Source organism: Salinimicrobium gaetbulicola (assembly GCF_042676025.1).
GTDB lineage: Bacteria > Bacteroidota > Bacteroidia > Flavobacteriales > Flavobacteriaceae > Salinimicrobium > Salinimicrobium gaetbulicola.
Map to the genome: position 1 here is coordinate 114,286 of NZ_JBHTJP010000002.1, position 57,671 is coordinate 171,956.

Below are 57,671 nucleotides of genomic sequence, written 5' to 3' on the forward strand. Positions count from 1 at the left end.
ATGCTCATCAAAAAGTCCCGGTCTGAAGTTAGCCAGTAATCAGCGACTAATTCAATATCCTGTTTTGTTAAGTCTCTGACTTCAATTTTGTCTTTTGTTGCCATAATTGAACGCAAGTTGGCGGAGTAAGGGACCGCTCCCGGCAGCTATCGGGATTGTTAGCTATTTGCTCGTTAACCGATGTTGAAAGCAGTTTTATTATTGCGACCAAAGGGTGTTATCCTCTGTTCTAATTAGTGTTCTCTCGTCTTTGATTATAAAAGAAAAATTCATTTTCCTGTCTTGATCAAAATATAGTTCTATTTTTTTATCTATGATTTTATAAGTAACTCTGTAAACTATATCACCGAATCCGAGGTCTGCTTGAGAATTACCGATGAATTGAATGTACTCAGTACAGTCAAATGGTTCACAATTTGAATTTTCCTGTATAAATCTGCCATTAATTTCCATCAGATCAGTATTATCTTTTGAACAAGATGATACTATTGTCATTGTCATTAAAAGAAATATTTTAAAAATGAGCGATTCTCTTTTTTTCATTTTTTAAGATCCTGTGTAAATTACTTACAACGTACCCGTTTAACGTAAGTAGCGTACTTGGGAAACGTGAATTTATTGGTTAAGTTATCTTTTTAAAGGTAGTCAAAAATGTCATTTTTAGCAGGCTCTTCCGCTATTTGCTTCGTTAACCGTTGTTGGCTGTAGTAATTTACTCCAAAATTATATTTCCTTGTGAATCATATTCAAAATTCCAGGTTTTTTCAAAGACAGAAGTAACATTGTTATTAGAGTAATGTATTTCGGTATATTTTCTATAGTTATTTTTTGAAATTGAACGATAAAAATATTCATCTAATAAATTCAATCTTTTAAATGGATTGATGGAATTATCATATTCTTCAAAAGTCCTAACAATTTTATTCCCAATAGCAATTCCGTTATGTTCCTCAGTAATTTCACTCTTTACTAAATTTTGATTTTCATCATAAGTGAATTGTTCTGAATATGTTAATATATAATCATTGCTGTCATCAGGGTTATATGACATATCAGGAAATATAGTTTTAATATTTATTAGCTTATTACTGTCATAAATATACTGTTGTTGTTTATTCCAAGAGTTAGTGGTTCCATGTGGAATATATTTCTGTAAAATTTGTTGTTGGCTATTTAATGTGTAGTAACGGACATTTTCAGGAACATCAAAATTTGTTGAAGACGAAAAAGTTTTAACAACAACTTCCTTCTCAGAATAAATTAAGGTTGTGAAAATTTCATTTGAGAAAAAAGTATTGTAACCAGTACTTGCTGATAAAGTCAACCATCCACCTGTTTTTTTAGTAAGTCGCAAATTATCATCGTATTCAAAATAGACATAATAATTGTCATTTTGGGAATTTAGATCGACAATATCCAACTTTATTTTGGTAACTAATTCTGCCGAATTATCTATAGGAATGACATCATCATCTGAGCATGAAGTCAAAAAGATAAATATTAATGAAAATAGAAAAGACTTTTTCATACTATTAATTATTACAGCCAACGTCTCTGGTTAACGCAAGTAGCGGACCTGGGAAACGTAACATTTTTTGACCGAATATTTGTCCAAAAATCATAAAAGTCAGGAATAAAATTAGAGGGTTTTTCATTGATGTTGGTCTCGATTCATTGGCGCTAACGTCCCTAATAACACAAATTGCAGCTTGGAGACTAGAATTTTTTCAGTTAATCACTTTTTTAAAATAGTAGTCAAAAATGTCATTTTAGATGATCAGCCGCTATTTGCTCGTTAACCGCTGTTGTAAGTAGTTTTTATTCTATTTTTTCATATTTCAGTCCTGGTCCGTCACAAGCATTCCAAGAATTGTAAAAAATGGTTTCAGATTGAAAAATCATAGTCTCTTTAATGTTTGATGTGCAAGATCCAATTATTTCGCTTTCACTATTGAAGTTCAATTCTAGCAATTGTTCTTTAGAATTATCAGTCAAATTATACGTGCCCGAAACTTCTGTTACAACTCCATCTCTTTCTCTTGATTTTTGAAACGTTCCATTGGAATTTAGTTGATAGGTTTCTTGCCAGTCCATTTCAGAACCAGTTGTTTCAGAATTTGGAATACTGCCAGTCATTTGTATAAGTTTCCAAGACCCAATAATTTCTGATTCCAAATTAATGCTATCATCATTTTTATTACAAGAGAATAAAACTCCGATTACCATTAAAAAGAAAGTTTGCTTTTTCATAATATGTTTGATTTATTATATAGATGCATTATTTTCATTTAGTTGCGTCAAATTACTTACAACTCCTTATAACCCTGATTTAATTTCTCTCCACCTGCTCGCCGTGATAAAGAAAATTATGTTCACTTAAAAGAGCTTTGTTTATTCCTTTAAAAATATCAAATAATTCTTAAATTTTTGTTACGGGTTTCCGTAAATCTCAATGAATTGTTAAAAAAATATTTAATTTAATGAAATTGTAATTAAGAATGGCCGAAAACTGCCGTTGCCAGGTTAAAGAATATTAAGACAGGCTGGGAGGGAAGTGGAAAGTTGATCGGCTCGACTTCCGCAGAAATCATTTCAGAAAAGGGCATAAAAAAACCCCTTAAAAAAGGGGTTTTTACTTGTAGTTAGTTAATATCCAATTTTAGTAATTCCTACCTTGTCTATTACTTTAGCATTGTATGTTTTATAATCATAAAATTGATTTATTAAATAAATCTCTCTGGTTTTTTTATCAACCAAAGCGAAATTTTGGGTAAAAGCACCAAAATAAAGAATAGGGGTTGAAGATTTTGCATATTCTATATCCAGTGGGAAAAACTCAACTTTAGGTATTGAAGAGGAAGTTTGATTAATTTTAACAATATAGTAGAGGTTTTCTTTTCTAGCAAGAAAGACAATTTCATTATCATTGGTTTCGATAGTTTGAAAATTTAACTTACCAATAATGCTTGAATCTACAGAAAAGGACTTAAAATCCACAGGTTCAAAATTTTCATCCAATATTGTTAAATTAATTCTTGTGTCAGTTTCTTTTTTTTGTGTTGAAATACTACTATTTGAACCTGTTTCTGGAACTTCAATTTCCTCCGCAATTACTTTTCTAACAACATAAAAATCCCCTATTTTATCAATTCGGTCAAAGTCACTTAAGTAATCGTAATAATTTATTCTAGCATCATTTTTTATTTCAAAATATTTTTTAGATGAAATTAATTCTGTTGTACCCTCTTTATTCAGGTTGAATCTTTCGTAATTACTTTTAAACAACGATTCTATATGGTTATTAATGAATTTAAGTTGTCGATTGTCTTTCTCAAGCACCAAAATTGGGGTTATAACATTTTTATATTTTTTTTCTGTCCCATGATCTATTTTAGTATTAAAAACTATTTCACCGTTTGGATTAGTATAAATTATATCAAATCTGTTAACCGGGTATAGGTCTTTGTTCTTTTTACCTTTTTTGTCATAGCCAAAAACATTAATAATTCCTGTTAGTTCTAAGTCTTTATTATAAACAGCTTTATTGAATATCTTAAGTTTTCTGGGTGCGTCAAAATCAAATGAATTAATGGTTAAGTTGCCTTTTTCGTCAGCAATAACCTGTCTGTATTTTGATAAATCGTCTTCATTAACAAACCAGGCTAAATATGTTTTATCGAAAACCTGGTCACTATTCTGGATGAAATCATATCCTTTTAACCTATCATCATCAGAAAGCATAGCAATATCAGTTGTTTCAGTTTTACTTATATAACCTTTGCTATTGTCGTAAGTAAAAAATCCTCTTTTAGAGACTAGAGTTGGCTTTATGTTTTTTAATCCTAAAAATCCTTCTCCTCTTAATTCAATATAGGATAAGGTTAAAATATCTTCGTTGTATTTGGGAGCATATTTTAAAGGAACATTAATGTCTTGATAATGGTATTTTATTTCGCTCCCCGTTTCAAAGGGAAAGGAAACGTCAATCATTCCGGAACTTCTCTTGAAGTACACGCTTTTGTCATTGGGAACATCATCCACCTTGTGGAATAATAATTTTTTTGAGCTAACTGAGGATAAATCGTCGGCATTAATGATTTTTTCATGCACTACAGGTATAACTGTATTTTCAAACATATTATCGATACTTGCAGATGAGAGTAGTTTTCCAACTAATGACTTTTCATTGTGTTGCTCTTCGGCTTCGGTTATTTCTTTTTGATTAGTTATTATTTGACTTCCATTTATATGACTATAGGTATATAAATAGATCTCACTGTTATCATCATTAAAACTCCAATTCAAAAGGTGAGCTCCACCGTTATTTCCAATATATGGAATGTCTATCAATGTTGTATTCAGTACATTTTGAGCTGTAAGCATACAATAACTTAACATAAATACGGATAGTATTAATTTTTTCATATTATTTCTGATTAGTAATGTTTATGATAAATGGCTACAACTCCTTTTAACCCTCATTCAATTTCTCTCTATCCGGTTTTACATCGTGATAAAAACAAATTTCCGTAGGTTATTAAAGAGCTTTTTAATTCTTCTAAAAATATTAAATAAATCTTAAATTTTTGTTACGGGTTTCCGTAAATATCAATATAACATTGAAAAATCGAATTAAATTATCAATAATTTAATTTTAAATTTAATTAGTTACAGTATTTGAGTTAAAGAAATGTTAAGGTAAAACTAAAAGGGAGTGGGTTTTCGAAGGTTGATGTTCAGGAACTTCCGCAGAAAACATCTTATTACCGGACATAAAGATTTGAAAACATTGAATCAATATTATCAAGTGGATAATGAAGCAAAGAAAGGAGCCGTTGCAGAGACCTTTAAAATTAATTTTCAAACGGTAAAGAAAGCAGAGTAATCATGTGACATTTCTTATCCAGAGCTTTAGGCAATAGTTTTTAAGGGCTTTAAATTTTTTAAATATTTCTAGGTATAATTCAACATATTGTGCTGATCTCGAAAAAAATATTAACAAAATTATAAGATAATTTAATATTTATTTATAATTTCGTTGTACCCTACCTCCAAACTAACCTACTTAATGAAAATCTATCTCACCTCAGTTATCTGCGTGATATGCTGTTATGCAGCAAGTTATGGGCAAAAATCAATTCTTCATTTTAGTCCTGACAAATTCGATTCTAAATTGTTAACCTCCTACGGGAAATCTAAAAATGATCAATCTGCTGACACTTCCTCAGTTTCGCTGATAAATTATAATGAAGCCTTCCGTTTTGATGGAGAAGATGATTACATGGAATATAAAGATAAAATTAAAGACCTGTCAAATGTTACGGTATTCACCGTTTTCAGGTCAAAAAATGATTCTGTTAAGGAAGCCGAAATATGGGGTATGTACGGTGAAAACTCCGCATTAGGTTTAAGTACCAAAACAATCGTCAGTTCTAAAATGCAATCCGGTTATGAAGGAGTTAGTCCGGGAAGTGTGGTCTTGCATGTTTTTACCGAAACGAACCCTTCAAATAATAACAGTGGGAATACTAATTCCATCTTGAATGTAGGAGTAATAAAAAAGGCGCCTGCAAACAGATACTTTAAGGGAGATGTAGCAGAAATTATAGTGTTTGATAAAAGGTTAAAAGGTGTGAAACGCCAAATAGTGGAGAGTAAACTAGCCTTAAAGTACGGAGTTACTTTAAACCAGGGTGAAGACTATAAGTTATCTAAGAGAAGGATTGTATGGGATGCTGATGAGAATGAAGAGTTTTCCTATAATATTGCCGGTATAGGAAGGGATAATGGTGAGGACGTATATCAAAACCAGTCTACAAGTTCTAATGAACCGGGTTTGTTAGTTATTGGAGTTGATTCAATTGTTAAGTCCAATTCAGAAAATAACGGTAAAATAAAGAACCACCAGTTTTTGGTGTGGGGGGACAATAATGCTCCTTTAATAGAAAGTAAAGACAACAATCCGGAAGGAAAGGTTCCTATGCTGCAACGAAAGTGGTTGATGAAAGCCACGGGAAACAGATCTGATGAAATAAATACCCAGGTTGTACTGGACGCCAATAAGCTTTTTGGAGTTTTGGGAGCAAAAGAAGATTATTCGCTAATAATCGACCGAAGTGGTACCGGAAACTTTGAACATCAGGATTGCAGCTACATTTCACCCTCCGATTTATCTTCAGATGGAATCCTTAGGTTCAATAATATCTCATGGGATATTGACGGATCGGGTAAGGATGTATTTTCGTTTTCCTTAAGGAAAGACCTTGTAGCTTCCCTTTCCGGAGAGGCCTCCACTATTTGTAATGAAGAAGCCACGGTTCTAAACTATGACAGGGAAGGAGGAATACCGCCATATTCTTATACCTTATCCGATACCTCCGGTTTTTCCAAAAATTGGAAAAGCGACCAGGATAAAGAAATGGATTATTCCATTAAAGATATCCCGGCCGGAGACTATACCCTTACAATTACTGATTATACCGGAGCAATCTCGAAGGCAGATTTTACGGTAATGGAAGAGCCACTGGTTACAGTAGAACTTGGGGAAGACAAATTTATGGAGGAGGAGGTTTTGCTTATCGACCCTCAGATCTCTAATAAAGAAAAAGTGGTGAGTTTTGAATGGACCGGAGATAATGGTTTTTCAAACGACCGGGAATCGGTTAAAATCATTGAACCTGGAAGCTATACCCTAACTTTGACAACCGAAGCAGGATGCACCTGTTCCGATACCATTTTTATTAGCGACAAATTCGTTCAGGATTTTTCTTTATATCCGAACCCTGCCCCGGGAGGTGAATACAATATCTCTGTAAGCTTAACAGAAAGCTCCGATATCAATGTTAGAGTATACAATCTGCTGGGGGTGCTGGTTTATGAGTATAAGGCTGAAAATCAAAAACAGGTAAATATCGAAGCAGATGCGATAGGATCTTCCGGACTCTACACGGTAGTTCTTCAAACCTCGAAAGGACGAGTCTCCACGAAACTGCTTGTGAAATAAAATAAACACCCTACTCCCAAAATAACTACCCCAACCAATTACCTACTAAAATGAATAAAAAACTACTTAGTCTGTCTCTGTTCTTATTGATAAGCCTGGCATTTTTTGCCAGTTCTACTAAGAGTGAATTTATCCCTAAAAAAGATATAACCTCAAAAGAAGCTGCTCGTTATTATGGGGCAGAGTTAAAAGAAGGAATTATCGGTGTTGACAAGGATCACCCTATTGATAGTCCTTCAGATAATGTTTTCACTATAGTACTGGATGAAGCCCCGGCCGAAAATGATGAAGTATGGTTAACATATGAGTTATATGGGGTATGTGATCATACGGGTATTTCTAGAAGTATCAATGATCAATTGGCTGTGGGAGGACATTTTGTGACCCTGAATGATGGTTGGCAAAATCAAAGTGAACAACTAAAAGGCACATGGTTGAAAAAGGGTGAAAATATAATCAGATTTACCTTACCTGAAAATGCTGCCTACAGTTATCGCATTAAAAACCTGGGGATAAAAATCGAAAAAAGTGGTGAAGCTCAGAGGGATTTGGTGATTAATAGGTCACATCCTGAAGAATATTTGAATGGCTTCGGATATCTGAAAGGTTTTGTTGAAGGTAAAGGTAGTAATGAAGCAAGGATATATGTGGATGGGGTAGAGGTATCTTCTCAATTCTCTGAATTTGAATCTTTAGTTCAGAAACCTTCAGGTAAAGGATCCTGGGAATCTGAAGTTAAAGTTGTTTTTTCTGATGGCGAAGTGATTACCAAAAAGCTTTCATTTAAAAAGCCGGTTGAAGCTGATATCCAAAATTCTATCGCCGGTTATAAGCTGATAAAAATGGAGAAGAGCTATCTGCCTTCAGAAGCTTTTAATCTTGCCTTGCAGCAAGCCTCTATCAGTATTCCGTTGCAGGCCTTACCTGTAAAAGAACAAATATCCATTACCGCCTTAAGGGAGGTTGACATTCCAGCTCTTGAGGGAACTATGGTAAATGTAACAAAAACCCATAGTGGTTTCCGATTTCTTCCGCACGGGACAAAGTTTGACAAGGAAGCGACCATTGCACTGGAATATGACCTGGACAAGATCCCTGATGGGTATACGGTAGATGATATTAAAACCTATTATTTTGACGAGGAAGTAAAGAATTGGGTAGCTCTTAAAAAGGATAGTCTAAACCCTGAAAAGAACCAAATTCTTTCACAAACCACTCATTTTACTGATATGATCAATGGGATCATTAAAGTTCCCGAATCACCTGAAACAGCAGGCTTTGTGCCAACTTCCATGAGCGATATTAAAGCGGCCAATCCTGCCGCTGCCGTGAACACCATTAACCCTCCGAGCGCTAATAGCATGGGATCTGCGAATATGCAGTACCCCATCGAATTGCCGGCCGGCCGTCAGGGACTGCAACCTCAGTTGGCCGTTCAATACAACAGCGGTGGAGGCAATGACTGGCTGGGCTTAGGCTGGAATTTAGCTACTCCGTCAATTACTGTGGATACCCGTTGGGGAGTTCCTCGTTATCTTGAAGATGTGGAGACCGAAACCTACAGCATGAGCGGAGAGCAGCTGGCACCCATCGCTCACCGCGGAGAACCTGTTGCCAGATCCGCCGAAAAACAATTCTACCCCAGGGTAGAAGGGGGATTTAAGAAAATTATCCGACACGGCGATAAGCCTTACAATCACTGGTGGGAGGTAACCAGTAAATCGGGTACAAAATATTTCTATGGAGGGACTCCTGGCAAGGGTATAGTAGAAACCTCGGTATTAAAAGATACTGACGGAAATATAGCTCACTGGGCCCTGGTAGAAATCAGGGATCTGAATGACAATTTTGTAAGTTATCAGCATGTCAAGGTTCAGGATACCGGTTTGAAAGGTGGTACCGTGCCGGGTTATAATCTCTATGTAAGCAGAATAACGTATACCGGTCACGGAAGCGAGGAAGGAAAATACGAGGTGCTCTTTACCCGGGACAGGCAACTTGGCGAAGCCAAACGTGCCGACGTGAGCATTAACGCGCGTTATGGTTTTAAGCAGGTGACTGCCGATCTCTTACGGAAAATAGAGGTGCGCTATAACGGGAAAAATATACGAAGCTACGAACTTACCTACAGGCAGGGAGCCTTCTTTAAAACGCTGTTGGAAAAGATCACCCAATATGATGCCAAAGGAACTGAATTTAACAGCCACGAATTTGAGTATTACGATGATGTAAAGTCTGGTGAAGGTTATACGCCATATACTTCGGTAGAAACCTGGAATCCTCAAAGGGATGATGTGCGCGGGGAATTTATTAATCCCATACCTGGATTTAATGACGATGCTTCCACACTCAGTGGAACCAAATCAAGCAATGAAACAGTAGGCTTGGCTGTTACTGCCGGACTACCCGGAAAAGTGGGTAAACTTCTCACCATGGGAGCCAAATTAGGTTATACCCATTCCGAAAGTGAGGGGATGCTGGCTTTAGTCGATATCAATGGGGATAACCTTCCCGATAAAGTGTTTAAGCAAGGAAGTAAATTAGTATACCGAATGAATTTATCTGGTCCTAACGGTAAACCGGTCTTCGGAGAAGAATTGCCAATAACCGGAATAAGTGACTTTTCAAAATCGAAAACCGGCACCTTTAATAAAGGATTGGAGGCTCATCCCCCAGTTGGATTTATTGGGTATGATAATTCACAAACAGAGACCAAAGAAGAAGTTTATTTTTCAGATGTCAATGGTGACAGGCTGATCGATATAGTTTCTAAAGGGACGGTATATTTCAACCATTTGGATGAAGACGGCAGTCCCGTGTTTACCAGGAGCAGTAAGGATACCCCAAGCTATATTCTTGCGGAAGCCGGCATAGATACCAGTACTTTTCAAGTGGATCCGGATGAACTGGAAAAAAAGATAGATCAGTTTCCGCTTCATGATGTGGTCAGGGTATGGCAGGCTCCATATGACGGGACGATAGATGTCACCGGCCAGGTGAACCTGATGGCTCCTCTGAATCCTTCAGGTACGGCCGACGGGGTGCGGGTAGCCGTTCAGCATAATGGTACCGAATTATGGAATTCGACCATCGCAGCCGATGATCATACGTCAAAAACACCTACCGGACTCAGTTCCATCTCGATCAAAAAAGGCGAAAAAATATACTTCCGGGTACAATCTGTTTTTGACGGAACAAATGACGAGGTCTCCTGGAATCCTACAATTACTTATAGAAATCATACCGACTTAGAATCAGACGCCAATAATAGGCCGTTGTACCGGTTTAATGCCGAAGAAGATTACGTGGTTACTGCAAAGCAATATGTGGAGGCGCCAATTGACGGTTCAGTCAATTTTGAAGGTACATTTGTGAAACCCGTGACATCAGATGACCTGACAGTTAGGGTATTCAACCATTCTACCGGGGCTGCTGTCAAGGAACTGACATTTCCGGCGGCCGAAACAGTTAATGAGGAAATCAGTTTTTCTAAAGAGGTGGCAAAGGGAGATACCTTCATCTTTGAAGTACTTTCTGATTCCAATATCGACTGGCCAGTCATTCATTGGCAGCCAAGTATGTATTACACCTCCTCCTCCGATCCCGATTATCCGAAAGTGATCGGCGAGAAAGGAGCCCATCTAATTGAGTTTTCTCCTGTAGTTCATTATTCCATGTATGCTTCCGAATATCACAAAACTACTGTTTTTGAAGCTCAAAAGGAGGACACTCTTTCTATTACACCGCATTTTAAGGCGGACCAGAATTATTCCGGGAAGATCAATTTTTCAGTGAAGAAGGTCAATGAATTAGTAGGCAAGAATAAAATGACGGTAATTTACGGAGCAGTTTCCGATTCTGTGGTAAGTCCTGTTGTAGTTCCGGTAGCTGAAGGAGATCGTTTATTTGTAGAGTATCATACAGCCAGCATAGACCTGGCAAAATATAACCGGGATGCCCGTGCCATTATAGCCTACCAAAGTGGTGCCGAGTCTGATACCATTAGTGCCGGCCTTTATGCGGTGAATGAGAACCCTGATCTGGGACCTTTGTACAGAGGATGGGGACAGTTCGGGTACAACGGAAATCGTGAACGTGCTAACCAGCCTATAAATGAAAGTGAACTTCAAATCAATAAAGAGGAATTGGAAGGATTAGACCCGGAGGAAATTCAAAATCCGGATGACCTTAATGGTGGTTATGATCCCACCAAAGATAATTTCATCCCGTTTGTACCTTCTGCAGAGGATCAATGGCGTGGTTATGACAATCTCACCTATATAAAGGCTGCTTCCATGAGCGCTTCCAGATTGGGAGAGGACGATATTCGTCTGTTTTCACCTTTTAACGGGGATAATTCTCACAGTTATGGTGCTGTTGGAATTGTGAAATTCAGTAAAAGTGAAGTGAATAGTGTAGCACTGGGTGGTGGTGTTGGCCCGGCCAATGCAAGCGCCAGTAAAAGCTGGGGTTCTTCTGAAAGCATTTCTGATTTTATGGATATGAACGGGGACAGTTATCCTGATATAGTTACAGAGGATTACATTCAGTATACAACCCCTCGGGGAGGATTGGATAATGAAGCAAAATTGTATACTGCGGGTAATCACAGATCTGAATTTGAAGCTGAAGGATTTACCCTGGGCGGCTCTTATGTAAGAGCCAAAGGAAATAATACAGGGGACAGCCAGCAAGCCGAAGCCAGTACCAACACCGATGAAGCCGGTAAAGATGCGCAATCCTCCATTGGTATCAGTGCCAATTTTGCGGAGAACGACGATGAGGTCAAAAATTCCTGGATGGATGTCAACGGAGACGGATTACCCGATAAAGTGTACCAGGGAGGAGAAGTGGAACTCAACCTTGGATACAGCTTTGCTCCTAAAGAACAATGGGGTTACAGCCAGGTAGGTAGCGGATCGAGCGTGGATCAGGGCGGTGGTTTAGGAATAAACCTAAATAACGGAAGCTTTTCTGCAGGAATTTCCCTGTCGCGAACAGATAACAAGTCTGATGTTGCTTTACAGGATATTAACGGGGACGGATTAGTGGATATACTGCGTCGTGAGAAAACGAATTTGGTCAGTCCAGGTATTCTAAAGGTGAACCTTAATACAGGAAATGGCTTTGCAAGGGAAATAAACTGGCTGGGGGCGGAGGCCATAAATAAAGGGGTCTCCACCGGGGAATCAGTAAATGCGGCTTTTTCATATTGCTTTGTCATTCCGATTATTACGGTGAAAATGTGTGTTAATCCCAGTGCAGCTGCCGGTCAGGGAGTCAGCAGGTCCTGGCAACAGATCAGTGATATCGACGGTGACGGTTTCCCTGATGTGCTGAAGTCCAATAAGGCTGATGAACTGGTGGTGCAGCGATCTACTATTGGCCGTACTAACCTGTTAAAAGAAGTGAAGCGACCTTTGAGAGCTACGTTTACGGTAGATTACAAAAGGACCGGGAACACCTATGGGCAGCCCAGTGATCTTTGGGCTCTTTCAAAAGTTGAGGTTCATGACGGAGTGGAAGGCGACGGAGCCGATACCATGGCCAGCAGCTTCGAATATGAAGAAGGTTATTACGATCGGCACGAAAGGGATTTCTACGGATTTAAAACCGTGAAGAGCCACCAGCTGGATACCGAAAACGAGAATGAAGTATACAGAACCGTGGTGCAGGAATTCGATACCGGTAATTACTATGAAAAAGGCGTGCTGCTTCGGGAGGTCCTTCAGGATGCCGATGAAAACCTGTATACCGAAACCATTAATACTTATACCTTAAAAGACGTACAGACCGGTGCCGTATTGGATGATTCATATGCAAAAAATGACACGGGAATGGCCTTTCCGGCACTGACCGAAACGCTGAAGAATTTTTACGAGGGTAACAGTTCACCCGGGAAAAGTACCCGCACCGCTTTTGAATATGATGTATATGGGAATGTCACTTCCTATACCGATTACGGAGAACCCGATGATGACAGTGATGATATAGTTTCCAACATCAGCTATCACAGCTATCCGGGTAAACATTTGATAGGAGTACCCAAGCAAATTACGGTAAGCGGCGGGGGAGAAACCCTTCGGAAACGCGCCACCGATATCGATGCCGGTACCGGGAACATCATTCAGATAAGACAATACCTGGAGGACGGCAAAGCAGCTACCTTTGACATGGAATATGACATGTACGGAAATCTTACTAAGATCACCCGTCCCGAAAATGCCGAAGGAGACCGCATGTTCTTTGAATATACCTATGATCCCGAGGTGCATACCTATACTACCGGTATTACCGATGCCTATGGTTACAGTTCCTCTTCTGAGTATGATTACCGTTTTGGGCAGGTCTTGCAGACAACCGACCTGAACGAACAGCAGATGCGTTTTGAGATCGATGATCTGGGCCGTATCACTAAGGTAACCGGGCCAATGGAGCTTGCAATGGGAGTGCCTTATACCATTGTCTTCGAATACCATCCGGAGGCAGAGGTGCCCTGGGCCTCGACCAGGCATTACGACCCCGCGCATAAGGACAACGACCTGGAAACGGTTACCTTCATGGACGGCCTTAAACGAAGCCTGCAGGTAAAAAAGGACGGAGCTAAATTCACGGGGCCGTCAAGTGCAGATACTGAGATCATGATCGTCTCGGGCCGTACTGTCTTTGATGCCTTCGGCAGGACTGTAGAAAGCTATTACCCGGTAGAGGGGAAAAAGGGAGATGAAGGGTCTTTTATTGAAGGTGAAGATGATGTACCTCCTACGAAAACCACTTACGATGTGATGGACAGAACCCTGACCGTTACCCTGCCCGATAACGCAGTTACTAAAACGGAATACGGGTTTGGAACCGATCGTGACGGCAATACACAGTTCAGTACCAAGGTCACCGATGCCAACGGCATCTGGAAAGAGAGCTTTACCAATGTCCGGGGCCTTAATACCGCCGTATTGTCACAGTACAGTCAGGGCTCTGATATCTGGACCAGCTTCAGCTTTAATGCCATTAATGAATTAATAGAGGTGAAAGATGACCAGGATAACCTTACCAAATCAACTTACGACTGGTTGGGCCGCAGAACCGAAGTTGTGCAACCGAATGCCGGCACCACTACTTTTGAATATGACCTTTCCGGTAATATGACCAAAAAGGTAACGGCGAACCTGGCTGCCATCAAAAAAGCTATTACCTACGAGTATGATTATGGACGCCTTATCCATATCAAGTACCCCGAGAACCCGCAGAATAATGTAACCTACACCTATGGGGAGCCCGGGGCCAAGCATTACAGGGCGGGCCGCATGGTGCTGCAGGAAGACGCTACCGGCGCACAGGAATTCTTTTACAACCAGCTGGGGGCGGTGACAAAGAACATCCGCACCATAGTAGTGCCTGACGGGGAGATCCTTACTTTTTCAACCGAATGGGAATACGATACCTGGAACAGGATTACCAAAATGATCTATCCCGATAAAGAAACCCTGGAGTATAATTATAATTTGGGCGGACTCCTTCACAGCTTTGGCGGGAAAAAGCAGGGTACGGACTACAGCTATGTGAAGCAACTGGGGTACGACAAATTCGAACAACGGGTTTATCTGGGGTACGGAAACGGTACGGAAACCTTTTATGAGTACGAGCCGGACCGTCGTCGTTTAAAAAACCTTATTGCGGAGACTGCGAGCGACCGTAAGATGATGGACAATGTGTATACCTATGATAACGTGAACAACATCCTGCGGCTGCAGAACAAGGCGGAGATCCCTGAAAGCAATCTGATGGGCGGGCAGACCGATTATAATTACGAGTATGACGACTTGTACAGGTTGACCGGCGCGACCGGTAGTCACCTGGGCAGTGACCACGAGAACCGCTACAGCCTGAAGATGAGATACAACAGTGTTCACAGTATCGTGAAGAAAGAGCAGGTACACCGGTTCAAGGGCTATGACGAGACAGAGTGGAGCCCGAGAAACAAAACCACCTACACCTTTGATTACGAATATGGTGAATCCCAGCCACACGCGCCGGTGCACATAGGGGAACAAACCTATACCTATGATGCCAACGGGAACCAGACCGGCTGGACCCATGATACCAGCGGGCAGGAACGGGAGATCATCTGGGACGAGGAAAACCGCATCAAAGGAATTGCCGATAACGGTGAGATCAATAATTACGTGTATGATGCCGCGGGTGAACGCGTATTAAAAAGCCACGGCGGCGGTCAAAATGTACGGGTGAACGGTAAAAATGCCGGAGGGCAGGGAAGTATTGGTAATTATACCATCTATGTGAACCCGTATGTGGTGGTGCGCAACAGCATGATCACCAAGCATTTTTATATCGGATCGCAAAGGGTGACTACCAAGCTCGCCGAAAGCAGCGATGGTCTCTTACAGGAACTGGCGGGAGGTACTGATACCCGAAAGATCGATTACGCCAATAAGCAAAAACAGTCCAAGGCCAGTATCATAAAGCTGTATGCCGACCTTGGTCTTGATGTGACCGTCTTTGCCGGCAACAGTGGCCAGACCCCAAGCGGCTATGCCTGGGGATTGCTCAACGGACACAACCCCGGAGGCAAGCCTTCCGCGGGCTCCGGGCCTAATACCGGTTCCGGCGGGAATGGAAAGGATGTTGAGGCTTTTGTCTACTATTATCATCCCGACCATCTGGGCAGTTCTTCGTATATTACCGATGCCAATGGGGAAGTATCCCAGCACGTGGAATACTTCGCTTTTGGAGAGACCTTTCTCGAAGAGCACAGCAATACCGACCGTACTCCTTATTTGTTCAACGGCAAGGAGCTGGATGAGGAAACCGGGCTGTACTACTACGGTGCGAGATATTACGATGCCAGGACCAGCGTGTGGCAGAGTGTGGATCCTTTGGCCCAAAAATATCCCGATGTTTCACCGTATGCATATGTGGCTAATAATCCATTAAAATATATTGATCCTGATGGAAGAAAGCTAGTGTACGCAGAAGAAAATAGTGTCTTATTTAATTTAGGTATTAAGTTGAGAGTTTTTTTTCAAAGCGTTTTTGGTAATAAGGAGGTTAGGAGTACAATTAAATTTTTAAAGCAAACAGATAAGGAAATAATTATTTCGAACAAATCTGGAAGTATAGAGGGCTCCTCAACTAAACCCAAAGCATTAACGGATTATAAAGATGAGAATACTACAACACTTCCAAATGTACCTGATTTTCTTAATAGAAATGAAGATGAAATTACAGCATACTATGAAGCAATGTCGAATTATGAAAAAAACATGCCTAAGAATCACCAAACAAAAGGTGTAGGAGATGATTCCTATTTAAATTTGGATTTTAAATCGAATTTAAAAGAGGATAAAGATTATAAGAATAACAAGAATACCATCATGATGCATGAATTTTATCACGCTGAAAGAATTGCAAAGGGGTTAGTGACTGATAGGAAAACGGAAGAAATTAAAGCTAGTCAATTTGTTAATAAAAATATGAGAAATTCAAACAATAGAAGGGAAAATTATAATGATTGGAGTATTCCTAAAGAAAAATAAATTATGAAAACAGCTATTTACTTTTTTGCCATCATATTATTAACAACCAAATCGTTTGCTAATGATATAAATTTACATATCCGCAAAGAGAAAAAATATTATTCTGAAATTATAAAGAGTACAAAAAATCCAATTTTAATCGAGATTCAAAGTAAGGATGTCCAAATTGAAAATATTAGCATTTGTGATAATTCTGAAATTTTTAAAATTAAAAATCTGCGATTTAAAGCAAATAATAAGAAGTTAATGTTTGTCATTTCAAAAGAAAAAGACAAACTCAAAAAAAAACTAACAATTGAAATAAGAGATTTTAAAGGAAATACTTTTTTCTTAACTCTTTTGTTTTATTCTGAAATCTACAATATTGATGAGATTTCTGAAGAACTCAATTTAAATTATGATAGGAGTGAAGATTATCCTATTGCATTGATGTCTCATAGCCATGTTATTGGGAATTATTTAATTTTCAGTACATCCGGAGAACGAATATATGGTTTTCAATTGTTGAACTCTTTTATGACATTTATAGATGCTTTAAAAGAAGGAGAGTATTTTGTTTGTGAGAATAATTTTAATAATAAGCTTTTTTCGCTGTCTATTAAATAACGGTAATTATATCTCGTGAGTTTCTTAGCTTGAAAACATAAATACTTCAAAGTCGGAAATATGGAGCTCAACAGATGTAAAATAATGATCAAGATGAGTACAGATTTATAATTATTGACTATAATTCTGAGAAACAAAAATTATTCGTAGAATATGCAAAATTACCGTGGGTTTCCTATCATGAATAATTATGAGATCATAGAATCATCAGAAATCTTGTAGGAATCTTATTTTGCTCCATTCTTTTCCTCTGCTGTAACGCTCAGGAAAAGGAAGGAGTTGGATTAAAAGGAACAAAGTGGGAGTGTAAAATAGCAGAAGCTTGTATAAATATTTATGAATTCAAAACTGACAGCACTTTTACCTTTTTAAGTTGTGAAATGCAGGATGAGTATTTTGGAAATTATTATTTCGAAGACGGGTTTTTAATGCTTGATGAAAAGGGAGGTATCTATGATAAAGATCTTCCAGATTCTTCTATACACAGGGCGGAAAGGAAATTATACAAAGTGGAAATAAAGGATGATAAATTAGTACATCTTTTTATGAGTGACTGGAATAATGGAAAGTGGGTCAGATCTAATTTTGAATTTAATGAAGCTTATATCTACCGGAAAGTGAATTAACAAGCAAATCAATGAACCTAAAGAGTACTGGGTTATTAATCATGGTTATGATCATGGTTGGTAGCTGTAAAAAAAATAATTCACTTCCTACTGTAAAATTAAATAATCAAGAAATTGAATGTTCTCAAAATACTTGTATTGTTTCAAATTATAATGAACAAGGGGATTTAATAAGTACTGGGAAAGTTAGAAAGGAGAATCGAAAATTTAGGATAAATAAATGGAGATTTATAAAGCCACAATATGACAGTATAGTAGAATACATGGATGTTGACAATAGGTCATATGTTAATCAATTTTGGATAATTAATAGGCATAATGATACTCTCTTTGAAAAGAGCAATTTTTTTGAATATAATTTAAAGGATAGTATAAATGTTGATCAGCCGGCCAGGTTTCAGTTCTATTTAAATTCAAAGTTTTATAACAGCTCAGATGTCGAAGTTATTCTTCCTTATGATACCGATAAATTAAATGATGATTTTTCGAATATAAGCAAGATAAGAACTGATACTTTTCCGAGCTTAGACAATGACGGGATTCCGCATCCTGAAATACCTGAGGAGGTTCCAACTGATAGATTAGTAGACTTTATCTTAACTTATGAAACTCCCGGAAACAAAAAAATACGAGGGGCTTTAATAGAATATTATTATAATGAGGATAGTATTAGGATTGAAAGGAGATTGTATTTTGACAAATCTATTTATGTGAAGCCAATAGAAGAATGGTAAAAAAATGGGAAGCTACGAATTTTGTCAATAACAATAACCTTATTTCTAAAAGCAGCCCCTTAGCCTGTTTTTAAATACCTTTCAAAATCGTAGGTTTTCTTATTGTCAGGGAACAGGCATAGGTGGAGTCGGAGAGTTAAATTATGCCTTTCCCTAAAGGATCCAGTCCTGCAATTATAGTTGCGCATTCCTTCGGTTTGGGATTTTTTAGGCTGGTAGACAAATAGTGGATTCGGAGGCCCCCGCAGCGGATTTTATTTTTACCATTTAGTTTCAGCTTAGCGTATACAGTTGATTTATTTTTTTTACAGCTTAACTGAGATCATTCACGCCTCTTCATCTTTAAATTTTATAATTTCTTTTTCAAGATTTTTGGGTAAATAGGAACATTTAAATGAGATCCCATGCCGGTGTGGGATTTATATAAGATTTGTGTAGAACTCAGTGTAGAACTTAAATTTTGCGTAAAAAAAGAAGCCACTATTTTGGTGTTATCGACCATAAATAGTGGCTTCTTGTGTGTAGCGAGAACGAGACTAACTACCAATTTTTCGCAAAATCTAACTTTCTGCATATCAGTACTTAAAGGTAATGTTTTCTTCACTAAATATGGGGTTTTGTGACAATACTGTGACGTCACATCTTCGATGATCCCAACTATACCGGGGGCTCCCAGGATATTACGGGACATGATGATCCCAAATTATTAGCAAATAATACGTTTTTGGCTTTCCATTACTAAGAGTTTTGGAGCGATAATTTGTCTTTGAATCATTTTTCTAATGACCATTTAAAGAATGAATTAAACAATTCCTTTTTTCAATCTTTAAAAATGTAATCACTTGTATATGAGCTCTTTGTTTTTAAGCCTTAAATTAAGTGTGTGACAATTTTGTGACAGTTTCAGGATGAAAATCATTGAAAGCCCCAATTTTATTGGCTTTACAAGGAGTTGGTAGCGAGTACCATACTTTAGTTCATTCTCAGGTTGATCTTTTCGATTAAACTTTCAATTAGATTTTTTGAAACCTCATATTCATTAATTATTAGGTCAATTACCTTAATCATATTTTTTCTTGCCACTTTTAAATCGGCATGATTACCAGGAATATTATCAAAGCTAGATCTCATAAATTGTATTCCCGAAATTGCTCCATCAATCGCAGTGGGAAGAAATTGCAAACTTTCTAAATGCTCTTGTAGGTTAATTGGATTTTTAGTAATAAAAAAGTGTATAATTATTGCTTGTTCATATGCATAAATCCCTTCTGCAATTGTTCCGGAGTAAATCAATATTTCATTTTCCAGTCTTCTTGCGGAAATATTTATATCCTTAGAAAGCTTTTTTAATGTATTGTTTACTTGAGGGGAGTTTATGGTGTCACCTTTATTTGTATGTTCTACAATTCTTTCGTGGCTTGAAACGATTTTTGCGGTCAAATCATATAGCAATTCCACGGTTCTCTCTGTAGATTCATTTGCATCTCCTATACAGTCCAGTTTAGAATCTAATTCAAAAATGGTTTCATTATCAATATTTTCACCCTGGAAAATTTTGAGAGAATGAGAGTCTTTTGTTTTTGAAGTTAAAAGGTTTTGAAGAAATGGTTTTGCTTTTTGGTTTAAGAGATTTCTTTTTGAAATCTCCAGTTTCCAACTTTTATTGGTTTTTTTTATTTTTTTAATACTCAACTCCTCCCAATATGTCTTATCCTCTTCTGGGATATGACCAACTAAAATGACAGGTAAATCAAAATTTGTCCAATAATTATAATGAACATTGGATAAATAATAGATCAATTTATCTGCAGTTATTCTAAAGTTTCCTTCACCTGATTTTATTTGTAACGCTAAGAATTTTCCCTGAGGACTCCCATTATTTACTTGTTCAACTAAAGCATCTATTCCAACATCTACTATTGGTTGCTCTCTAAAAATCCAATTGAATTCTTTAAGAAAGATTGATTCAGTTGCATTAATTCCTAAACGCTCTTTAGAATTATATCTCATAATCACTATTAGTAAAATGAGTAGGGGGTTTCTGTGCCTAAGATACATATATACCTTTTTATAATAAAATTCTTACAAAAAGGTTTAAAATTTCGCTTTTGGTTGTGAATCTGTATTTACAAATACGGAGTTAAGAAATGTAAAATAATGACTAGAAATTTGACTCTTTTTATGGGGTCATTTGGATCGTTATTTACTCTTTCCAATCATTTATTTTTCACGGAATTTGGAACAAGTAGCGAGCACTTTGCGGGATAATGTAATTGTCTGGATAAGAATGCTTTACATGTGACAATACTGTGACAGTATTTTGCCTAAAAACGACATAAGCCCCTGATTATCAGGGGCTTATGATGAAAAAGTAGCGAGAACGAGATTTGAACTCGTGACCTCCGGGTTATGAATCCGACGCTCTAACCAACTGAGCTACCTCGCCATTTGCCGTCAAACCAGCCTGTGGTTCTCTTTAGCGGGTGCAAATATAAAAACAATTTACCTTGTCGCAAACATTCTTTTCTAAAATATTAATTTTGATTTTTTTTTCTGGTTTGCAATTAATAATTATATTGCCCGAAACTAACAAAAACCGAAGAATGGACGATAAGATAAAGTATGAAATGGAATTTCCAATCCAGGCTTCCCCATCTTTACTATACAACTATATAGCAACTCCTTCGGGCCTAAGCGAATGGTATGCAGATAACGTGAATTCGCGTGGTGAAATGTTTACCTTCATCTGGGAGGGCAGCGAGGAGCAAGCCAAACTGCTTAGTAAAAAGAACGGGGAACGCGTGAAATTTCGCTGGGTGGCCGATGAGGATACCCCTTATTACTTTGAACTTCGCATACAGGTAGACGATATCACCAAGGATGTTTCTATCATGGTGACCGACTTTGCGGAAGAAGACGAAGTGGATGAAGGAAAGATGCTGTGGGAGAACATGATCTCTGATTTAAAACAAGTATTGGGATCTGTTTAAAAATTCCTTTAAGAAATAGTACCTTTGCCCGTTCCTAAACGGGCTTTTTTTATGACTAATTTGAACGGAAATATTGTCGCTAATACAGATGCCAGCCTTTCGGTTTCCAACCGCGGGTATGCTTATGGTGACGCTGTCTTTGAAACCATTCGTGCCATCAACGGAAAGATCATGTTCTGGGAAGATCATTACTTCCGCCTCATGGCTTCCATGAGGATCATGCGAATGGAGATCCCATCGAGCTTCTCTCCCGAATTTGTGGAGCAGGAAATAAAGGACCTGCTGGAAGCGAACGGACTTTCTGATGCTCCGGCAAGGGTTCGTTTTTCCGTTTTCCGTAAGGAAGGTGGTTTCTACAGTCCGCAGACCAATGACGTGGGCTATGTTATCACTGCCGAAGAACTTTCCAGTCCTTTCTACCTGATGAACGAGGATTTCTATGAGGTGGAACTGTTTAAGGACCATTACGTGAACAGCGGCCTGCTTTCTACCGTCAAGACCAATAACAAGGCCGTGAACGTGCTGGGAAGTATCTACGCCAAAGAGAATGATTACTCGAATTGCCTGTTGCTTAACGAGAATAAAAGTGTGATCGAAGCCCTGAACGGGAACTTGTTCCTGGTAAAGGATAAGGTGATCAAAACACCGCCGCTTACAGACGGCTGTTTAAAAGGTATTTTGAGAGGAAAGATCCTGGAGATCGTAAAGAAATTACCGGATTATACTCTTGTAGAGGAGTCAATTTCCCCTTTTGAACTGCAAAAGGCAGATGAGATGTTCATCACGAACGTGATCGTAGGTATTCAACCGATCCATAAATACCGGAAAAAAGAGTTTGGGACAGCGGTGGCAAAAGAGTTGCTCACCAAATTGAACGTGCTGGCGAGATTGAGCTAGTTGTAAGAAGGGTTTTCGGGTGCATTAGACCAGATTACATAATTCCCGCCCAGCTGCATCATTTTATCCTTCCAGAAGGTTCTTGGATGCCTGTTTAATATATCCTTACTCTCTTTATTTTCGGTCACTACCCAGGAATGTGCTTCCAATTCCTCATTGAGCTGCTCGCAATCCCATCCTGAATAGCCCAGGAAGAATTTAATTTCGTTCTCGGTAAGCAGGTCCTCGCTGATGAGGCCTTTCACTATGTCAAAGTTACCGCCCCAGTAAATTCCGCTGGCGATCTCAATGCTGTCAGGGATCAGGTCTGGCACCTTATGAATGAAATAAAGGTTATCTTGTTCTACAGGCCCTCCGTTATATACCCTAAAGTTACCTTTGATATCGGGGATCAGATCTTTCAGAGAAAAATCCAGCACTTTATTAAGGATAAAACCTATCGATCCGTTCTCTGTATGATCTGCAAGCAGAACTACTGATCTATTAAAAGAAAGATCTCCTGTGATAGAAGGCTCTGCAACTAGAAGATGACCTTTGGCAGGTTTGAGTGTAGTCATAATGTATCCTTGAATTTAGCGAATCTTTCTTCTAAAGCTAAAAAATAATTTTTGAGGGGCAAATGACACTTCTCTTTATTTAACAAAAAAACTCTCCCAATTGGGAGAGTTTAATATTTTGTTAGCTTTTAGATAAGAACTAGTTTACAGCTTTCTGTAAATCAGCACCCGCTTTGAACTTCACTACGTTTTTAGCAGCAATCTTGATAGTTTTACCTGTTTGAGGGTTTCTTCCTTCTCTGGCAGCTCTTTTAGATACTGACCATGATCCGAAACCTACTAAAGAAACGCGATCTCCTTTTTTAAGAGATTTCTCTACGTTTTCAAGAAAAGACTCTAAAGCTTTTTTAGCAGCAGCCTTAGAAATTCCGGCGTTCTCAGCCATTGCATCGATTAAATCTGTCTTGTTCATAATTCGAGTTTTTAAATAGTTGTTGGTTAAACTTTTATTAATTTGCTCTTACAAATTTATATGGAAATCTTTGCCATGCAAGTAATAGCAAGGGAAATGCAATATATTGTTAATAACTTCGGTAAATTGTTGATAACCTTGGTTGATTTTTTCGAAGATACGACTTTTTCAGCGTTTATAAGGGTTTAGCGAACTTTTGCGTTCGGGAAAAAATTATATCCGTTCAATAGGTCTTTTACGGCCATTTTTCTTTTTCCGGGAAGCTGTACTTCCTTCAACACCAAATAACCTCCCGGCATCGAAATTTTAACATTTTTGTCCTCCTGAATAATGCTTCCGGTTTCTTCTCTTGTTTCGCTGGGTTCCTTTTCAGTTTCGTAGATCTTCATCATCACCTCGTCATTCCCATTGGTGAGCATGGTCCAGGCAGAAGGGTAGGGACTAAGTCCGCGAATGAAGTTATAGGTGTCATCCATAGGACGGCTCCAGTCAATTCGGGTGTTCTCTTTGGTGAGTTTGTGAGCGCTCTTAAGATCTCCGGCTTCCTTCTGGGAAATGGTCTTTACAGGACCTTCTTCTATGGCCTGCAGGGTCTTTATTACTAACTGGGCTCCCGTAATCATTAACTTGTCATGAAGGCTGCCCGCGTTCTCTGCCGGGTCTATGTGAACTTTCTCCTGGAAGATCATTTCTCCCGTATCTATTTTCTCGTCTATAAAGAAGGTGGAAACCCCGGTTTCGGTCTCGCCGTTCATCACCGCCCAGTTGATTGGTGCTGCCCCTCGATATTGCGGAAGGAGGGAAGCGTGCAGGTTAAAAGTTCCGAATTCCGGCATTTTCCAGACCACCTCGGGTAACATCCTGAAAGCGACCACCACCTGTAGGTTCGCGTTGAGGTCTTTAAGTTCCTTTAGAAAATCTTCAGACTTAAGATTAGTGGGTTGCAGAATGTTTAAGCCTTGCTCTGCGGCATATTTCTTCACCGCCGATTCATTCAGTTTACGACCCCTTCCGGCCGGCCTATCGGGCGCGGTGATCACCCCCACTACGTCATAGCCCGCCTCCACGATGCTCTTCAGCGTGTGTACGGCAAAATCTGGCGTGCCCATGAATACGATTCGTAACTTTCTCATAAGTGCTTTAGTTTATATTTTTTAGTGGCGGTTAACGCCAATGCTTCTTTTTCTACCAGGATTCTGAGTATGTGCAGCACGTGTTCTTCGGGGAATTCCAGTTTTTCTGTGAGCTCCCTCGAAGTTTGTTCGCCCAGTTCCAGCAGCCCGATGATCTTAAAATAGATCTTTTTCATTTCTTCCCGCGTGAGTTTTACTTCGGAAGCCTTACACACCGAACAAATTCCGCAGGGAGAAGTTTCGGTCTCCCCAAAATAGCGCAGTAGCTGTTCACTTTTGCAGTCCTTAGTATTAGCCACATAATCAAGAACGCTGTCTATTTTTTCCTTTTTTGAGCTTAATTGAAGTTTAATATAAGGAATAAGCGGATTGATGGTGGTTTCATCTTCCCGGGGCACCAAAAAGGTAATCCTTGTGTCATGCTGGTCGTGCTCGAATTCAGCGAGGCCTTCCTTTTTTAATTGCTGCAGCAGGCGAACCGCTTCCTGTCGGTTAGTGCCCGCCTTATTAATGATGATCTCCAGGTTTATCTCCACGGGGCTTTCAAAAACCCCTCCGTAGGTGCGCAGGATAGATTTTGTCACCGCCTCGAATTGCGGATTTGCTTCCAGGTAAAAGCCTAATTGCTTTCCGGAAACCATAAATTGTATCCTAGTCTTCTTCTGAAACTGTTCTGAGACATTCAGTACACTGGCTCTGTCCAAAAGTTGTACGGCGTTGTAAGCCTGCAACACGTTCAGTTCATAAAACTGGCAGAACTCGTAAAAGTTCAGATGATGCTCGGTGCCTTCTCCTTCGCCATAAGCGATCCTGAAATAGCTGAGCAGTTTTTTATAGACCAGCTTCACGAATTCCACGGAAGGAAGGGTATTCAAAAACTGGTTTTTTAGCAGGGGAATGTCACTTTGATTGGTGAGGATGACGGCCTTTGCAGGCTTCCTGTCCCGGCCGGCCCTTCCTGCTTCCTGGAAATAACTTTCCAGGCTTTCGGGCAGGTTCATGTGAACCACGCTGCGAACATCTGGCTTGTCAATGCCCATTCCAAAAGCGTTGGTCGCGACCATGACTCGGTCTTTGTTCTGAAGCCAGCTTTGAAGGCGCTGTGATTTCTCTTTTTTCTGAAGTCCGCCGTGAAAAGAGCTCGCTGAAATGCCTTTTTTCCGAAGAAAGTCTGCCAGCTCTATAGTGGCTTTCCTGCTGCGAACATAGATAATCGCCGATTCATCATGTTCCTTTAAAAGTTGCTCCAGGTAATAGTTCTTGTCCTGGGCTTCCTTTACAATATAAGCCAGGTTGTCCCGGTGAAAGGATTTCTGAAGGATCAAAGGTTCCTTTAGTTCCAGTTGCTCTGCCATATCCTTCACCACCTTTTTAGTGGCCGTAGCGGTGAGTCCTATAAAAGGTACTTCAGGCTTCAGGTTTCTTAGCAGCGAAATATTTCGGTAAGCAGGCCTGAAGTCGTGGCCCCATTGTGAGATACAGTGAGCTTCATCAATGGCGATGAGGTTCACAGGCATCTGCTTTATCCGTTCCTGTACCAGTTCCTGTTGCAGGCGCTCGGGAGAGAGGTAAAGGAACTTGTAATTTCCGTAGATGCAATTATCCAGCATGGTATCCACTTCAGAAAAGGAAGTTCCGCCGGTGAGTGCCATGGCTTTAATGCCTTTCGCCTGCAAGGCGTTCACCTGATCTTCCATGAGCGCGATAAGCGGGGAAACCACTATACAGATTCCGGGTTTGGCCAGGGCAGGTATCTGGAAACATAAAGACTTACCACCACCTGTTGGCAGCAGCGCGAGAACATCCTTCTCCAGGAGTACGTTCTCAATGATCTCCTTCTGCAGCGGGCGGAAGGAGGAAAATCCCCAGTATTTTTTTAGTATTTCTTCAGGATCAGACAAGTCGGTCAAGGATAAATGAAACGCGGTCATCTACCGGGCCGCAGGGTACTTCCACCGGGCGATACCCGTGGGAGCTATAGCTTTGAGCCAGGTGATCGTGAATTTCAACCGCCTGCTCATAAGATTCGTATCTCTCGTTATCTGAAGTGTAGATCTCTTTCCAGGGAGGTAAAAGGAAGATCTCGTCATATAAATATTCCTTGCAAACCCTGTTAAAGACCGGAGGATATTCATTTCCGAAGTAGTTCATATAAGCCACCACATCGGGCACACCGCGGTCCAGAAATACGAGGTTGGCCTCAACATTTTCTGCTTCTTTATGTTGATTGATTCGGCCTTCTAGCAACATCTCACTGAAGAGCAAGGGCTCTTTGAGGAATAATTGATCAATTCCCTCTTTCTGGGCCTTCTGAATGATGGCTCTCGAGACTTCATGGAAACAAAAGTATCCGCTTTCTTCCAAAGCCTGGATCACAGAAGTTTTTCCTGTTCCCGGGCCACCCGTAATTACAATTTTTCTGGTCTTCACCCGGCAAATTTCGGGATTTGGATTTGATTTAAAAAATGGAACGATAAATGTATCTTTGTAACCGATTTGAAGAAAGGAAAATTATGAGTTTAGAAAAAGATCCCGAAGAATTCTATAAAAAATTAAAATCCCAGTTACAGGACACCGCCATGTGGCCAACTATCTACCTGTATAAATTCATCGTGCCTACCCAGGACGCGAAGATCAAAGGGGTGGAGGAAATTTTTGACAATATGGGGGCGGTTATAAAAACCAAACAATCCAGGAACGGTAAGTATACCAGTGTTTCGGTGAACGTACGCATGGCCGATCCAGACGCTGTGATCGCTAAATACATAGAAGTAGGTGAGAAAATTGAAGGGGTGATCTCTCTATAGAGACTGTTTAAAAAGGCTTTAAGTTTCAAAATAATTGGAATTGCCTGAAATTCCTGAATATATTTTTATTATTTTGCAGGCGTTATACTTCTGCAGTATATTATCACCCTATATAAATAGCATTTTGACAAACGAATTAGAATACAACTCTGAAAGGAGCAAATTGATCATTCCTGAGTATGGAAGACATATTCAGAAAATGGTGGAATACGCCGTTGAACTGGAGGATGATAAAGAAAGAAACCGCGTGGCCAAGGCCATTATCGCTGTAATGGGTAATATGAACCCGCATCTTAGGGATGTGCCCGATTTTCAGCATAAGCTTTGGGACCAGTTATTTATAATCAGTGACTTCAAACTCGATGTGGAGAGTCCGTTTCCGAAACCTTCAAGAGAGATGCTGGCTGAAAGGCCTGACAGGATGAACTATCCTCAAAACTTTCCGAAGTACAGGTTCTACGGGAACAACATCAAAAGAATGATCGATGAGGCGAACAAATGGGAAGATGGTCCTCAAAAAGAGGGTCTGGTTTTTACCATCGCCAACCACATGAAAAAATCATATCTCAACTGGAACAAAGATACTGTTGACGATAAGGTTATTTTTAATCATTTAAGAGAGCTTAGCGGCGGAAGGATAGATATTAAGCACACTGAGGAAGATCTTAGTGAAGCGTCAGACCTTCTTAGAGGCAACAAGAAATATTCTTCGAATAAAAAGCCTTCCAAAAAAACACACCGCACCAGAAGCCGTAAACGCCATTAAATTTTAGACTACCATGGGAATTTTCCAAATAGAGGGAGGACACGCCCTAAGGGGAGAGATCAATCCTCAGGGAGCCAAAAATGAAGCTCTGCAAATTCTTTGTGCAGTTTTACTTACCCCCGAAAAAGTTACTATCCACAACATTCCGGATATACTAGATGTAAATAAATTGATCCACCTGTTAAAGCAACTGGGTGTAAAAATTGAAAAAATTGGCAAGGGCAGCTACACTTTCCAAAGTGACGAACTGGACCTTGATTACCTGAAAAGCGAAAAATTCAAAGAAGAGGGAAGCGGGCTTCGCGGATCTATCATGATCGTGGGACCACTTTTAGGAAGATTCGGAAAAGGATATATTCCAAGACCGGGAGGTGACAAGATAGGTCGCCGCCGCCTGGACACTCACTTTGAAGGATTCATCAAACTGGGGGCAGACTTTCGTTATAATAAGGAAGAACGTTTCTACGGAGTGGAAGCTCCTAAAGACGGACTTAAAGGAACCTATATGTTGCTGGAGGAAGCTTCGGTAACCGGGACCGCCAATATTGTAATGGCAGCTGTCTTTGCGAAAGGAAAGACGACTATTTACAATGCCGCTTGTGAGCCTTATTTGCAGCAGCTTTGTGAGATGATGAACAGGATGGGGGCGAACATTAAAGGTGTTGGTTCAAACCTTTTGGAAATTGAAGGAGTAGAATCACTTGGGGGATGTACGCATACCGTTTTACCAGATATGATCGAGATAGGATCCTGGATAGGTCTTGCGGCTATGACAAAAAGTGAGATCACTATCAAGAACGTATCCTGGGATCACCTGGGATTGATCCCTACCAACTTTAGAAAACTGGGGATCACCGTGGAAAAGAAGGGAGATGATATCTTCATTCCTGCTCACACCAACGGATACGAGGTGCAAAGCTTTATTGACGGTTCTATCATGAACATCAGCGATGCGCCATGGCCTGGATTCACACCAGACCTGTTAAGTATCATTTTAGTGGTAGCCACCCAGGCTAAAGGAAGTGTGCTTATTCACCAGAAAATGTTCGAAAGCCGACTTTTCTTCGTGGATAAACTGATAGATATGGGAGCCAAGATCATTTTATGTGATCCACACCGCGCGACGGTGATAGGTCATAACTTTGAATCTCAATTGAAGGCGACCACTATGGTTTCTCCTGATATTAGAGCCGGAATCTCCTTGTTGATCGCAGCGCTTTCAGCAAAAGGTACTTCCGTTATCCATAATATTGAACAAATAGACCGCGGATATGAAAATATTGACGAACGTTTAAGAGCTATTGGAGCGAAGATCACCAGGATCGCTTAAGAACTCTAAATTATTATAAAGAAAAAGGCTGCCAATTGGCAGCCTTTTTTATTGGGAAGAGATGCTTAGTGTGTCTGCATCTCCGCTTTTCGTTTTTTAAGTTGTTTTTCAATATCCTTTACGCATTCTGCAGCCGCAGCTTCAAAACTGGCCTCGTTAGAGGAGGCGTGGATCTTTGGTCCCGGAAGACTGAGTTCTATCGCGCAAACTTTTCCATTTCCGTTGGTAGATTTCTCTTCTTTAAAGAATACATCAGCCGAAATGATCCAGTCAAATTTATTCTCCAGTTTATCCAGCTTTCTCTGAACCAGCTGCTCGGCAGAGATTTTTGATTCTGCATGTACAAATTGAATGTTCGTCTTCATAGTCGTCTTTACTTTTCTAATTTTTAATAAACCTGAATATACCAAAATAGGGAGAGACAGGTTTGGGTTTTATCATAAAAATAACGTTCACCCGGCTGTTAGTTCTCGGGTTCCCTGGAAGTAATATGGGTGAACTTTAATTTCCCGTCGGGTTGCATGTGATAGCTGTAAATAGATTTACCTTCAATGTGGCCGTCATCGTAAATTCCCAGAACCCATTCTTCGGTAAGGACCTTCACTTTTCTGAACGCCATCTTTCCGCCTACTTTCGGTTTCAAAGGAATGAGTTCGGGTTTCTTTTTAAGGGCTTCAATTATAAACGCTTCCGGATCTTCGATCGAATCGAATTTCTTTCCGTAGTACACGTTATAATCACCAGCCATGTCCCCTTTTTCAATGAGGGCCTGGAGGGAATCTGAAGTCTTTTTATATAAGGCTAGCTCCCGGGAAAGGGAATCCAGTTCCATTTCGGTTTCTGCCATCTCCCGCTCGTTGTCTTTACAACTTGAAAAAACTAAAGTGGTTAGAATAAGTAGCAGGGCGATCTTTGAAATAGGTCTATTCATCATAAATGTTCTCATATGGGTTTTTTTTGGTTACAAAAAATTCGCCGGTCACATATCTGAAATGACGATCCAGCTTATCGATGTCCTCCATATCCTGGGAGTCAAGGTTGATCTTCTCACTTTCAAGATTCCCGATGATGTGACCCTTAGAAGTGGATTTCGGGATTACAGCGGTACCGCGCTCTACAGACCATTTTATGAGGATCTGTCCCGGGGAGGCGCTGTGTTTCTCCGCGATCTTTTTGATCACGGGCTCTTCCAGTAATGAGGGTTCGTTTTTGGCTTTCATTTCCTGGTTCCTGTCGCCACTTCCCAGCGGGGAATAAGCGGTAAGGTGAATGTTGTTCTTTTTTGAAAATTCCAGAAGGCTGTCTTGTTGCAGGAACGGGTGTAGCTCCACCTGGTTCATTTCAGGATTGTCATTGGTTCTGGACATCAGGTCTTCCAGCTTTTTTATGCTGAAGTTTGATACCCCGATGTGCTTAACAAGCCCTTGTTCTTTGGCCTCGATCATGGCATTCCAGGTTTCGATGATTGGTACTTCCTCCAAAGAAAGGTAATCCTCATCCTTTTCTGGGAAGCTTACGCCATTTTTAAAGGCGACCGGCCAATGCATAAGGTAAAGGTCCAGGTAATCCAGTTGAAGGTCTTTCAGGGTTTGTTTCAAGGCAGGAATCACCTCTTCCTTTCTGTGAGAGTCATTCCAAAGTTTTGAGGTAACCCAAACGTCTTCTCTTTTGATCTTCCCTTCAGAGAAGACTTCAGTAAAGGCATTTCCGATCTCACCTTCGTTATTGTAAGCAGCTGCGCAGTCAATATGGCGATAACCCTCACGAAGCGCGATCTTCACCGCCTCTTCTACCTTTCCTGGTTCAGATTTCCAGGTTCCCAGCCCTATGGCCGGCATCTCATCGTTATTTCGGAATTTTAATGTTTTCATTGGATATAGATATTTTAACTCAAAATAAGCAGGATCTCACGGAGAGGAAAGGAATTAAAGGCTTTTAGCAGAAATTTAATAGTTATCTGCGGGGGTGATATTGCTCCATGACATTTTTCAGGTGAGACCGGTCCATATGAACATAGATCTCGGTTGTGGTGATGCTTTCATGACCCAACATCTGCTGAATGGCGCGAAGGTCAGCTCCATTCTCAAGTAAATGGGTCGCGAAAGAATGTCTGAATGTGTGCGGACTTATCTTTTTATGCAGTCCCGAATCATCTGAAAGCCTGCGAATGATCGTAAAGATCATGGCTCGGGTAAGTTGTTTCCCTCTGCGGTTTAAAAACAAGGTGTCTTCATGCCCTTTTTGAATATCCTGGTGCGAACGGATGTGTTCCCGGTAAAGGTTAATGTATTTCTGAGTTGCATCGGATATTGGTACAAAGCGTTGTTTATCTCCTTTCCCGGTCACTTTTATGAAGCCTTCTTTAAAGAACAGGTCAGATAATCTTAGGTTAATGACTTCAGAAACGCGTAGGCCGCATCCATATAGAGTCTCTAAAATGGCTCGATTCCGTTCCCCTTCAGGCTTGCTGAGGTCGATCGCTGCTATGAGTTGGTCAATTTCATCTATAGAAAGAGTGTCGGGTAACTTCCTTCCGATCTTTGGGGATTCGATTAATTCCAGCGGATTTTGCTTACGGTAATCTTCAAAGACCAGAAAATTAAAGAATCCTTTAAGACCCGAAATGATCCTGCTTTGTGATCGGGCATTCACCTGTTTCGCGATGGTGTAGATGAATTGTTGTACTTCCTCTTCAGAAATCGTTAGTGGAGATACATTTATTTCATTTTCAATAAGGTAGGAGATTAGTTTCTCGACATCGAAGCTGTAATTGGTGATGGTATTTTGAGAAAGACCACGTTCGATCTTGAGATATTCCCGGTAATCTTTAAGCGCATTTTCCCATTTCATAGGCTAAATATACTGCGGAATTTGTAGGAATACTTAATATTTATTTAGTATCGGCTTAGATTTTCTTAACAGTATGGCTTTTACATTTGCCCCTGAATTAAAAAACTTAACCATTATGAAAAAGTCAATTTTGTTTATCGCAGCCTTTGTTTTATCTACCACCTTCGCTGCTGCACAGGAGTACGTTTACTTCGGAATTAAAGGAGGAGTGAACTTCTCAACATTTTCAGGTGACGGATTCTCAGATTTCAATGATGAAAACGCCCGCACCGCCTATCATTTAGGATTATTAGCCGAAGTGCCTGTATCTGATCGTTTTTCCATTCAACCTGAAGTTCTGTACTCTGCTCAGGGTTTTGATATTGTGAGACGTGAGGATAACAGGGATATAGAACACCAGTTAGATTATATCAATGTGCCGGTGCTGGCGAAGTTCTATTTAACTGATGGTTTTAGCCTCGAAGCAGGTCCGCAGGTAGGTTTCGTAGTTAGTGAAAAGATCAGTGATGGAGAAAACGATATTGCTTTCTTTGAAGATGATCGCACAGAAATTGAACTGGGTCTTGGCCTGGGAGCTTCCTATAAGTTCAATAACATATTCATTTATGGAAGGTACAATGCCGGCCTTACAGACATCTATGAAAGGGAAGAGATAGATGCCAAAAACTCAGTTATTCAGGCAGGACTGGGACTAATGTTCTAAGAAGTTATTTATCTAAACATGAAAAGAGCGGAACTTAAGTTTCGCTCTTTTTTTTTGGCAAGGTCTTAATAGGATTTATCCCATTTTAATTCTGATAAATGTCATAGTTCATAACTACCTGTAAAAGAAATATTTAGCTAATTTTAGATCAGTAATCAATAATTAATGTAATGATGAAAAAATTACTATTAGTGGGGATTCTTGCAATTTTTGGTTTGAATCCCTTTTATGGACAGAATAACTTCAATGTCGGAATACAAGGAGGAATTCCATTAGGAGATATTGAAGATTTTTCGAGCTTTGAGCTAGGGGTAGACCTGGCCTACAGATTTACTTTTGTTGAGATCGTGGAGGTTGGACCTTTAATTGGTTACTCACATTTCTTCGGAAAAGATGACTTTGACGACTTAAGTTACCTTCCAATTGCAGCGTCAGGCAGACTGGGGCTTCCACAATCATTTTTTGCTGGCTTTGATCTTGGTTATGCCATTGCCCTTGAAGATAATGTAGATGGAGGATTATATTACAGGCCCCAGGTGGGTTATCAGTTTCCCACTTTCGGTATTGTACTTTCGTATGCCGGTATTGCTTCAGATGGTTTTGATGTTGGAGCACTTACTTTTGGAGTGGAATTTAAATGGTAGAACTATAAATCATGACGGAAGTAATATGCTTCCGTCATTTTTTTGCCCGAATTTTTTACATTTACTTCATGAAACTACTTATAATTAACGGGCCCAACCTTAATTTGCTGGGGAAACGGGAGCCGGGTATTTACGGCAATACAGATTTTCAATCCTATTTTATAAGGCTAAAGGAAAAATTTCCTGAAACCGAATTGGATTATTTCCAGTCAAATATTGAAGGAGAACTGATCGATAAATTGCAACAGGCCGATGGGAGTTTTGACGGGGTCATTCTGAATGCTGCGGCATATACTCATACTTCCGTAGGGATCGGGGATGCCGTGAAAGCAATATCCGTGCCGGTGGTTGAGGTTCATATTTCAAATGTCGCTTCCCGAGAGGAGTTCAGGCATACGTCTTTTATTTCCCCAAATGCCAGGGGAGTTATCTTCGGGTTTGGTTTAGAGGGTTATGATCTGGCGGTACGTAGTTTTTTATCCTGATACTGTCATGTTTTTCTTGTTTATCGATTAAATTCAGGCTTTTACCTTTTTTCATTACCTGAAATGTGATTTTTTGCCTCTTTTTATTACTTTCCCTAATAAGTGTTAAAAAAAATCTTTCATTATGAGAAGCTTATTGGTTTGCTGGATCTTATTCACAGGAGTGAGTTTAACTGAAGTTTCTGCCCAGGCCGAGTTCAGGGTTGGATTTCAGGCAGGTTTGCCGGTAGGACATATTGAGACCTCCTCTAATTTAAAGGCGGGCATGGAAGTAGCCTATTTATATAGTGTTGTGGATATTTTGGAGGTTGGACCTATGCTGGGCTATTCCCATTATTTTATTAAGGAAGGCATTGACCTGCCCTATTATAAATCTTCGGAAACCCAGGATATACAATTGGTGCCGGTAACAATCTCTGGGCGTGCTTATTTTGGAGGGAATTTTTACCTGGGGGCCGCCGGTGGCTATGCCTTTAGCCTGGTAGACTGGACAAACGGAGGAATATATTACCGCCCGAAACTGGGTGTGATCTTCAATGGCTTAGGGATCAATGCTTCTTATGAAGGCATCAACATGGATGAGGGAACTATCTCTTCCGCTAATATTGGGATAGAATTTAACCTGTAATCCTGTAATTTTCAGCTCCGTTCTTCTGTATTTCCCGTATTTTATCGATAAAAAGGACCTTTTTATCCAAGTTTTTAAGGATTTATGATTATTCAATGAATTTATTCGTTAGATTCGATACTATTAACAAAACTTAAACACATTATTATGAAAAAATTAATTTTTATTGGGTTATTGTTTTTTAGCGTTTCTGCATTGCAGGCACAGGAAATGGGATTTGGAATTAAAGGCGGTGTGAACTTTGCCTCTTTGAACGGAGATGATGCTGATGGCTGGGATGGGAGAACAAGTTTTCATCTAGGTCTTTTGGCAGAATTCGGACTGTCTGAAAAATTTGCCATTCAACCCGAAATATTGTATTCCGCGCAGGGAGCAGAAGAAGAGGATTTGACCTTGAAACTTGATTATTTAACAATCCCTGTAATGGCAAAATATTATGCTACAGATGCCTTTTCTATTGAGGCAGGACCATATATAGGTTTTAATACTAAGGCTGAGTTCGATATGGATGGTGATACAATGGATGTAAAAGATGAAACTGAATCAACTGATTTTGGTATTGGATTAGGACTTGGTTATGAATTACCAATGGGTGTTTTCTTCCAGGCTCGATACGCTATGGGATTAAGCGACATCGCTTCAGATGGCGATATTAAAAACAGTGTTTTTCAACTTTCAGTAGGTTATAAATTGTTCTAAAAAATAATTGACTTATAAATTAAGCGGGGGAGTGATCTTCCGCTTTTTTAATGTTTAATAATTCCCATTCAACATTGTATAAATAAAATAGAATTATATGTCCTTTTTACGGAAACCCGTAATAAAATAATAAGATATTTTAACTAATATTGTTGAATACTAACAAATTTTAAGCATTTTATTATGAAAAAATTATTACTTGTCGCTTTTCTTTTCTGTGGTTATGCCAATGCTCAAACAGTAGAGTTTGGGGCGAAGGCAGGTGTGAATTTCGCGTCTGTAGGCGGGGATGATACTGAGGGATATGATGGAAGAACCGGTTTTCATTTAGGTTTAGTAGCTGAATTTCCACTAACAGAGAATTTTGCTTTTCAACCTGAGGTCCTATACTCTTCTCAGGGTGCGAAGGCCGAAGAATCTGACTCCTATATGGGTTTCACCTATTCTTCAAAAGCTACACTGAAACTGGATTACATAAATGTTCCGCTAATGGCAAAATATACTGTTACACCTGGGTTCAGTATTCAGGCTGGTCCCCAGTTAGGCTTTTTAATAAATTCTGAAGGAGATTACGAAATCACTATGGATGGTGAGACAGAATCAGGTACTGAAGATCTTAAGGATGATACCAAAGGTTTTGATTTTGCTGTGGCTGCCGGTTTAGGTTATCAGTTGGATATGGGAATATTTTTTAATGCCCGTTATAATATAGGCTTATCTAATATTTGGGATGTTGAAGGCGAAGAAGATTATAGTCAACAAAATAATGTACTCCAGCTTTCTGTAGGGTATATGTTTTAAGTAATTAATAAATGTAAAAAAACGGAAGAGAGATCTTCCGTTTTTTTTTGATCAATATATATCATGAAAAGATTGATTTTTAGTGCATTACTGATATTTTCTTTATCTGGTGTTCAGGCACAGGAAAGCAAATTTGGAGTAAAAGGGGGGCTTAACTTTGCAAACCTTGTTGGGGACGATTACGGTGCCGATATCAGGACCAGTATCCATTTTGGTATACTGGCCGAAATTGCAATCACAAAAAAATTCTCCATTCAACCTGAAATTTTATATTCTGGCCAGGGGACGAAAAGTGAAGATTTAACCTGGAAACTGGATTATTTAACCCTTCCCATTATGGTGAAATTTTTAGTAGCTGAAGGTTTTTCACTGGAAGCGGGACCATACGCGGCGTATAATTTAATTTCTGAGTGGAAATGGGAAGATGGTAGTATGGATTATAAAGATGATACTTCATTAATAGATATGGGTGCAGGTATTGGGTTAGAATATGAACTGCCAACAGGAGTTTTCTTCCAGGCACGGTATAATGTAGGAATGCTGACCATTTGGAATATTAATTATACGATGTATGGTTTCGAGAATGCTCCGGATATGGAACAACCTCAGACAAAGAATGTTGGTTTGCAACTTTCTATTGGATATAAATTTTAAAAATTTAAAGCTATAGTACAAAGCGGAGGAGAGATCTTCCGCTTTTTTATTGAACCTGCAAAATAAAAGATTTTAAAGTCTTTTTTTAGGTAAAATGTGCTCAATTATCAAATAATATGGTTTAAATTTGGATAACATTAACAATATTTAAGTTTTATTATGAAAAAATTACTACTTATAATTTTTCTGATATTTGGGTATTCCCATGCTCAGACCTCGAATTTGGTGCCAAAGCAGGTGTGAATTTCGCTACTGTCGATGGAGAAGATACCGGTAACATAGATGGAAAAACAGGTTTTCATTTAGGATTGGTAGCAGAAATCCCAATCTCAAATAGCTTTGCTTTTCAACCGGAGATTCTCTATTCCTCTCAGGGCGCAAAAAGTAAAGTATCTGATACCTATATGAATGTAAATTTTTCTACTAAGGAGGATCTAACATTCGATTATATTAATATCCCATTATTAGCTAAATATGCCATTACACCAGGATTAAGCCTTCATGCAGGGCCACAAGTCGGTTTTTTAGTAAATGCTAAAGATGAATATGAGTATGTTATAAATGGTGAAAAAGAATCGGGGACTGAAGATATGAAGGATGAAATCAAAAACTTTGATTTTGCAATAGCTGCAGGATTGAGTTATAAATTAGAGATGGGAATATTTTTTAACGCTCGCTATAATGCAGGCTTGTCTAATATAATTGATGACGATGGAAGTAGTGAAGATTATAACATACATAATAATGTATTTCAGCTATCCGTCGGCTTCATGTTTTAGATAATTAATACTTTAAATAAAAAGCGGAGGAGAGATCTTCCGCTTTTTTAATTTCAGAAAATTATCTTTACAAAAAGATAGTTATGAAAAAGGCTTTTTTGAACTGGAGTAGTGGGAAAGACGCGGTCTATGCATTATATCTCTTACAGGAGAAAAATGAGGTTTCCGTGGAAAAACTGGTTACTTCGATGAATTCTGAAACAAACAGGATCTCCATGCATGGTCTCAGAAAAGAGTTGTTGGTCAAACAGGCAGAAAGCCTGGGGTTGCCGTTACATATTATATCCCTGCCCGGGAATGTCTCCATGTCGGTTTACAATGAAGTGATGCAAAAAGAAACTGATCTGTTAAAGTCAGAAGGATTCACTCACAGTGTTTTTGGAGATATCTTCCTGGAAGATCTGCGCGAATACCGGGAGCAGCAACTTCAAAAAGCAGGTTTGCAGGCCGTTTTTCCGCTCTGGAAAAAGGATACTTCAGAATACATGCAGGAGTTTTTGAAAGCCGGCTTCAAAGCGATCACAGTAAGCGTCAATGCAAAAATGCTTGATGCGTCTTTCTGCGGAAGGATCATCGATGAAGCTTTCTTGTGCGACCTTCCTGAAAATGTGGATCCGGCAGGAGAAAATGGCGAATTCCATACGTTTGTCTTTGATGGCCCCAATTTCAGTTTTCCCATAGGCTTCCGAAGAGGTGAGATCGTAGAAAAAGTATATGAGTCCATCGGAAACAAAAAAGAGGATTGCTTCACCGATGACCAGAAAAGCTGGGATACCCGCTTTTGTTACTGTGATCTTCTCCCCACAGGCGCCCCTTCTTAACATAAATTTATTCCTCATTACCAGACCACACTTTTAAAATCTAAGGGGAATCCCGTAACTTTAGAAGATGGAGAAGAAAGAGACTATGAGGAAAGGATTCGTGTTCCGGAAGTTCGAAGAGGAGGAAAAGTCGCCTTTTGATAAGCTTTTTGAGATCTTCAAGGAGTTGATCACCCATACTTCGGGCGATTTTGACGAAGCCATTGACTGGCTGCGACAACTGGATAAAGAATATAAACTTACCGATGAAAATTACAGTATAGACGATTTTATTGAAGACCTCAAGCGAAAGGGTTACATCCGCGAGGAATTCGACCCCGATGGTAAAGGGGGCATGGCCATTACAGAAAAAACTGAAAGGGCTATTCGCCAACAGGCCCTAAACCAGATCTTCGGGAAGTTGCGAAAAAGCAGGTCTGGAAATCACTCCACAAAGCACCAGGGGCTGGGAGATGAGCACACGGGAGAATTCAGAAATTACAATTATGGGGACTCTCTTGACAAGATCTCGATGACCGAATCCCTGCGGAACGCCCAGATACACCATGGCGCCGATGATTTCAGGATGACCGAGGACGACCTGGTAGTAGAGGAGACCCATCATAAAAGTCAGATGAGTACGGTGCTGATGATCGACATTAGTCACAGTATGATCCTCTACGGAGAAGACCGTATTACCCCGGCGAAAAAGGTGGCTATGGCCTTGGCGGAATTGATCACTACACGGTACCCGAAAGACACATTAGACATCCTGGTTTTTGGGAATGATGCCTGGGCTATATCAATTGGCGATTTGCCATACCTGAGAGTTGGTCCTTACCACACCAATACGGTCGCTGGTCTGCAGCTGGCCATGGACCTGTTGAGAAGAAAGAGGAATACCAACAAGCAGATCTTTATGATCACCGATGGAAAACCCAGCTGCATCAGGCAGCGGGACGGCACTTATTACAAAAATAGCGTAGGGCTGGATCCCTTCATAGTAGAGCAGTGTTACAATGCCGCTCGCCAGGCCCGTAAATTGCATATTCCCATTACCACTTTTATGATCGCTAAAGATCCTTACCTGGAACGCTTTGTTCGGGAATTCACCCAGGCCAATCAGGGGAAAGCATTTTTTACAGGCTTAAAAGGACTGGGAGAAATGATCTTTGAAGATTACGAGACCAACAGAAAAAAACGGATCAAGGGATAAGCTCTCTAAAATAGGATTTTTGAACAGGATAAATAACGAAAGAATGGAGAAAGAAAATTTAAAAACCTTTGGAGACCTTAAGAAATCAGGATACCAAAGCCGATCTATAAAAGAAGAATTGAGGCAGAACCTGCTGGAAAAGATACGGAAAGACGAGCCGGCTTTTACAGGGATTCATGGTTATGAACACACCGTGATCCCTGAACTTGAACGGGCGATCCTGTCCAAACACAATATAAACCTGTTAGGCCTTAGAGGTCAGGCGAAGACCAGGCTCGCCAGGATGATGGTGAATTTGCTGGACGAATGGATGCCGATCGTGGAAGGCTCTGAGATCAATGACGATCCTTTCCATCCTATTTCACGCTACGCGAAGGAATTGATCAGGGAAAAAGGTGATGCAACTCCCATTTCCTGGGTACACAGAAATGATCGGTTCTATGAAAAACTGGCTACACCAGATGTTACCGTGGCTGATATTATTGGGGATGTGGATCCCATCAAAGCTGCTAATTTGAAATTGAGTTATGCTGATGACCGGGTAATTCACTTCGGAATGATTCCACGGGCGAACCGAAGTATTTTTGTCATTAATGAACTGCCCGATCTGCAGGCGCGAATTCAGGTGGCACTTTTCAATATCCTTCAGGAAGGGGATATACAGATCCGCGGATTCAAATTGAGATTGCCGCTTGATATGCAATTCGTGTTCACAGCCAACCCTGAAGATTATACTAATCGCGGAAGCATAGTAACTCCGTTGAAGGACAGGATAGGGTCGCAGATCCTCACGCATTATCCCATGAACCTGGAGACCGCGAAAAAGATCACGAAGCAGGAGGCTAAACTGGATGAATCCCAGTTAAAGATGGTATACGTTCCTGAGCTTGCAAAAGACCTTTTAGAACAGATAAGTTTCGAAGCCAGGGATAATGAGTTCATAGATGTACGAAGCGGGATCAGTGCCCGCTTAAGTATTTCGGCTTATGAAAACCTGTTGAGTACCGCCGAACGTCGCGCTCTTAAAAACAAAGAGGAGCAGACCTTGTTAAGATTCGGGGATTTCCTGGGAGTGATCCCGTCTATAACCGGAAAGGTAGAACTGGTCTATGAAGGCGAGCAGGAGGGAAGCGCTGTGGTTGCCGAACAGCTAATTGGAGAGGCTGTAAAAACGCTTTTTCCAAGAATGTTTCCGAAGATAGAGAAACTCAGAAAGGAAGATGAAAAAGATCCTTATAGTGAGATCGTGGAATGGTTCTTTTCTGAAAGCGGATTCGAACTATTGGATGAAACTTCAGATGAAGAATATAAAAAAGCCCTGGATTCAATTCCTGCCCTTGACAAACTCATCGATAAATACCAGCCAGAAACTGCCGAAAAGGACAGATATTTTCTGAAGGAATTCATTTTATGGGGGTTGGTAGAATATCAAAAACTGAACAAACACCGCTTTGCCGAAGGAGTACAGTTCAAGGATATGTATGGCAGCTATATCAGCGGGCTGTAAAGGTTGAAGTGTAAGTTGGAAGACTCAAAAGCTTCAAGACTCATCATTTTAGACGTCACCCTGAATTTATTTCAGGGTCTTCATTGTTTGATTTGGCGTTTTGGAGAGATGCTGAAACAAGTTCAGCATGACGTAGAGGAAAGTTTTAAATTACGACTTAGTATTTCAAGCGTCACCCTGAATTTATTTCAGGGTCTTCTTATTTGAATAACCTATACAACTAGCAATGAAAAAAAGCTATACGTATATTCTTTCCAATAAATCTAGAAACATGCTATACATAGGCGTGACTGCTGATCTCTTTTCAAGAATTGCCCAACATAAAAACGGGGTAGGATCTATTTTCACAAGAAAATATGGATTACACAGCTTATTACACTTTGAAGAATTTACTGCGATCGATCAAGCTATAGCAAGGGAAAAACAATTAAAGAACTGGCATAAGGAATGGAAATGGAATCTGATAAAATCAAATAACCCTGAACTTAAAGACCTTTTTGATGAGCTATTAAGGTGATAAATAAACAGAATCAGATTCATTACTTAAAGATGCTGAAACAAGTTCAGCATGACGGTGGGAAGACTCAAAGGCGTCACCCTGAATTTATTTCAGGGTCTTCATTGTTTGATTCGGCGTTTTGGAGAGATGCTGAAACAAGTTCAGCATGACGGTCGAATCTGAAACAAGTTCAGCATGACGTAGAGGGAGATTTTTCTGACTTTTGAATTGCATTTTGGAGCGTCACCCTGAACTTGTTTCAGGGTCTTTATGGCTTGGTTCTTCTTTTAAGAGTGATGCTGAAACAAGTTCAGCATGACGAATAGAAAGTTCAGCATGGTTTGACTAAAAAATAAACCCTCCGAAAATCAACTTTTCGGAGGGTTCATATTTATTGGAAAATCCTGTACTAAATACTCAATTCTAAGTACTCACTACTATAAATGGATCACTTCATCGTAGGCGTCAGCAACCGCTTCCATCACCGCTTCACTCATGGTTGGGTGAGGGTGGATGGCTTTTAATACTTCATGACCTGTAGTTTCAAGTTTACGTCCCAGCACGGCTTCAGCGATCATATCGGTAACTCCGGCACCAATCATGTGGCAACCTAACCATTCTCCGTATTTCGCGTCAAAGATCACTTTTACGAATCCGTCAGGAGTACCTGCAGCTTTGGCTTTTCCGGAAGCTGAGAATGGGAATTTCCCAATCTTCAATTCATATCCTGCTTCCTTGGCTTGCTTTTCGGTCATCCCTACAGAAGCGATCTCAGGCGTAGCATACGTACATCCCGGAATATTTCCGTAGTCGATAGGCTCAACATTCATTCCTTTGATCTTCTCTACGCAGGTGATCCCTTCCGCAGAAGCAACATGTGCTAGTGCAGGTCCGGGAACCGCGTCTCCAATAGCGTAGATTCCCTGAACATTTGTTTGATAAAAGTCATTTACAAGGATCTTATCTCTGTCTGTCTTAATACCTAATTCTTCAAGACCAATGTTTTCAATGTTGGTTTTGATACCTACAGCAGAAAGAACGATATCTGCCTCAAGAGTTTCTTCTCCTTTTTTGGTCTTAACCTTCGCTTTTACAGTCTTTCCTGAAGTATCAACGCTCTCAACGGAAGAGTTGGTCATTACTTTAATTCCGGCTTTTTTGAAGCTGCGTTCAAATTGCTTTGAAACCTCTTCGTCCTCAAGAGGCACCAGGTTTGGAAGGAATTCAACGATGGTAACCTCGGTTCCCATGCTCTTATAGAAGTGCGCAAATTCAACGCCAATCGCTCCTGAACCAACCACGATCATAGATTTTGGTTGCTTTTCAAGGGTCATAGCCTCACGGTAACCTATCACTTTCTTACCATCCTGCGGAAGGTTTGGAAGTTCTCTTGAACGAGCCCCGGTTGCTATAATGATATGATCTGCGGAATACTCTGTAGTCTTATCGTCTTTACCGGTAACGGCAACTTTTTTACCCGGCTTCAATTTTCCGAAGCCTTCGATCACATCGATCTTGTTCTTCTTCATAAGGAACTGAACACCTTTGCTCATTCCTTCAGCCACATTACGACTGCGTTTTATTACTGCGCCAAAATCTTTTTCTACATTATCAACTTTAAGTCCGTAGTCTTCAGCGTGATTTAAATAGTCAAATACCTGTGCGCTTTTCAAAAGCGCTTTTGTAGGAATACAACCCCAGTTAAGGCACACTCCACCCAGGTTTTCCTTTTCAATGATAGCGGTTTTAAAACCTAACTGTGAAGCTCTGATGGCAGTAACATATCCACCCGGGCCACTTCCTAAAACAATGATATCGTATTTACTCATATTTGGAAATTTTTGTAACTAAATTTAAGACAGCGAATTTACGGAATTTAAGGTTAAACCGAAAGTTTAATGAAGGCAGGAATCTCAAAAGGAATCTTCAAATTATTTTTTAACCCCTCGAACAAAAAAAAATCCTTTCTCCATAAAAGGAAAAAGGATTTATAATGTCATTGTCAAAACTTTCTAGTCCAGGTCAAGAGAAGGGATCTCCTGATTGGTATAATTCATAGCTGACATAACAGCATTGTAATCAGAAACATCCAGGCTACTGTTCTGAGCCATTTCAGCCGGAATGATAGCCACTCTGAAAACCTGATCATCTGTAAAAGCGGCAGAAAGATCTTCTAAAGGTACGCTGGCGGCCAGAAAGATACTGACATCAAAGAAGGTATAATCGTAATTATACTGCATGGTTTCTCCCCCTTCTAAATAATAGGTTTGAGGGATTAATCTCCATATCTCCACTGGTTCTCCACCTGCTTCGCCATCCTCACCGACCTTTAGATAGACTAAAACCACGTCGGTTTCAAATACTTCCACGTCGGTAAAATCAGAATATTCTGCGAAAAGGGTATATTCATTTGCAGCCGTGAAATCGTCCTGAATGTCAAAAACAGTTCCTATCAAGCCATCTACTCCTGCCGGTCCCTGAGGCCCTTGTGGTCCCGGAGGGCCCATTGGTCCATCGTCTCCTGAACAGGAGGCGAGGCTAAAAGCTAGTACACTAAGTAAAAAATAGATTTTTTTCATAATTATTTATTTTTAGATTCGAATTCAATACTTGCCGAGTTCACGCAGTAACGTTGACCCGTTTGTGTAAGGCCGTCATCGAAAACATGGCCTAAGTGACTGCCGCAATTGGCACATAATATTTCAGTTCTTAACATCCCATGGGTTCTGTCCTGCGCATATTCAATGCTTCCTTCGATCGCATCATCAAAGCTGGGCCAGCCGCAATTACTTTCAAATTTTTGATCACTTTCAAAAAGTTTCGCATTGCAAGCCGCACAGTGATATTCCCCGTTCTGAAAATGCAAATTATATTTTCCCGAATGAGGGACTTCAGTACCTTTTTGGCGAAGAACTCTGTATTGTTCTTCGGAGAGTTTTTCCCGCCATTCTGCCTCGGAATGCTCAATTGGATATTTTTTTGTCATGTTGATTTTATTTCTTTTAAAGTTACTTAAGACAGAACGGGAGTCGTCTTAAACAATTTGTAATTTTTTAAGCACACCTCTATTTAGTGTCGGGAATGAACTTCATCGCGATACCATTGATACAATGGCGCCTCCCGGTAGTCTCTTTGGGCCCATCGTTAAACACATGTCCCAGGTGACCTCCGCAATTGGCGCAAGCTACCTCTGTTGCTTTTACGCCATTGATTCGGTCAGGACGGTAATCGACATTCTCTTCATTAATGGGGCGGTCAAAACTGGGCCAACCGGTTCCACTGTCAAACTTGTTTTTGGTTCTGTATAATGGATTTTCACAAGCAGCGCAAACAAAAGTTCCGGGCTCGTCAATATCATTTAAGGGGCTTGAAAAAGGAGGTTCGGTTCCGCCTTTACGCAAGATCTGGAATTCCTGCGGACTTAATTCTGCTTTCCATTCGGCTTCGGTTTTGGAAAGCGGATATTCTTTATTCTTCTCATCCTGCGCATTTCCATTACAGCCAAAAATGAGAACAGTCAAAAATAATAGCAGTAATTGTTTCATCGGATTTGTTTTTCGAAACCAGAACAAGAACTATACCGAAAGAAAATGAATGATTTTGTTAATTACTTTTTGATTTCCCAAAATCCGACGATGGCCAAGATCTTCCGTTACAAAGAGTTCCCCGTTTTCAAGACTTTCCACGATCTCGTGCGCCGAACTAATATGCACATCAACATCCTGCTCATCATGGACCACCAGGGTAGGTATATGGACATCTTTTGCTGAAACCGCCCCGGAGTAGTTATCCATATCTTCCCCGAATTTAGTGTCGAAATACTGTTTCATTTTTTTGGCGACCTTCTCGTTCATTTTCATGTGATGCGCGAACTCCCTTGTAATATGGGTCACACTGTTGGCAGTTCCAATAATGACAAGTTTTTTAATTTCCATCCCGTCCTTTACAGCTTTTAAAGAAGCCATTCCGCCAAGAGAATGGCCTATAGCAGCTTCAAAAGGGCCGTAATTTTTGTCCAGAAATTGAATGGTCTCTATAAAAAAAGGCATCATACTCCATTTTCCCGGAGCTTTACCGTGTGCAGGAGCGTCAAAGCTTACAACACTATAACCGTGACTTATTAATTCTTCTGCCATAACGGCCAATTGGGTGCCTCGTCCACTCCAGCCATGTGCAAGTAGAATTTTCTTTGGGGAATCTCCGTATTCATATACTATGACCTCCCGGTTGATAGACGGTACGGTAAGTTTTGTCTGTTTACTTTTTTCATCCATTTCTTTTTCCCGTTCAGGGAGTTTATATCTAAAGGGAGTTAGAAAAAGCTTTGCTGCAAAGCGACTTGCAAGAAAAGGACTTATGAAAGTGAGGATTTTCCCTATTACTAAAATGTAATTGGGAACTAATAAACGTTGTACAGGGATCTTATCTTTTTTGGTCTTGGTCATGGGTTGGTAATATTCCCGCAAGTTAAACATTTTAGTCGCTTCAGGATACTGTGAAACCGCTGGATTGCGAATTTGGCAGGTATTTTGTTAAACCTAAATTAAAGCCTTAAGTTGACAGGAGTTGATTTATTAACTTTAACAAAAACCTATTATTATGAGAATAAAACAGATTACAATAGTATTTAGCGTTTTTCTCCTGGTTATGGCTTGTAAAACCAATCCATTCACCGGAGAGAAGAATCTTAATTTCTATCCTAATTCCCAAATCTTCCCAGCTGCATTTCAACAATACAACCAGGTGTTGTCTGAAAATGAGATTGTAACAGGAACAGCAGAATCCAGAATGATCAAGAATGTAGGGCAGAAGATCGCCACTGCTTCTAAAAGGTATCTTGACGCCAATGGCTACCAGGGATATCTTGATGATTATAAATGGGAGTTTAGTTTAATAAAGGACGACCAGGTCAATGCGTGGGCAATGCCGGGTGGAAAGATCGCATTTTACACCGGGATCATGCCTATTGCCAAGGATGAAGCCGGAGTGGCCGCTATTATGGCTCACGAGGTTGCTCACGCCCTGGCAGATCACGGTGCGCAACGTATGAGTGCCGCCCAGTTGCAACAATTAGGGGCTGTGGCAGGAAATGTAGCTCTTAGCGGAAAAAGTGATGAGACACGCCAGATCTTTAATACAGCTTATGGACTAGGTTCTACGGTAGGAGTGATGCTTCCTTTTAGCAGAGGACATGAATCTGAAGCTGATAGGATTGGTCTTACTCTTATGGCTATCGCAGGGTATGAACCGTTGGAAGCTGCTGAACTTTGGAAAAGAATGCAGGCTCAATCTAAAGGTCAGGCTCCACCTGAATTCTTAAGTACACACCCTTCTTCAGATACCAGAATTAGAAATATTGAGAAGTGGGCTCCTGAAGCCAGGGCGGAAGCCAGAAAATATGGAGTTACGAACTTTCAGCGATAAATTATAAAAACACTATTTTAGGAGCTGCCAAAATTGGCAGCTCTTTTAATTTATCCCTGTATGAAAAGACTCCCCAAAGGAAATAAGAAATTGCTCAATGCCTGGGCTTTCTATGACTGGGCCAATTCAGTTTACAGCCTGGTGATAGCTTCCACGATCTTCCCTATTTTTTATGGAGCTCTCACCATCGTAAAAAATGAGCAGGAAGAAATTATTTCTGATACTGTGCATTTTATGGGGTTTCAATTCAATAATGACTCCCTGATAAGTTATGTAACCGCCCTGGCTTTTTTAATGGTCGCTATTATGAGTCCGTTTCTTTCAGGAATAGCAGATTATGTAGGGAATAAAAAGAACTTTTTGAAGTTCTTTTGTTATTTGGGATCCATTTCCTGTATTGGACTTTTCTGGTTCAATCTGGAGGAGCTCTGGTTTGGGCTTACCTGCTATTTTTTTGCCCTGGTTGGCTTCTGGGCCAGCCTGGTTTTCTATAACTCATACCTGCCTGATATTGCATTTCCGGAGCAACAAGACAAGGTGAGCGCAAAGGGATTTTCAATGGGATATATAGGCAGTGTGGTTCTTTTGATCCTTTGTTTAGTAATGATCATGAAATATGAGTGGTTCGGGTTTGAAGGCAAAGGTTTTCCAACGCGTCTTTCATTTGTATTGACTGGATTATGGTGGATGGGTTTCAGCCAGATCACTTACTATTACCTTCCGAAGGGAAATAAAAAGCAGAAGCTTACCAACGATATTCTTTTCAATGGATTTAGGGAGTTAAAGAAAATATGGCATTCTCTTCAGCACAATCCTCAGCTTAAAAAATACCTGAGAGCCTTCTTTGTGTATAGTATGGCAGTTCAAACCGTGATGTTGATCGCTACTTATTTTGGGATCGAGGAAGTGAACTGGTCGGGACAAGATGCTACCACCGGATTAATAGTTAGTATTTTGCTTATACAATTGGTAGCCATTCTTGGGGCGACCATTACTTCAAGAATATCAGCACGGCTGGGGAATATAACCACTCTGATTATTGTCAATATAATCTGGATTGGGATATGTGTGTACGCATTTTTTGTTAAGACTCCGTTTCAATTCTATATAGCTGCAGGGCTGGTGGGTCTTGTAATGGGAGGTATTCAAACCTTATCACGATCTACCTATTCTAAAATGATCCCTGAAGGCACTATTGATACTGCCAGTTTTTTCAGTTTTTATGATGTTTCAGAAAAGATAGGGATTGTAATTGGTATGGTGCTCTACGGATTGGTAGCTGAGGTCTTCGGAAGCATTCGGTTTTCAATACTTTTTCTAACCGGTTTCTTCCTGATTGGGGTGATCTTGTTGATGAGAGTTCCGAGGGAACATCTGGAGCCAAAAGAAGAAACGGCTTAAAATGTAATGTTGCACCGTAAGCCGTCTCCATATGTATAGGGTATTTCTATCTTTTGGTAATACTACCGCTGCCCATAGTTCTAAAATTTTCTTTTTTTGGATTACCTCTATATTCGATATCTCCTGAACCCGGCGTTTTGGCTGAAAGTTCTTCGGAAGCATACACCTGGATGTCACCTGATCCTAATACAGTGGCACTTACAGTTGCGCTCTTAAAATTAAAAGCGCTAATATCACCTGACCCTGTCACTTTGCAATCAAAGTTTTCGGCGCTTCCCTTAAGTTCGATATCTCCCGAACCGGTAACTCCTGCCGTGGCATCTTTGGCGGTAACAAATAGTTTGACATCTCCTGAACCAACGATCTTGATTTCAAAATTTTTGGATCTGATCTCATCTGCAGAATAAATATCTCCCGAACCGGTTAGTGTCACAGCATCCAGGCTTTCAAACGGAACAACTACTTTTATTTCCATATTGCGAGAAGGATCCAGTCTGTAACCTTTTTCCACCCGTATCTTCAAGGAATTGCCTTCAACTTCAGTAATAATATGTTTCAGTAGGTTTTCTTCGGCTTCAATTTTCAGGTTGCCTTCTTTGCCTGCTACCAGCTGCACGTCCATGCTCCCTAATAATGAAACTCTGTCGTAGTCTGAAACCGTTCTGGATTCAGTGGTCATATTACCATTCCCGTTAACCTCTTCTGTTCCGCTCCACCATTGAGCCTGAGTAGGAGTGAAGAAAAAGACTGCTAATACGATACTTGTGATTAATTTTTTCATGTTTTGATAATTTTTGATTGATTGATGATATTTGAAATTTTGATTACTGAAACCTCACTCCTCCGTAGCTGGAGTTGATAGTAATAGTTCCGCCGGTATTTCCGTTGATATGGAATCCCTCAAAGTAGTTATCACTTCCCGATTGATTTCGTTTATTTACGGTGAAGCCATTTCCGTCTAGTCCTTTTACGCTTCCGTAAGAGGTATTCACGTCAAAACTGAATGGGGATTCACGGTCATAACCAAGTTTAATCGATGTATAATCACTTTTAATATTGACCTTTTTCATGCTTCCCATGATCCTGTCAATTGACAGCGAGCCGTAATCCATATTTATATCGGCGGTACTGTATAACATTCCAAGGTCGATTCCCAGGTAGTCTCCGGAACCTGAAATATTTTTCACCTTATCCACTTTTAAAGAGCCGTAGTCATTGTTGTATTTCAGGTTGACCACTTTTCTAAAGCGAGCATCAGTATAGTCTGCTGCCAGGTCAATAGAACCGGCGTTGTCAATGGTGAATTCGGAATAGTCTGCCCTGATTTTAGCTCTTTTCACGACATCGATAGAACTGTTTCGGGTATAATCAAAATTGAGGTAATTATTTTTTCCGTTCAGTTCGCCTATGAGGAACTTTCCGTAGTCACAGGAAAGTTTTAGGTCACCTTCCAGTTTATCCAGGTTGATACTTCCGTAGTCATTTGAAATATTCATGTTGTTGGTCACGGGAGCTTTAACAATGTAATTTATTTCCATATTCACATTACTGCTGCTTCCAAAAAGAGCGCTAATCCATGATGAATTTGATTTTTCAAATATCGTTTTGGCAGTCACCCCGTCACTGTTCTGGTTGAAGATTACATCAATATCATCCAGACGTTCCTTTACCTTTTCCTCATCATTACCATTGGTCTTGATGATCACTTGGATCTCCACACGATTCTGCTCCCAGGTTTCCACATCGATATTTCCGTAGCTGTTATCTAAAGACAAGAGGTCATTCGCGGAAACCGTGTATTCTTTTTTTATCTTTTTTTCCTTTGTATATTTTCCTTTATACTCATTGGACGCACAGGAGATTGCCGGCACCAGAAGCAGTGCTATGAGGATGTTATATAATTGTGCTTTCATGGCTTGTGTGTTTTAGGGTGTTTATAGTTTCTACTTTTTCAAGTACTGTTTTTAAAAGGTCGATCCTTTGCTGAAAGTTGGTGATCATAGCGTAGATAACTCGCTTGTCCTGACCACTTTTCCCAAGATCTTTTTTTAGTTGCTGGTAATCTTTCTCAAGTATTTCCAATTGATTTAAGGCGTCTTCTATAACCGCTTCGGTTTCAGGAGTTTTTTGTTCCTGCAGGTTCTCAAGTTCAGTTTTGATGACCGAGGCATAGAAGTCCTGTGTTTGTTTCATTTCAGGGGAAACATTGGCTAATTCCTGCTGGGTGGTAAATGGGTTGCTCAATAATCCCTGAAAGATGAGGAAGGCCACCAGAAAGCTCGCTGCGATCGCCATTACAGGACCCCAAAGGGAAATCACTCCAGATCTTTTGGATCTCTTAGCCTTATTCTGTTGCTGAAGTTTTTGACGGAATCTTTCCTCATGATCTGTTGCCGGTTGTGCAATATCAAAGTCCAGTTCGTCAAAAAGGTCTTTTAGGTTATCAGTTTTCATAGCTCATAAGTTTTTTCCGAAGGCTTTCTTTCGCCCTTGAAATTGTTGTTCTGCAGTTTGCGTATGATATGTTCAGGATCTCACAGATCTCCTCGTAATCGTACCCCTCTATCAAATGAAGGGTTAGAGCGACCCTGTAATTTTCCTTTAAAGAATCTAAGGTCTTCAGTATCATTTTAACCTTCGGATTTTTTTCTTCTTCGTCGGAAGCGATTCCTGATTCATCATCTACTGCGTTTTTAAACTGGTCATTGTAAGAGACCTCCTGATATTTAATTTTCTTGTTGTACACATTAATGCTCTGGTTCACTACGATCTTTTTAAGCCAGGCCCCAAATGTGGAGGTGCCTTCATACGTATCGAGTTTGGTAAAAGCCTTGAGGAAACATTCCTGCATGATATCTTCAGCTTCCGCCGAATGTTTTACAATGCGATATGCGGCATTAAACATGGCCTTGCTGTATTTCTTATAGACCATCATCTGGGCACGCTCATCCCCGAGCCGGCATTTATCCAAAAGCTCATCAATATGTGTTGTGGTTAGTGTCAAAATATCAATGCTTTACTATAAAGATGGAGTTATTTTTAATTTGTTACACTTTTAAAAAAAATTCTTTTAAAAATCTTACGTTACGTTGGCATAACAATTGAATTAATGCAGGTAATACCTGCTATAACCCCCTGTTTTTCAGGTTTTGTAAAGGTAATAAAGCAGATCAATTAGAATGTATAAACAACTGCAGTGACAGTTTGACTTAAAAAAATATAATGGGCAGAACAAAATTTACAGATCTTGACAGTCTGTCATTACAAGGAATAGATGAAGATGCGGAATTAATTCCCTTAATGACCCCCGAAGACGAAGAAGAAATAAATAAAGAAAACCTCCCGGAAGAATTACCTATACTTCCATTAAGAAACACCGTTCTGTTTCCAGGAGTGGTGATACCTATTACGGCCGGTCGTGATACTTCCATCAAGCTTATCAATGAAGCTAATAGTGATAGTAAAGTAATTGGGGTGGTTTCTCAAAAAGATGAAAAAGTTGAGAATCCTACCGCTAATGACATCAATAAGATTGGGGTAGTTGCAAGAATTCTTAGGGTGTTGAAAATGCCTGATGGGAATACTACTGTCATCATTCAGGGTAAAAAACGTTTCGAGGTGACCGAAGTGATCGCTGAAAAGCCTTATATGAAGGCCAGGATCAAAGAGGTGCCGGAAGCAAGACCGGCGGTGGATAATGAAGAATTTTCTGCGATCATTGACTCCATAAAAGATCTTGCGCTTCAGATCATTAAGAATAGCCCGAATATTCCTTCGGAAGCATCTTTCGCTATCCAGAATATTGAGAGCCCTTCCTTCTTGATCAATTTTGTTTCTTCTAACATGAACCTTTCCGTAGAGGAAAAACAGAAGTTGCTGGAGACAAACAACCTGAAGGACCGCGCACTGTCCACCTTGAAATTTATGAATATGGAATATCATAAGCTCGAGCTTAAAAATGATATTCAAAGCAAGGTGCAAAGTGACATGAGTCAGCAGCAGCGGGAATATTTCCTGCAGCAGCAAATGAAGACCATTCAGGAAGAATTGGGCGGAGTTTCTCATGAAGGGGAGTTGGAAGAAATGAGGGCGCGCGCCAAAAAGAAAAAGTGGCCTGAGAACATTCAGAAACATTTTGAAAAAGAACTTTCAAAAATGCAGCGAATGAATCCGCAGGTGGCCGAATATTCTATTCAACGCAATTACCTGGATCTCTTTCTGGATCTTCCGTGGAGTAAATTCAGTAAAGATAAGTTCGATCTAAAAAGGGCTCAAAAGATCCTTGACCGTGACCACTATGGTCTTGAAGATGTTAAGAAAAGGATCATTGAATATTTGGCGGTTCTTAAGATCAGGAATGACATGAAATCGCCGATCCTGTGTCTATATGGGCCTCCGGGAGTTGGTAAAACCAGTCTGGGTAGATCTATCGCTGAAGCGCTAGGCAGGGAGTATGTGCGTGTTTCTTTAGGTGGCCTTCGTGATGAAGCTGAAATTAGAGGCCACCGTAAGACATATATTGGTGCCATGCCCGGAAGAATTGTTCAGAGCTTGAAAAAGGCCGGTACAAGTAACCCTGTATTTGTCCTGGATGAGATCGATAAATTAAGTGTAGGTCATAGCGGAGATCCTTCTTCAGCTTTACTTGAGGTGTTGGATCCTGAGCAAAACAGTGAATTCCATGATAACTTCCTGGAGATGCCTTATGATCTCTCAAAGGTAATGTTCATCGCCACTGCCAATAACCTGGGAACCATTCAGCCGGCATTAAGAGACCGAATGGAGATCATCAATGTAACAGGATATACTATTGAGGAGAAGGTAGAGATCGCTAAACAACACCTGGTGCCTAAGCAATTGAAGGAACACGGGCTTTCCAAGGAAAATCTTAAGATAGGAAAGAAGCAACTTGAAAAGATAGTTGAGGGATATACCAGAGAATCCGGGGTTCGTAGTCTAGAAAAGCAGATCGCCAAGATGGTGAGATATGCAGCCAAGAGTATTGCCATGGAAGAGGAGTATAATGTGAAGATCACCGATGAAGATATTATAGAGGTGCTTGGGAGCCCAAAAATGGAGCGTGATAAATATGAGGATAATGAAACTGCCGGAGTGGTGACAGGTTTGGCCTGGACCCAGGTTGGTGGTGATATTCTCTTTATTGAATCAATTCTTTCAAAAGGAAAAGGCGCCTTGAACATTACAGGAAACCTTGGTAAGGTAATGAAGGAATCGGCTACCATCGCTTTGGAATATATTAAAGGTAATGCCGGGGAGCTTGGGATAGATCCTGAAGTGATCGAGAAGTATAATGTTCATATTCACGTGCCTGAAGGTGCGACACCAAAAGATGGTCCAAGTGCAGGTATTACCATGCTGACTTCTTTGGTTTCGTTGTACACCCAAAAGAAAGTGAAAAAGAGTATCGCCATGACCGGTGAGATAACTCTACGCGGAAAAGTACTTCCGGTGGGAGGTATTAAGGAAAAGATCCTTGCAGCCAAGAGAGCTCATATTAAAGAGATCATTCTTTGCGAAGAAAACCGAAGAGATATAGAAGAAATTAAAGAGGAATATTTAAAAGGTCTTAAATTTCACTATGTAAAGGAAATGAAAGAGGTAATTGATATTGCTATTCTGAAAGAAAAGGTGAAAAATCCGAAGAAATTATAATTTAAGTTATCAGCCCCCGGAACTTCCGGGGGTTTTTGTTTACTATTATTTCTTTCAATAGTGACCCAATTCCCTATTTTTGCAAAACGATTCAGAAGAGCCAATGAGGATTGTCGCTCACCAATCTTGATACCTTATATATGACAAAAAAGATCACCATCGCGATAGACGGATTTTCATCAACCGGAAAAAGTACGGTAGCCAAACAACTTGCTAAAGAACTAGGCTATGTGTATGTAGATACCGGGGCAATGTATCGTGCGGTAACCTTATATGCACTTCGGAAAAATTATATTTCTGAAGGTCATTTTGATCATAATGCATTGGTGGCCGATCTGGAACTCATTAAACTGAAGTTCATTTTCAACCCTGAAGTCGGTTTTGGGGAAATGTACCTGAACAATGAGAAGGTAGAAAAGGAGATCAGGCAAATGGAGGTTTCCCAGTATGTAAGTAAGGTGGCGGCCATTCCCGAAGTAAGGGAAATGCTGGTTGCTCAACAGCAGGAGATGGGTAAGGAAAAAGGGATCGTAATGGATGGCCGTGATATTGGTACCGTGGTATTCCCAGATGCCGAACTTAAGATCTTTATGACCGCTTCAGCCGAAGAGCGAGCGCAAAGAAGATTTAAGGAGTTAAGTGAAAGAGGGGATGAGGTAACTTATAAGGAGGTTTTGCAAAATGTGCAGGAAAGAGATCATCTTGATACTACCCGTGAGGATTCACCTTTAGTAAAAGCAGAAGATGCTGTCGAGATCGATAATTCTCATCTCACCTTGTCAGGTCAATTTGAGAAGATCCTGGAGCTTTACAATTCGGCGATTAACAATTAACAATTAGCAATGAACAGTTATTTGCTATAACTGCTATTTTCCACATCTGTCAGGTCGAGCTAAGTCGAGACCTTCATCTCAATAAACCCCTCGACTCCGCTCGGGGAGACAGTTTCTCGCAACCGGTAACCCCAAACGGCAACTCGCAATGGGCTTCGACCTTTCGGCTGTCACCGGCTCAGTCTGACAGTTGCAATAGAAAACTGAGAACAGAAAACCGATAACCTGCAACTATCCAACCTCTTCAGGATCAAATTTTTGATAATTGTTTATTGACAATTGTTAATTGTAATAAATAGTTGTATTTTTGCACTCCTTTTAGCAATACCCGGAGGAGTAAAAGGGTTGAAAATCAATATTATAAACACTTCTGTGTTCTTTTATTGCAGAATTTCTTCCGAAGAATACAGGATACAAATTAATTATCAGCAATGGCTGAAGAAAACAAAAACCAAGAAGTTCAGGAAGTAGCTGGGATGGATACTGCATCTCAACCTGAGACTGCTGCACAACAGCAAAACCCTGAGCAATTCTTAAAAGAATTCAACTGGCACAACTACGAAGAAGGAATTGATCCTATCGACGACCAGAAGCTGGAAGAATTTGAGAAGCTTGTAGCCGAGAATTTCGTTGACACTTTAGATGACGAAGTTACTACAGGAAAAGTGATCAACATTACAGATCGTGACGCGATCATCGACATCAACGCGAAGAGTGAAGGTGTTATTTCTTTGAACGAGTTCCGTTACAACCCGGATCTTAAAGTAGGAGATGAGGTTGAAGTATTGATCGATGTTCGTGAAGATGCTACAGGTCAATTGATCCTTTCTCACCGTAAGGCTCGTGTTATCATGGCATGGGATCGTGTGAACAAGGCTCATGATGAAGGTCTTATCGTTAATGGTTACGTTAAATGTCGTACCAAAGGTGGTATGATCGTAGATGTATTTGGTATTGAAGCTTTCCTTCCAGGTTCACAGATCGATGTGAAGCCAATTAGGGATTACGATGCATACGTAGGTAAAACAATGGAATTCAAAGTGGTTAAGATCAACCACGAATTCAAGAACGTTGTTGTATCTCACAAAGCGCTTATCGAAGCAGATATCGAAGAGCAGAAAAAAGAAATTATCGGGCAGCTTGAAAAAGGTCAGGTACTTGAAGGTACTGTTAAGAACATCACTTCTTACGGTGTATTCGTTGACCTTGGAGGTGTTGATGGACTTATCCACATCACTGATCTTAGCTGGTCAAGAATCAACCATCCAAATGAGATCGTTGAACTTGATCAAAAACTGAACGTTGTTATCCTTGACTTTGATGAGGCTAAAACAAGAATTCAGTTAGGTCTTAAGCAGCTTAGCAAACACCCATGGGAAGCTCTTGATGAGAACCTTAAAGTTGGTGACAATGTAAAAGGTAAAGTAGTTGTGATCGCAGATTACGGTGCATTTATCGAAGTTGCTGAAGGTGTTGAAGGTCTTATCCACGTTTCTGAAATGTCATGGAGTACTCACCTGCGCTCAGCTCAGGACTTCGTGAACGTTGGAGATGAGGTTGAGGCACAGATCCTTACTTTAGATCGTGAAGACAGAAAAATGTCTCTTGGTATCAAGCAATTGACTCAAGATCCATGGACTGATATCACCTCTAAGTACCCTGTTGGTTCTAGACACACTGGTATCGTTCGTAACTTCACTAACTTCGGAGTATTCGTAGAGTTGGAAGAAGGTATCGACGGACTTATTTACATCTCTGATCTTTCTTGGACTAAGAAGATCAAGCATCCATCAGAATTTACTAACGTAGGTGATAAACTTGACGTTGTTGTTCTTGAACTAGATGTTGAAGGGCGTAAATTAAGTTTAGGTCACAAACAAACTGAATCTAACCCTTGGGACAAATACGAAACTGATTTTGCTGTAGGTACTACTCACACAGCTGAAATTTCAGAGATCGTTGACAAAGGTGCGACAGTTGATTTTAATGAAGATATCACTGCATTCATTCCTACCCGTCACCTTGAAAAAGAGGATGGTAGCAAATTGAAGCAGGGAGAATCTGCAGAATTCCAGATCATTGAATTCAATAAAGAATTCAAGAGAGTGGTAGCATCTCACACTGCTATTCACAAGGAAGAAGAGCAACAAATCGTGAAGCAGGCTCAGAAGAAAGCTGCTGCACAACAAGCTCAGAACAGCACCACTATGGGTGATGTGAACGCAGAACTTCAAGCATTGAAAGACAAAATGGAAGGGAAGAGTTAATTCCTGAAATTTTAAATAATGAAAACCTCCTTAGGCAACTAAGGAGGTTTTTTTTATGCCTTTTTTTTAAACGTAATTTTAAGCATTCTTTGGCACCCTGGTATTGCAGAATTTCTTCGGAAGCTGTATTTTAAAGCAAACTTTTTGATATGATCAAGACGATACTTTTTAAGAACCGCCCCGCCGGTAAACCTTCCACTTCAAATTTTGAATTGATCACTGAGGATGATCCTAAACCGGCAGAAGGAGAAGTACTTCTTAAGTCTCTTTATATCTCTGTTGACCCATATCTCCGCGGAAGAATGCGGGACCAGAAATCATATATTGAACCCTTTAAGCTGAACGAGCCATTAGAATCTAATGTGGTTGCTGAAGTGGTGGAATCTAATAATT

Annotated in this window: 52 protein-coding genes and 1 tRNA gene (2 of these 53 only partly in view); 28 read left to right on the forward strand and 25 right to left on the reverse strand. The window is 40.1% G+C overall.

Annotated elements, in window-relative coordinates:
- The 5 genes from ACFQ1G_RS00555 to ACFQ1G_RS00575 form a co-directional block, all read right to left on the reverse strand.
- On the reverse strand, positions 1-104 hold the beginning of the coding sequence (locus tag ACFQ1G_RS00555; RefSeq protein ID WP_380736280.1) for a GNAT family N-acetyltransferase. Its footprint begins 466 nt before the window's first position; the window shows 104 of its 570 coding nt (coding positions 1-104); the start codon lies at positions 102-104; its stop codon lies off the left edge, out of view.
- A 94-nt stretch (positions 105-198) separates the two neighbouring features.
- Positions 199-543, reverse strand: a complete 345-nt coding sequence (locus ACFQ1G_RS00560) for a hypothetical protein (protein ID WP_380736281.1) — start codon at positions 541-543, stop codon at positions 199-201.
- A 169-nt stretch (positions 544-712) separates the two neighbouring features.
- Positions 713-1,528 carry a hypothetical protein gene (locus ACFQ1G_RS00565; RefSeq protein WP_380736282.1) on the reverse strand — a complete coding sequence of 272 codons (816 nt, stop codon included), beginning with the start codon at positions 1,526-1,528 and terminating at the stop codon, positions 713-715.
- A 290-nt stretch (positions 1,529-1,818) separates the two neighbouring features.
- Positions 1,819-2,250, reverse strand: a complete 432-nt coding sequence (locus ACFQ1G_RS00570; protein WP_380736283.1) for a hypothetical protein — start codon at positions 2,248-2,250, stop codon at positions 1,819-1,821.
- 396 nt (positions 2,251-2,646) lie between these two features.
- The gene (locus ACFQ1G_RS00575) at positions 2,647-4,425 is read right to left on the reverse strand and encodes a hypothetical protein (RefSeq protein WP_380736284.1); all 1,779 of its coding nucleotides are present in this window, start codon (positions 4,423-4,425) and stop codon (positions 2,647-2,649) included.
- Positions 4,426-5,068: 643 nt separating this feature from the next.
- Between ACFQ1G_RS00575 and ACFQ1G_RS00580 the strand changes: the two genes are divergently transcribed.
- From ACFQ1G_RS00580 to ACFQ1G_RS00600, 5 genes are all read left to right on the forward strand, one after another.
- The gene (locus ACFQ1G_RS00580; protein WP_380736285.1) at positions 5,069-7,003 is read left to right on the forward strand and encodes a T9SS type A sorting domain-containing protein; all 1,935 of its coding nucleotides are present in this window, start codon (positions 5,069-5,071) and stop codon (positions 7,001-7,003) included.
- Positions 7,004-7,053: 50 nt separating this feature from the next.
- Positions 7,054-16,557 (forward strand): SpvB/TcaC N-terminal domain-containing protein, encoded by a 9,504-nt coding sequence (locus ACFQ1G_RS00585; RefSeq protein ID WP_380736286.1) that lies wholly within the window; start codon positions 7,054-7,056, stop codon positions 16,555-16,557.
- A gap of 3 nt (positions 16,558-16,560) precedes the next feature.
- Positions 16,561-17,163 (forward strand): hypothetical protein, encoded by a 603-nt coding sequence (locus ACFQ1G_RS00590; RefSeq protein ID WP_380736287.1) that lies wholly within the window; start codon positions 16,561-16,563, stop codon positions 17,161-17,163.
- Positions 17,164-17,543: 380 nt separating this feature from the next.
- A complete protein-coding gene (locus ACFQ1G_RS00595) occupies positions 17,544-17,789 on the forward strand; it encodes a hypothetical protein (protein ID WP_380736288.1) in 246 nt (81 codons plus the stop codon).
- 11 nt (positions 17,790-17,800) lie between these two features.
- Positions 17,801-18,523, forward strand: a complete 723-nt coding sequence (locus ACFQ1G_RS00600; protein ID WP_380736289.1) for a hypothetical protein — start codon at positions 17,801-17,803, stop codon at positions 18,521-18,523.
- Between the two features lie 972 nt (positions 18,524-19,495).
- Here the strand turns inward: ACFQ1G_RS00600 and ACFQ1G_RS00605 are convergent.
- Together ACFQ1G_RS00605 and ACFQ1G_RS00610 are read right to left on the reverse strand one after the other, a co-directional pair.
- Positions 19,496-20,533 (reverse strand): DUF4365 domain-containing protein, encoded by a 1,038-nt coding sequence (locus tag ACFQ1G_RS00605; protein ID WP_380736290.1) that lies wholly within the window; start codon positions 20,531-20,533, stop codon positions 19,496-19,498.
- A 362-nt stretch (positions 20,534-20,895) separates the two neighbouring features.
- Positions 20,896-20,969, reverse strand: a tRNA-Met gene (locus ACFQ1G_RS00610).
- 157 nt (positions 20,970-21,126) lie between these two features.
- Between ACFQ1G_RS00610 and ACFQ1G_RS00615 the strand changes: the two genes are divergently transcribed.
- Together ACFQ1G_RS00615 and ACFQ1G_RS00620 are read left to right on the forward strand one after the other, a co-directional pair.
- Positions 21,127-21,513: an START-like domain-containing protein gene (locus ACFQ1G_RS00615; RefSeq protein ID WP_380736291.1), complete on the forward strand. Its 387-nt coding sequence runs from the start codon at positions 21,127-21,129 to the stop codon at positions 21,511-21,513.
- A 51-nt stretch (positions 21,514-21,564) separates the two neighbouring features.
- Complete coding sequence (locus ACFQ1G_RS00620; RefSeq protein WP_380736292.1) at positions 21,565-22,410, forward strand: aminotransferase class IV; 846 nt, start codon at positions 21,565-21,567, stop codon at positions 22,408-22,410.
- On the opposite strand, the gene ACFQ1G_RS00625 is transcribed toward ACFQ1G_RS00620, so the two are convergent.
- From ACFQ1G_RS00625 to ACFQ1G_RS00645, 5 genes are all read right to left on the reverse strand, one after another.
- Positions 22,407-22,967, reverse strand: a complete 561-nt coding sequence (locus ACFQ1G_RS00625) for a YqgE/AlgH family protein (RefSeq protein ID WP_380736293.1) — start codon at positions 22,965-22,967, stop codon at positions 22,407-22,409. The genes ACFQ1G_RS00620 and ACFQ1G_RS00625 overlap by 4 nt on opposite strands.
- A gap of 139 nt (positions 22,968-23,106) precedes the next feature.
- Positions 23,107-23,421: an HU family DNA-binding protein gene (locus ACFQ1G_RS00630; RefSeq protein WP_380736372.1), complete on the reverse strand. Its 315-nt coding sequence runs from the start codon at positions 23,419-23,421 to the stop codon at positions 23,107-23,109.
- Positions 23,422-23,564: 143 nt separating this feature from the next.
- Positions 23,565-24,512: a methionyl-tRNA formyltransferase gene (fmt, locus tag ACFQ1G_RS00635; RefSeq protein WP_380736294.1), complete on the reverse strand. Its 948-nt coding sequence runs from the start codon at positions 24,510-24,512 to the stop codon at positions 23,565-23,567.
- Positions 24,509-26,422, reverse strand: coding sequence for a RecQ family ATP-dependent DNA helicase (locus ACFQ1G_RS00640; RefSeq protein WP_380736295.1), 1,914 nt, complete (start codon positions 26,420-26,422; stop codon positions 24,509-24,511). Before ACFQ1G_RS00640 ends, fmt begins: the two co-directional genes overlap by 4 nt.
- On the reverse strand, positions 26,406-26,942 hold the full coding sequence (locus ACFQ1G_RS00645; RefSeq protein WP_380736296.1) for an AAA family ATPase: 537 nt from the start codon (positions 26,940-26,942) through the stop codon (positions 26,406-26,408). Before ACFQ1G_RS00645 ends, ACFQ1G_RS00640 begins: the two co-directional genes overlap by 17 nt.
- 83 nt (positions 26,943-27,025) lie before the next feature.
- Here ACFQ1G_RS00645 and ACFQ1G_RS00650 point away from each other — a divergent pair, with 83 nt between their 5' ends.
- From ACFQ1G_RS00650 to murA, 3 genes are all read left to right on the forward strand, one after another.
- Positions 27,026-27,319 (forward strand): DUF493 family protein, encoded by a 294-nt coding sequence (locus ACFQ1G_RS00650; protein WP_380736297.1) that lies wholly within the window; start codon positions 27,026-27,028, stop codon positions 27,317-27,319.
- A gap of 124 nt (positions 27,320-27,443) precedes the next feature.
- Positions 27,444-28,085, forward strand: a complete 642-nt coding sequence (locus tag ACFQ1G_RS00655; RefSeq protein WP_380736298.1) for a DUF4290 domain-containing protein — start codon at positions 27,444-27,446, stop codon at positions 28,083-28,085.
- 13 nt (positions 28,086-28,098) lie between these two features.
- Positions 28,099-29,415: a UDP-N-acetylglucosamine 1-carboxyvinyltransferase gene (murA, locus tag ACFQ1G_RS00660; RefSeq protein WP_380736299.1), complete on the forward strand. Its 1,317-nt coding sequence runs from the start codon at positions 28,099-28,101 to the stop codon at positions 29,413-29,415.
- Positions 29,416-29,480: 65 nt separating this feature from the next.
- Here the strand turns inward: murA and ACFQ1G_RS00665 are convergent, their stop codons facing one another.
- The 4 genes from ACFQ1G_RS00665 to xerD form a co-directional block, all read right to left on the reverse strand.
- Positions 29,481-29,780 carry an HPF/RaiA family ribosome-associated protein gene (locus tag ACFQ1G_RS00665; protein WP_380736300.1) on the reverse strand — a complete coding sequence of 100 codons (300 nt, stop codon included), beginning with the start codon at positions 29,778-29,780 and terminating at the stop codon, positions 29,481-29,483.
- Between the two features lie 98 nt (positions 29,781-29,878).
- Positions 29,879-30,361 (reverse strand): hypothetical protein, encoded by a 483-nt coding sequence (locus ACFQ1G_RS00670; protein ID WP_380736301.1) that lies wholly within the window; start codon positions 30,359-30,361, stop codon positions 29,879-29,881.
- Positions 30,339-31,286, reverse strand: coding sequence for an aldo/keto reductase (locus ACFQ1G_RS00675; RefSeq protein ID WP_380736302.1), 948 nt, complete (start codon positions 31,284-31,286; stop codon positions 30,339-30,341). The genes ACFQ1G_RS00670 and ACFQ1G_RS00675 overlap by 23 nt, the downstream gene beginning before the upstream one ends.
- An 82-nt stretch (positions 31,287-31,368) precedes the next feature.
- On the reverse strand, positions 31,369-32,265 hold the full coding sequence (xerD, locus tag ACFQ1G_RS00680) for a site-specific tyrosine recombinase XerD (protein ID WP_380736303.1): 897 nt from the start codon (positions 32,263-32,265) through the stop codon (positions 31,369-31,371).
- A 115-nt stretch (positions 32,266-32,380) separates the two neighbouring features.
- On the opposite strand from xerD, the gene ACFQ1G_RS00685 reads away from it, so the two are divergent.
- The 12 genes from ACFQ1G_RS00685 to ACFQ1G_RS00740 all read left to right on the forward strand — a co-directional run bounded on the left by ACFQ1G_RS00685 (position 32,381) and on the right by ACFQ1G_RS00740 (position 41,698).
- Positions 32,381-32,968 carry a porin family protein gene (locus ACFQ1G_RS00685; RefSeq protein WP_380736304.1) on the forward strand — a complete coding sequence of 196 codons (588 nt, stop codon included), beginning with the start codon at positions 32,381-32,383 and terminating at the stop codon, positions 32,966-32,968.
- A 173-nt stretch (positions 32,969-33,141) separates the two neighbouring features.
- A complete protein-coding gene (locus ACFQ1G_RS00690) occupies positions 33,142-33,612 on the forward strand; it encodes a hypothetical protein (RefSeq protein WP_380736305.1) in 471 nt (156 codons plus the stop codon).
- Between the two features lie 68 nt (positions 33,613-33,680).
- Positions 33,681-34,097, forward strand: coding sequence for a type II 3-dehydroquinate dehydratase (gene aroQ, locus ACFQ1G_RS00695; protein ID WP_380736306.1), 417 nt, complete (start codon positions 33,681-33,683; stop codon positions 34,095-34,097).
- Between the two features lie 124 nt (positions 34,098-34,221).
- Positions 34,222-34,725: a hypothetical protein gene (locus ACFQ1G_RS00700; RefSeq protein WP_380736307.1), complete on the forward strand. Its 504-nt coding sequence runs from the start codon at positions 34,222-34,224 to the stop codon at positions 34,723-34,725.
- Between the two features lie 147 nt (positions 34,726-34,872).
- On the forward strand, positions 34,873-35,424 hold the full coding sequence (locus tag ACFQ1G_RS00705) for a porin family protein (RefSeq protein WP_380736308.1): 552 nt from the start codon (positions 34,873-34,875) through the stop codon (positions 35,422-35,424).
- 183 nt (positions 35,425-35,607) lie between these two features.
- A complete protein-coding gene (locus tag ACFQ1G_RS00710) occupies positions 35,608-36,225 on the forward strand; it encodes a porin family protein (protein ID WP_380736309.1) in 618 nt (205 codons plus the stop codon).
- A 63-nt stretch (positions 36,226-36,288) separates the two neighbouring features.
- Positions 36,289-36,879 carry a porin family protein gene (locus ACFQ1G_RS00715; protein WP_380736310.1) on the forward strand — a complete coding sequence of 197 codons (591 nt, stop codon included), beginning with the start codon at positions 36,289-36,291 and terminating at the stop codon, positions 36,877-36,879.
- Between the two features lie 191 nt (positions 36,880-37,070).
- On the forward strand, positions 37,071-37,658 hold the full coding sequence (locus ACFQ1G_RS00720; protein ID WP_380736373.1) for a porin family protein: 588 nt from the start codon (positions 37,071-37,073) through the stop codon (positions 37,656-37,658).
- Positions 37,659-37,741: 83 nt separating this feature from the next.
- Positions 37,742-38,479, forward strand: a complete 738-nt coding sequence (locus tag ACFQ1G_RS00725; protein WP_380736311.1) for a Dph6-related ATP pyrophosphatase — start codon at positions 37,742-37,744, stop codon at positions 38,477-38,479.
- 67 nt (positions 38,480-38,546) lie between these two features.
- The gene (locus ACFQ1G_RS00730; protein ID WP_380736312.1) at positions 38,547-39,674 is read left to right on the forward strand and encodes a vWA domain-containing protein; all 1,128 of its coding nucleotides are present in this window, start codon (positions 38,547-38,549) and stop codon (positions 39,672-39,674) included.
- A 43-nt stretch (positions 39,675-39,717) separates the two neighbouring features.
- Positions 39,718-41,181 (forward strand): magnesium chelatase, encoded by a 1,464-nt coding sequence (locus ACFQ1G_RS00735; RefSeq protein WP_380736313.1) that lies wholly within the window; start codon positions 39,718-39,720, stop codon positions 41,179-41,181.
- Between the two features lie 226 nt (positions 41,182-41,407).
- Entirely contained in the window at positions 41,408-41,698 is a 291-nt protein-coding gene (locus ACFQ1G_RS00740; RefSeq protein ID WP_380736314.1) for a GIY-YIG nuclease family protein, read from the forward strand.
- A 419-nt stretch (positions 41,699-42,117) separates the two neighbouring features.
- On the opposite strand, the gene lpdA is transcribed toward ACFQ1G_RS00740, so the two are convergent.
- The 5 genes from lpdA to ACFQ1G_RS00765 all read right to left on the reverse strand — a co-directional run bounded on the left by lpdA (position 42,118) and on the right by ACFQ1G_RS00765 (position 46,155).
- Complete coding sequence (lpdA, locus tag ACFQ1G_RS00745) at positions 42,118-43,509, reverse strand: dihydrolipoyl dehydrogenase (RefSeq protein WP_380736315.1); 1,392 nt, start codon at positions 43,507-43,509, stop codon at positions 42,118-42,120.
- Positions 43,510-43,692: 183 nt separating this feature from the next.
- The gene (locus tag ACFQ1G_RS00750; RefSeq protein ID WP_380736316.1) at positions 43,693-44,259 is read right to left on the reverse strand and encodes a collagen-like protein; all 567 of its coding nucleotides are present in this window, start codon (positions 44,257-44,259) and stop codon (positions 43,693-43,695) included.
- A 2-nt stretch (positions 44,260-44,261) separates the two neighbouring features.
- Positions 44,262-44,666 (reverse strand): peptide-methionine (R)-S-oxide reductase MsrB, encoded by a 405-nt coding sequence (gene msrB / locus ACFQ1G_RS00755; protein WP_380736317.1) that lies wholly within the window; start codon positions 44,664-44,666, stop codon positions 44,262-44,264.
- A 79-nt stretch (positions 44,667-44,745) separates the two neighbouring features.
- Positions 44,746-45,225 (reverse strand): peptide-methionine (R)-S-oxide reductase MsrB, encoded by a 480-nt coding sequence (gene msrB, locus ACFQ1G_RS00760; RefSeq protein WP_380736318.1) that lies wholly within the window; start codon positions 45,223-45,225, stop codon positions 44,746-44,748.
- A gap of 30 nt (positions 45,226-45,255) precedes the next feature.
- Entirely contained in the window at positions 45,256-46,155 is a 900-nt protein-coding gene (locus ACFQ1G_RS00765) for an alpha/beta fold hydrolase (RefSeq protein ID WP_380736319.1), read from the reverse strand.
- A gap of 124 nt (positions 46,156-46,279) precedes the next feature.
- On the opposite strand from ACFQ1G_RS00765, the gene ACFQ1G_RS00770 reads away from it, so the two are divergent.
- Entirely contained in the window at positions 46,280-47,104 is an 825-nt protein-coding gene (locus ACFQ1G_RS00770) for a M48 family metallopeptidase (RefSeq protein ID WP_380736320.1), read from the forward strand.
- A gap of 60 nt (positions 47,105-47,164) precedes the next feature.
- Complete coding sequence (locus ACFQ1G_RS00775; RefSeq protein WP_380736321.1) at positions 47,165-48,505, forward strand: MFS transporter; 1,341 nt, start codon at positions 47,165-47,167, stop codon at positions 48,503-48,505.
- A gap of 46 nt (positions 48,506-48,551) precedes the next feature.
- Here ACFQ1G_RS00775 and ACFQ1G_RS00780 read toward each other — a convergent pair whose 3' ends face one another.
- From ACFQ1G_RS00780 to ACFQ1G_RS00795, 4 genes are read right to left on the reverse strand one after another with little or no spacing between them, the layout of a single operon-like run.
- Positions 48,552-49,286, reverse strand: coding sequence for a head GIN domain-containing protein (locus ACFQ1G_RS00780; protein ID WP_380736322.1), 735 nt, complete (start codon positions 49,284-49,286; stop codon positions 48,552-48,554).
- A gap of 43 nt (positions 49,287-49,329) precedes the next feature.
- Positions 49,330-50,418, reverse strand: a complete 1,089-nt coding sequence (locus ACFQ1G_RS00785; RefSeq protein ID WP_380736323.1) for a hypothetical protein — start codon at positions 50,416-50,418, stop codon at positions 49,330-49,332.
- Positions 50,399-50,959: a DUF4179 domain-containing protein gene (locus ACFQ1G_RS00790; RefSeq protein ID WP_380736324.1), complete on the reverse strand. Its 561-nt coding sequence runs from the start codon at positions 50,957-50,959 to the stop codon at positions 50,399-50,401. The genes ACFQ1G_RS00785 and ACFQ1G_RS00790 overlap by 20 nt, the downstream gene beginning before the upstream one ends.
- Positions 50,949-51,509 (reverse strand): RNA polymerase sigma factor, encoded by a 561-nt coding sequence (locus ACFQ1G_RS00795; RefSeq protein ID WP_380736325.1) that lies wholly within the window; start codon positions 51,507-51,509, stop codon positions 50,949-50,951. Before ACFQ1G_RS00795 ends, ACFQ1G_RS00790 begins: the two co-directional genes overlap by 11 nt.
- A 218-nt stretch (positions 51,510-51,727) precedes the next feature.
- Between ACFQ1G_RS00795 and lon the strand changes: the two genes are divergently transcribed.
- From lon to ACFQ1G_RS00815, 4 genes are all read left to right on the forward strand, one after another.
- Positions 51,728-54,178: an endopeptidase La gene (lon, locus tag ACFQ1G_RS00800; RefSeq protein ID WP_380736326.1), complete on the forward strand. Its 2,451-nt coding sequence runs from the start codon at positions 51,728-51,730 to the stop codon at positions 54,176-54,178.
- Positions 54,179-54,318: 140 nt separating this feature from the next.
- Positions 54,319-55,011: a (d)CMP kinase gene (gene cmk, locus ACFQ1G_RS00805; RefSeq protein ID WP_380736327.1), complete on the forward strand. Its 693-nt coding sequence runs from the start codon at positions 54,319-54,321 to the stop codon at positions 55,009-55,011.
- Between the two features lie 431 nt (positions 55,012-55,442).
- Positions 55,443-57,278 carry a 30S ribosomal protein S1 gene (gene rpsA, locus ACFQ1G_RS00810; protein WP_380736328.1) on the forward strand — a complete coding sequence of 612 codons (1,836 nt, stop codon included), beginning with the start codon at positions 55,443-55,445 and terminating at the stop codon, positions 57,276-57,278.
- A gap of 149 nt (positions 57,279-57,427) precedes the next feature.
- Positions 57,428-57,671, forward strand: partial view of an NADP-dependent oxidoreductase gene (locus ACFQ1G_RS00815; RefSeq protein WP_380736329.1) — the 5' portion only. Its footprint extends 752 nt past the window's final position; 244 of the gene's 996 nt are visible here — the first part of the coding sequence; the start codon lies at positions 57,428-57,430; its stop codon lies beyond the right edge, outside the window.

Coding starts and splice junctions, on each gene's coding strand:
- ACFQ1G_RS00560 (WP_380736281.1), bottom strand. CDS start 543: ATGAAAAAAAGAGAATCGCTCATTTTTAAAATATTTCTTTTAATGACA.
- ACFQ1G_RS00565 (WP_380736282.1), bottom strand. CDS start 1,528: ATGAAAAAGTCTTTTCTATTTTCATTAATATTTATCTTTTTGACTTCA.
- ACFQ1G_RS00570 (WP_380736283.1), bottom strand. CDS start 2,250: ATGAAAAAGCAAACTTTCTTTTTAATGGTAATCGGAGTTTTATTCTCT.
- ACFQ1G_RS00575 (WP_380736284.1), bottom strand. CDS start 4,425: ATGAAAAAATTAATACTATCCGTATTTATGTTAAGTTATTGTATGCTT.
- ACFQ1G_RS00580 (WP_380736285.1), top strand. CDS start 5,069: ATGAAAATCTATCTCACCTCAGTTATCTGCGTGATATGCTGTTATGCA.
- ACFQ1G_RS00585 (WP_380736286.1), top strand. CDS start 7,054: ATGAATAAAAAACTACTTAGTCTGTCTCTGTTCTTATTGATAAGCCTG.
- ACFQ1G_RS00590 (WP_380736287.1), top strand. CDS start 16,561: ATGAAAACAGCTATTTACTTTTTTGCCATCATATTATTAACAACCAAA.
- ACFQ1G_RS00595 (WP_380736288.1), top strand. CDS start 17,544: ATGCAGGATGAGTATTTTGGAAATTATTATTTCGAAGACGGGTTTTTA.
- ACFQ1G_RS00600 (WP_380736289.1), top strand. CDS start 17,801: ATGAACCTAAAGAGTACTGGGTTATTAATCATGGTTATGATCATGGTT.
- ACFQ1G_RS00605 (WP_380736290.1), bottom strand. CDS start 20,533: ATGAGATATAATTCTAAAGAGCGTTTAGGAATTAATGCAACTGAATCA.
- ACFQ1G_RS00615 (WP_380736291.1), top strand. CDS start 21,127: ATGGACGATAAGATAAAGTATGAAATGGAATTTCCAATCCAGGCTTCC.
- ACFQ1G_RS00620 (WP_380736292.1), top strand. CDS start 21,565: ATGACTAATTTGAACGGAAATATTGTCGCTAATACAGATGCCAGCCTT.
- ACFQ1G_RS00625 (WP_380736293.1), bottom strand. CDS start 22,967: ATGACTACACTCAAACCTGCCAAAGGTCATCTTCTAGTTGCAGAGCCT.
- fmt (WP_380736294.1), bottom strand. CDS start 24,512: ATGAGAAAGTTACGAATCGTATTCATGGGCACGCCAGATTTTGCCGTA.
- ACFQ1G_RS00650 (WP_380736297.1), top strand. CDS start 27,026: ATGAGTTTAGAAAAAGATCCCGAAGAATTCTATAAAAAATTAAAATCC.
- murA (WP_380736299.1), top strand. CDS start 28,099: ATGGGAATTTTCCAAATAGAGGGAGGACACGCCCTAAGGGGAGAGATC.
- ACFQ1G_RS00665 (WP_380736300.1), bottom strand. CDS start 29,780: ATGAAGACGAACATTCAATTTGTACATGCAGAATCAAAAATCTCTGCC.
- ACFQ1G_RS00670 (WP_380736301.1), bottom strand. CDS start 30,361: ATGAGAACATTTATGATGAATAGACCTATTTCAAAGATCGCCCTGCTA.
- ACFQ1G_RS00675 (WP_380736302.1), bottom strand. CDS start 31,286: ATGAAAACATTAAAATTCCGAAATAACGATGAGATGCCGGCCATAGGG.
- xerD (WP_380736303.1), bottom strand. CDS start 32,265: ATGAAATGGGAAAATGCGCTTAAAGATTACCGGGAATATCTCAAGATC.
- ACFQ1G_RS00685 (WP_380736304.1), top strand. CDS start 32,381: ATGAAAAAGTCAATTTTGTTTATCGCAGCCTTTGTTTTATCTACCACC.
- ACFQ1G_RS00690 (WP_380736305.1), top strand. CDS start 33,142: ATGAAAAAATTACTATTAGTGGGGATTCTTGCAATTTTTGGTTTGAAT.
- aroQ (WP_380736306.1), top strand. CDS start 33,681: ATGAAACTACTTATAATTAACGGGCCCAACCTTAATTTGCTGGGGAAA.
- ACFQ1G_RS00700 (WP_380736307.1), top strand. CDS start 34,222: ATGAGAAGCTTATTGGTTTGCTGGATCTTATTCACAGGAGTGAGTTTA.
- ACFQ1G_RS00705 (WP_380736308.1), top strand. CDS start 34,873: ATGAAAAAATTAATTTTTATTGGGTTATTGTTTTTTAGCGTTTCTGCA.
- ACFQ1G_RS00710 (WP_380736309.1), top strand. CDS start 35,608: ATGAAAAAATTATTACTTGTCGCTTTTCTTTTCTGTGGTTATGCCAAT.
- ACFQ1G_RS00715 (WP_380736310.1), top strand. CDS start 36,289: ATGAAAAGATTGATTTTTAGTGCATTACTGATATTTTCTTTATCTGGT.
- ACFQ1G_RS00725 (WP_380736311.1), top strand. CDS start 37,742: ATGAAAAAGGCTTTTTTGAACTGGAGTAGTGGGAAAGACGCGGTCTAT.
- ACFQ1G_RS00730 (WP_380736312.1), top strand. CDS start 38,547: ATGGAGAAGAAAGAGACTATGAGGAAAGGATTCGTGTTCCGGAAGTTC.
- ACFQ1G_RS00735 (WP_380736313.1), top strand. CDS start 39,718: ATGGAGAAAGAAAATTTAAAAACCTTTGGAGACCTTAAGAAATCAGGA.
- ACFQ1G_RS00740 (WP_380736314.1), top strand. CDS start 41,408: ATGAAAAAAAGCTATACGTATATTCTTTCCAATAAATCTAGAAACATG.
- lpdA (WP_380736315.1), bottom strand. CDS start 43,509: ATGAGTAAATACGATATCATTGTTTTAGGAAGTGGCCCGGGTGGATAT.
- ACFQ1G_RS00750 (WP_380736316.1), bottom strand. CDS start 44,259: ATGAAAAAAATCTATTTTTTACTTAGTGTACTAGCTTTTAGCCTCGCC.
- msrB (WP_380736317.1), bottom strand. CDS start 44,666: ATGACAAAAAAATATCCAATTGAGCATTCCGAGGCAGAATGGCGGGAA.
- msrB (WP_380736318.1), bottom strand. CDS start 45,225: ATGAAACAATTACTGCTATTATTTTTGACTGTTCTCATTTTTGGCTGT.
- ACFQ1G_RS00765 (WP_380736319.1), bottom strand. CDS start 46,155: ATGTTTAACTTGCGGGAATATTACCAACCCATGACCAAGACCAAAAAA.
- ACFQ1G_RS00770 (WP_380736320.1), top strand. CDS start 46,280: ATGAGAATAAAACAGATTACAATAGTATTTAGCGTTTTTCTCCTGGTT.
- ACFQ1G_RS00775 (WP_380736321.1), top strand. CDS start 47,165: ATGAAAAGACTCCCCAAAGGAAATAAGAAATTGCTCAATGCCTGGGCT.
- ACFQ1G_RS00780 (WP_380736322.1), bottom strand. CDS start 49,286: ATGAAAAAATTAATCACAAGTATCGTATTAGCAGTCTTTTTCTTCACT.
- ACFQ1G_RS00785 (WP_380736323.1), bottom strand. CDS start 50,418: ATGAAAGCACAATTATATAACATCCTCATAGCACTGCTTCTGGTGCCG.
- ACFQ1G_RS00790 (WP_380736324.1), bottom strand. CDS start 50,959: ATGAAAACTGATAACCTAAAAGACCTTTTTGACGAACTGGACTTTGAT.
- lon (WP_380736326.1), top strand. CDS start 51,728: ATGGGCAGAACAAAATTTACAGATCTTGACAGTCTGTCATTACAAGGA.
- cmk (WP_380736327.1), top strand. CDS start 54,319: ATGACAAAAAAGATCACCATCGCGATAGACGGATTTTCATCAACCGGA.
- rpsA (WP_380736328.1), top strand. CDS start 55,443: ATGGCTGAAGAAAACAAAAACCAAGAAGTTCAGGAAGTAGCTGGGATG.